The sequence below is a fragment of the Streptomyces lasiicapitis genome (genome assembly GCF_014646335.1).
Taxonomy (GTDB): domain Bacteria; phylum Actinomycetota; class Actinomycetes; order Streptomycetales; family Streptomycetaceae; genus Streptomyces; species Streptomyces lasiicapitis.
Map to the genome: position 1 here is coordinate 278,378 of NZ_BMNG01000014.1, position 43,900 is coordinate 322,277.

Annotated in this window: 33 protein-coding genes and 1 riboswitch (1 of these 34 only partly in view); of the genes, 21 read left to right on the plus strand and 12 right to left on the minus strand. The window is 72.4% G+C overall.

Translation table 11 applies throughout. From position 1 onward, the window contains the following. From IEY91_RS30190 to IEY91_RS30200, 3 genes are all read left to right on the plus strand, one after another. Positions 1-1,581, plus strand: the 3' portion of a protein-coding gene (locus IEY91_RS30190) for a serine/threonine-protein kinase (protein ID WP_189176364.1). 189 nt of this gene lie to the left of the window's left edge; the window shows 1,581 of its 1,770 coding nt (coding positions 190-1,770); its start codon lies beyond the left edge, outside the window; its stop codon occupies positions 1,579-1,581. Positions 1,582-1,741: 160 nt separating this feature from the next. After that, on the plus strand, positions 1,742-3,358 hold the full coding sequence (locus IEY91_RS30195; RefSeq protein ID WP_164321612.1) for a succinic semialdehyde dehydrogenase: 1,617 nt from the start codon (positions 1,742-1,744) through the stop codon (positions 3,356-3,358). Between the two features lie 85 nt (positions 3,359-3,443). Then, positions 3,444-5,285 carry a GMC family oxidoreductase N-terminal domain-containing protein gene (locus IEY91_RS30200; protein WP_189176365.1) on the plus strand — a complete coding sequence of 614 codons (1,842 nt, stop codon included), beginning with the start codon at positions 3,444-3,446 and terminating at the stop codon, positions 5,283-5,285. 117 nt (positions 5,286-5,402) lie between these two features. Here the strand turns inward: IEY91_RS30200 and IEY91_RS30205 are convergent, their stop codons facing one another. Continuing rightward, on the minus strand, positions 5,403-6,575 hold the full coding sequence (locus IEY91_RS30205; protein ID WP_229697302.1) for an LAETG motif-containing sortase-dependent surface protein: 1,173 nt from the start codon (positions 6,573-6,575) through the stop codon (positions 5,403-5,405). 307 nt (positions 6,576-6,882) lie between these two features. On the opposite strand from IEY91_RS30205, the gene IEY91_RS30210 reads away from it, so the two are divergent. Both IEY91_RS30210 and IEY91_RS30215 read left to right on the plus strand, forming a co-directional pair. Next, complete coding sequence (locus IEY91_RS30210) at positions 6,883-7,284, plus strand: hypothetical protein (protein ID WP_164321608.1); 402 nt, start codon at positions 6,883-6,885, stop codon at positions 7,282-7,284. A 197-nt stretch (positions 7,285-7,481) separates the two neighbouring features. Beyond that, entirely contained in the window at positions 7,482-8,378 is an 897-nt protein-coding gene (locus tag IEY91_RS30215; RefSeq protein ID WP_189176366.1) for a hypothetical protein, read from the plus strand. A gap of 667 nt (positions 8,379-9,045) precedes the next feature. On the opposite strand, the gene IEY91_RS30220 is transcribed toward IEY91_RS30215, so the two are convergent. Further along, the gene (locus tag IEY91_RS30220; protein WP_189176367.1) at positions 9,046-9,381 is read right to left on the minus strand and encodes a chorismate mutase; all 336 of its coding nucleotides are present in this window, start codon (positions 9,379-9,381) and stop codon (positions 9,046-9,048) included. A 315-nt stretch (positions 9,382-9,696) separates the two neighbouring features. Here IEY91_RS30220 and guaA point away from each other — a divergent pair, with 315 nt between their 5' ends. Further along, positions 9,697-11,277, plus strand: a complete 1,581-nt coding sequence (gene guaA / locus IEY91_RS30225; protein WP_164321604.1) for a glutamine-hydrolyzing GMP synthase — start codon at positions 9,697-9,699, stop codon at positions 11,275-11,277. An 86-nt stretch (positions 11,278-11,363) separates the two neighbouring features. On the opposite strand, the gene IEY91_RS30230 is transcribed toward guaA, so the two are convergent. Then, complete coding sequence (locus tag IEY91_RS30230; RefSeq protein ID WP_189176368.1) at positions 11,364-11,843, minus strand: pyridoxamine 5'-phosphate oxidase family protein; 480 nt, start codon at positions 11,841-11,843, stop codon at positions 11,364-11,366. Positions 11,844-12,036: 193 nt separating this feature from the next. Between IEY91_RS30230 and IEY91_RS30235 the strand changes: the two genes are divergently transcribed. The 3 genes from IEY91_RS30235 (at position 12,037) to IEY91_RS30245 (ending at position 15,103) form a co-directional block, all read left to right on the plus strand. After that, positions 12,037-12,822, plus strand: coding sequence for a class II aldolase/adducin family protein (locus IEY91_RS30235; protein ID WP_189176369.1), 786 nt, complete (start codon positions 12,037-12,039; stop codon positions 12,820-12,822). A gap of 265 nt (positions 12,823-13,087) precedes the next feature. After that, on the plus strand, positions 13,088-14,353 hold the full coding sequence (locus IEY91_RS30240; protein ID WP_164321598.1) for a hypothetical protein: 1,266 nt from the start codon (positions 13,088-13,090) through the stop codon (positions 14,351-14,353). 222 nt (positions 14,354-14,575) lie between these two features. Beyond that, positions 14,576-15,103 carry a DoxX family protein gene (locus tag IEY91_RS30245; RefSeq protein ID WP_164321596.1) on the plus strand — a complete coding sequence of 176 codons (528 nt, stop codon included), beginning with the start codon at positions 14,576-14,578 and terminating at the stop codon, positions 15,101-15,103. A 39-nt stretch (positions 15,104-15,142) separates the two neighbouring features. On the opposite strand, the gene IEY91_RS30250 is transcribed toward IEY91_RS30245, so the two are convergent. Both IEY91_RS30250 and IEY91_RS30255 read right to left on the minus strand, forming a co-directional pair. Continuing rightward, positions 15,143-15,394 carry a hypothetical protein gene (locus IEY91_RS30250; RefSeq protein WP_189176370.1) on the minus strand — a complete coding sequence of 84 codons (252 nt, stop codon included), beginning with the start codon at positions 15,392-15,394 and terminating at the stop codon, positions 15,143-15,145. After that, a complete protein-coding gene (locus IEY91_RS30255) occupies positions 15,381-16,712 on the minus strand; it encodes a PspC domain-containing protein (RefSeq protein ID WP_189176371.1) in 1,332 nt (443 codons plus the stop codon). The genes IEY91_RS30250 and IEY91_RS30255 overlap by 14 nt, the downstream gene beginning before the upstream one ends. A 192-nt stretch (positions 16,713-16,904) precedes the next feature. On the opposite strand from IEY91_RS30255, the gene IEY91_RS30260 reads away from it, so the two are divergent. Then, positions 16,905-18,197, plus strand: a complete 1,293-nt coding sequence (locus IEY91_RS30260; RefSeq protein ID WP_189176372.1) for an ATP-binding protein — start codon at positions 16,905-16,907, stop codon at positions 18,195-18,197. Continuing rightward, complete coding sequence (locus tag IEY91_RS30265) at positions 18,194-19,054, plus strand: LuxR C-terminal-related transcriptional regulator (RefSeq protein ID WP_275579247.1); 861 nt, start codon at positions 18,194-18,196, stop codon at positions 19,052-19,054. The genes IEY91_RS30260 and IEY91_RS30265 overlap by 4 nt, the downstream gene beginning before the upstream one ends. Positions 19,055-19,134: 80 nt before the next feature. Here the strand turns inward: IEY91_RS30265 and IEY91_RS30270 are convergent, their stop codons facing one another. Next, positions 19,135-20,214 carry a C40 family peptidase gene (locus IEY91_RS30270; RefSeq protein ID WP_189176373.1) on the minus strand — a complete coding sequence of 360 codons (1,080 nt, stop codon included), beginning with the start codon at positions 20,212-20,214 and terminating at the stop codon, positions 19,135-19,137. Positions 20,215-20,588: 374 nt separating this feature from the next. On the opposite strand from IEY91_RS30270, the gene IEY91_RS30275 reads away from it, so the two are divergent. Next, the gene (locus IEY91_RS30275) at positions 20,589-20,942 is read left to right on the plus strand and encodes a hypothetical protein (RefSeq protein WP_164321587.1); all 354 of its coding nucleotides are present in this window, start codon (positions 20,589-20,591) and stop codon (positions 20,940-20,942) included. Positions 20,943-21,035: 93 nt separating this feature from the next. On the opposite strand, the gene IEY91_RS30280 is transcribed toward IEY91_RS30275, so the two are convergent. Beyond that, positions 21,036-22,289 (minus strand): C40 family peptidase, encoded by a 1,254-nt coding sequence (locus tag IEY91_RS30280; RefSeq protein WP_189176374.1) that lies wholly within the window; start codon positions 22,287-22,289, stop codon positions 21,036-21,038. An 8-nt stretch (positions 22,290-22,297) separates the two neighbouring features. Next, positions 22,298-22,453, minus strand: a riboswitch (cyclic di-AMP (ydaO/yuaA leader). Between the two features lie 323 nt (positions 22,454-22,776). On the opposite strand from IEY91_RS30280, the gene IEY91_RS30285 reads away from it, so the two are divergent. Next, positions 22,777-25,353 carry an ATP-dependent DNA helicase gene (locus IEY91_RS30285; protein ID WP_189176375.1) on the plus strand — a complete coding sequence of 859 codons (2,577 nt, stop codon included), beginning with the start codon at positions 22,777-22,779 and terminating at the stop codon, positions 25,351-25,353. 85 nt (positions 25,354-25,438) lie between these two features. Here IEY91_RS30285 and IEY91_RS30290 read toward each other — a convergent pair whose 3' ends face one another. After that, positions 25,439-27,106, minus strand: a complete 1,668-nt coding sequence (locus tag IEY91_RS30290) for a M23 family metallopeptidase (protein WP_189176376.1) — start codon at positions 27,104-27,106, stop codon at positions 25,439-25,441. A gap of 289 nt (positions 27,107-27,395) precedes the next feature. Beyond that, entirely contained in the window at positions 27,396-28,250 is an 855-nt protein-coding gene (locus tag IEY91_RS30295; protein ID WP_189176377.1) for an esterase/lipase family protein, read from the minus strand. A 510-nt stretch (positions 28,251-28,760) separates the two neighbouring features. Here IEY91_RS30295 and icmB point away from each other — a divergent pair. Next, positions 28,761-29,177, plus strand: coding sequence for a coenzyme B12-dependent isobutyryl CoA mutase small subunit (gene icmB, locus IEY91_RS30300; RefSeq protein WP_164321577.1), 417 nt, complete (start codon positions 28,761-28,763; stop codon positions 29,175-29,177). Positions 29,178-29,417: 240 nt separating this feature from the next. On the opposite strand, the gene IEY91_RS30305 is transcribed toward icmB, so the two are convergent. After that, positions 29,418-31,085 carry a DUF5691 domain-containing protein gene (locus IEY91_RS30305; RefSeq protein WP_229697303.1) on the minus strand — a complete coding sequence of 556 codons (1,668 nt, stop codon included), beginning with the start codon at positions 31,083-31,085 and terminating at the stop codon, positions 29,418-29,420. Between the two features lie 74 nt (positions 31,086-31,159). Beyond that, positions 31,160-32,533 (minus strand): SWIM zinc finger family protein, encoded by a 1,374-nt coding sequence (locus IEY91_RS30310; protein WP_189176378.1) that lies wholly within the window; start codon positions 32,531-32,533, stop codon positions 31,160-31,162. A gap of 222 nt (positions 32,534-32,755) precedes the next feature. On the opposite strand from IEY91_RS30310, the gene IEY91_RS30315 reads away from it, so the two are divergent. The 7 genes from IEY91_RS30315 to sucD all read left to right on the plus strand — a co-directional run bounded on the left by IEY91_RS30315 (position 32,756) and on the right by sucD (position 42,838). Continuing rightward, positions 32,756-33,919, plus strand: coding sequence for an ATP-binding protein (locus tag IEY91_RS30315; RefSeq protein WP_229697304.1), 1,164 nt, complete (start codon positions 32,756-32,758; stop codon positions 33,917-33,919). Continuing rightward, positions 33,916-36,459, plus strand: coding sequence for a DUF5682 family protein (locus tag IEY91_RS30320; protein WP_189176379.1), 2,544 nt, complete (start codon positions 33,916-33,918; stop codon positions 36,457-36,459). The genes IEY91_RS30315 and IEY91_RS30320 overlap by 4 nt, the downstream gene beginning before the upstream one ends. Positions 36,460-36,788: 329 nt before the next feature. Next, positions 36,789-37,925, plus strand: coding sequence for a vWA domain-containing protein (locus tag IEY91_RS30325; protein WP_164328266.1), 1,137 nt, complete (start codon positions 36,789-36,791; stop codon positions 37,923-37,925). Between the two features lie 197 nt (positions 37,926-38,122). Beyond that, complete coding sequence (locus tag IEY91_RS30330; RefSeq protein ID WP_189176380.1) at positions 38,123-39,085, plus strand: hypothetical protein; 963 nt, start codon at positions 38,123-38,125, stop codon at positions 39,083-39,085. 113 nt (positions 39,086-39,198) lie between these two features. Continuing rightward, on the plus strand, positions 39,199-40,317 hold the full coding sequence (locus IEY91_RS30335) for a hypothetical protein (protein ID WP_189176381.1): 1,119 nt from the start codon (positions 39,199-39,201) through the stop codon (positions 40,315-40,317). A 437-nt stretch (positions 40,318-40,754) separates the two neighbouring features. Further along, positions 40,755-41,933, plus strand: coding sequence for an ADP-forming succinate--CoA ligase subunit beta (gene sucC, locus IEY91_RS30340; protein ID WP_189176382.1), 1,179 nt, complete (start codon positions 40,755-40,757; stop codon positions 41,931-41,933). Positions 41,934-41,953: 20 nt separating this feature from the next. After that, positions 41,954-42,838 (plus strand): succinate--CoA ligase subunit alpha, encoded by an 885-nt coding sequence (gene sucD, locus IEY91_RS30345; RefSeq protein WP_164321567.1) that lies wholly within the window; start codon positions 41,954-41,956, stop codon positions 42,836-42,838. 105 nt (positions 42,839-42,943) lie between these two features. On the opposite strand, the gene IEY91_RS30350 is transcribed toward sucD, so the two are convergent. Beyond that, positions 42,944-43,900 (minus strand): SigE family RNA polymerase sigma factor (locus tag IEY91_RS30350; protein WP_229697305.1); only part of this gene is annotated, 957 nt, incomplete at its 5' end.

Below are 43,900 nucleotides of genomic sequence, written 5' to 3' on the forward strand. Positions count from 1 at the left end.
GCGGCCCAGCAGCCGCCCTCGCCCACCCAGGTCACGCAGGCCGAACCCGGCTCGGGGCGGCTGATCGGCGGGCGCTACCGGCTCCTGTCGAAGCTCGGCCACGGCGGCATGGGCACGGTGTGGCGGGCCAAGGACGAGACGGTGGACCGCGAGGTCGCCGTCAAGGAGCCGCGCGTCCCGGACCATCTGCCGGAGCGCGAACGCGCCAACGCCTTCGAGCGGATGCGCCGCGAGGCGCGCGCGGCCGCCCGGCTCGACCACCCGGCCGTGGTCAACGTCCACGACGTCGTCGTCGAGGACGGCCAGCCGTGGATCGTGATGGAGTTCGTGCGGGGCCGCTCGCTCGGCGCGGCGCTGCGGGACGAGGGCACGCTCGGCGTGCGCGACGCGGCCCGGGTCGGCATCGAGGTGCTCGGCGCGCTTGAGGCCGCGCACGCGGCGGGCGTCCTGCACCGCGACGTGAAGCCGGACAACGTGATGCTCGGCCAGCACGACCGCGTGGTCCTCACCGACTTCGGCATCGCCCAGATCGAGGGCGAGACGAATCTGACGGACACCGGCGGCTTCGTCGGCTCGCCCGAGTTCATCGCGCCGGAGCGGGTGCTCGGGCAGCGGCCCGGACCTGCCTCCGACCTGTGGTCGCTCGGCGTGGTGCTTTACGCGGCGACGGAGGGCGTGTCCCCGTTCCGCCGCAACAACACGCCCGCGACGCTCCAGTCCGTCCTCAACGCGACGCCCGCCGCGCCCGCGTCCGCGCAGGGCCCGCTCGCCGACGCCATCAACGGCCTGCTGCACAAGGACCCCGCGCACCGCCCGAACGCGGCCCGGGTCCGCGCGCTCCTCGACGACGCCCTCAAGCCGCCGCAGCCTCCGCAGCTTCCGGCCACCCAGCTCGTGACCGCCGGGTTCGCGGCGGGCGGTCCGGCGCCTGCCCCGGACCGGGGCAGGGGCGTGTTCCTCGGCCCCAAGGCGCTGGTGGCCGTCGGCGTCGTGGTCGTCGCGGCGGTGGCCGCGGGGGTGGTGCTCGCCGTGGACCCGTTCGGCGGCTCGTCGGACACGGAGGGCTGGAAGCAGCGCGAGGAGAAGACGCTGGGGGCGACGCTTTCGGTGCCGGAGGGGTACGAGAAGACCGCTTCGGATCCCAGCACGCCCAAGGAGCACTGGGTCACGTACACCGACACGAGCGGCGCCCTCTCCATCACCCTGGACCTCACCAAGAAGTCCGAGGACGACCTGAACTACATCGCCGGTACGTCGATGGCCGAGGCGTACGAGGACGTGAAGACGCTGGAGGGCGGAGGCTCGGTGGGCGCGTTCAGCCCGGACGAGTTGGGCCCCGGCAAGAAGTCGACGACGCAGGGCGATTACAAGGGCAGGCAGTCCGCCGAGAACGTGATCCCGTACACGAACAAGGAGTCCGAGGTCCGCTTCCCGCGCGAGGCCAAGGTCTTCTACTACAAGACCAAGTCCGGCGACATGTACAAGCTGTGGATCGACTACCCGGTCAAGAGCGACTTCACCGAGCGCGGGCGTGAGGTCGCGAAGACGGCGATCGACAACTTGGAGATCGCCAAGCCGTGAGCCAGGCGGCGGGGGCCGACCAGGAACGCCCTGATCAGCACCTTTGTCGCCAGCAAGCACTGGCAGGGACCGAAGCTGCCCCCGGCCACCTGTGCGTGGTCGGTGAAAGCTCGTTACCCATGGGTACCCAAAGCGTCCGCTCAGGCATACGCTCACGTCCATGACGGACTCGCTGGCCCCCGCCAAGCCCCTCGGTACGAACCCGGTCGCCCCGGCCCCCAGCGGCGTACGGACCGCCGCGGACGTGGTCACGCCGGAGCTGGTCGCCCAGCTCACCCGTGAGGTGATCGGCTCGGGCCGGACGGCCAACCACACGCCGTTCACCGGCGAGAAGCTGGCCGATCTGCCGGAGTCCACGCCCGAGGACGTGGCGACCGCCTTCGAGCGGGCGCGCGCGGCGCAGGTCCCGTGGGCGCGCACGCCGGTGCGCCAACGCGCCGCCGTGCTGCTGCGCTTCCACGACCTCGTGCTCCAGCGCCAGGCCGAGGTCCTCGACCTCATCCAGCTGGAGACCGGCAAGGCGCGCCTGCACGCGCACGAGGAGGTCCAGGCCGTCACCGTCGCGGCCCGCCACTACGGCCGCCGCGCCGGCGCCTATCTGAACCCCAAGCGCCACACGGGCGTCGTACCGACCCTCACCAAGGTCACCGAACTGCGCCAGCCGCGCGGTGTCGTCGGCCAGATCGCCCCCTGGAACTACCCCCTCGAACTGTCCATCGGCGACGCCCTGCCCGCCCTCGTCGCGGGCAACGCGCTGGTCATGAAGCCCGACACCGAGACCGCCCTGACGGCGCTCTGGGCCCGGGACCTGATCATCGAGGCGGGCCTGCCCGCCGAGGTCTTCCAGGTCGTCCTCGGCGAGGGCCCGGTCATCGGCCCCGAGATCGTCAAGCACGCCGACTACGTCTCCTTCACCGGCTCCACCCGCACCGGCCGCGAGGTCGCCGCCGGCGCCGCCGCCCGCCTCGTCGGCGTCTCGCTCGAACTCGGCGGCAAGAACGCCATGCTGGTCCTGCACGACGCCGACGTGGAGAAGGCCGCCGCGGGCGCGGTCCGCGCCTGCTTCTCGTCCGCCGGTCAACTGTGCATCTCCATCGAGCGGTTGTACGTTCACGAGGCCGTCGCGGACGCCTTCGTCGAGCGGTTCGCCGCGAAGACCAGGGCGATGCGGCTCGGGCGTTCGCTCGCGTACGGCGCCGAGATGGGCTCGCTCGTCGGCGAGCGGCAGTTCGAGACCACCAAGCGGCACGTCGACGAGGCCGTCGCCAAGGGCGCCACGCTGGTCGCGGGCGGCACGGCCCGGCCCGACATCGGCCCCTACTTCTACGAGCCCACCATCCTGGACGGCGTCGAGTCGCCGATGGCGGTGTGCAACGAGGAGACCTTCGGCCCGGTCGTCTCGATCTACCGCTTCACCGACGAGAACGAGGCCGTCGAACTCGCCAACTCCACCTCCTACGGTCTGAATTCCTCGGTCTGGACGAAGGACGGCAGGCGCGGCCGCGCCCTCGCCGCCCGCCTCCGCACCGGCACCGTCAACGTCAACGAGGGCTTCGCGCCCGCCTACGGCAGCGTGCAGTCGCCGATGGGCGGCATGAAGGACTCTGGCCTCGGCCGCCGCCACGGCTCCGAGGGCATCCTCAAGTACACCGAGGCGCAGACCGTCGCCCACCAGCGGCTCATCCCCCTTGCGCCGTCCTTCGGCATGACCGACGAGCAGCACGCGGCGTTCATGACGACGAGCCTGAAGGTCATGAAGGCGTTGCGCTTGCGCTAGCCGCTTCCAGCCACCGTCCAGCCCCTTCGCCTCCGCCGGCCGCGCCGTTCCGGCCCAGCGGAACCGTTCTCGACGAGGAGAGTCGATGTCACAGGAGAGCTCTGCCCAAAACCGGGGCGGCGACCGCGACGACGACGGGTACGACTACGACGTCATCGTCATAGGCTCCGGCTTCGGCGGCTCCGTCTCCGCGCTGCGGCTCACGGAGAAGGGCTACCGCGTAGGCGTCCTGGAGGCGGGCCGCCGCTTCACGCGCGCGCAACTGCCCAAGAACTCCTGGGACATCAAGAACTACCTGTGGGCACCGGCGCTCGGCCTCTACGGCATCCAGCGCATCCACCTGCTCGGCAACGTGATGGTCCTGGCGGGCGCGGGCGTGGGCGGCGGATCGCTGAACTACGCGAACACGCTCTACGTACCGCCTGCGGCGTTCTTCAACGATCCGCAGTGGAAGGACATCACGGACTGGCAGGACGAGCTGCGTCCGTACTACGAGCAGGCCAAGCGCATGCTCGGCGTGCGGCTCAACCCCACGACCACCCCCTCGGACGTCCATCTCAAGGCCGCCGCTCAGGCCATGGGGGCGGGCGACAGCTTCCACATGGCGCCGGTCGGCGTCTTCTTCGGTGACGGTCGGGACGCCACCGGTGATTCAACGGCCGGGCCCGGCGCGGAAGTTCCCGACCCCTACTTCGGCGGCGCCGGACCCGCGCGCCGCGCCTGCACCGAGTGCGGCGAGTGCATGACGGGCTGCCGCCACGGCGCGAAGAACACGCTCAACGAGAACTACCTGTACCTCGCGGAGAAGGCCGGCGCCGTCATCCACCCGATGACGTCCGTCGTCGCCCTCACCGAGGACTCGCGCGGCGGCTACGCCGTCGGCACGCTGCCCACCGACAACAAGCGCAAGGGCAGGGGCCGCACCTTCCGCGCCCGCCGCGTCGTCCTCGCCGCCGGCACCTACGGCACCCAGACGCTGCTGCACCGCATGAAGGACAGCCATCTGCTGCCCCGCGTCTCCGGGCGCCTCGGCGAGCTGACCCGCACCAACTCCGAGGCCCTGGTGGGCGCCCAGACCACCGACCGCCGCTACCGCAAGCAGCACGGCGGCGGCCTCCTCGGCACCGACGGCAAGGTCGACTTCACCAAGGGCGTGGCCATCACCTCGTCCATCCACCCCAACGACACGACCCACATCGAGCCCGTCCGCTACGGCAAGAAGTCCAACGCGATGGGCGGCATGACGCTGCTCCAGGTCCCGTACACCATGAAGGGCGGCAAGGCTCGCGTCGCCGGCTGGCTCGCCAACACCGCCCGCCACCCGCTCCTGACGGTCCGCTCGCTGTCCAACTACCGCTGGTCGGAGCGCACCATCATCGGCCTGGTCATGCAGACCCTCGACAACTCGCTGACCACGTACCGCAAGGAGAAGGGCGTCGGCAAGGGCCTGCTGACCGCCCGCCAGGGCCACGGCGCGCCCAACCCCGGTCAGATCCCGGAGGCCACCCGGGCCGCGACGATCATCGCCGAGGAGATCAACGGCTTCCCCGGCTCGAACGTCGGCGAGCTGATGGGCACCCCGCTCACCGCGCACTTCCTCGGCGGCTGCCCCATCGGCGACAGCGCCGTCACCGGCGTCATCGACGCCTATCACCGGCTGTACGGCCACCCCGGCATCTCCGTCGTCGACGGCGCCGCGGTCTCCGCGAACCTCGGCGTGAACCCCTCGCTCACGATCACCGCGCAGGCCGAGCGCGCCATGTCGTTCTGGCCCAACAAGGGCGACACGGACCCGCGTCCGGCCCAGGGCGCCGCGTACGCGCGGATAGCGCCGGTCGAGCCGAAGTCTCCGACGGTCCCGGCCGATGCCTTCGGCGCGCTGCGGCTGCCGTTCGTGGCGGTGCCGACGGTCCCGCCGAAGAAGTAGGCGGCGTACGGAGGATCAGGCAGCGTACGGAGACGTCGGCGGCGTACGGAGCCACGTACGCGAAAGGACCTGCACCCCCCTCCGAGTGCAGGTCCTCCGCGTTCTGGGGGACGGCGCCTAGGCGGCGGCGTCCGAGTGGGAGCGGCGACGCACGACGTACACCGCGCCTCCGCCCGCGACGACGGCGATGCCGCCGACGATGCCGATGGTCGGCAGCATGGAGCTGGAGCCGGTCTCGGCGAGGTTGCCGGTCGGCGGGATCTCCGCGGTGTCCGGGACCGTCTTGACCTGCTTGGCGGGGGCGCCCTGCGGCTTCTTGTCGTCGAGGACGGGCGGCTCGACCGTGCCCGGCCGCGGCTTGGCCTCACCGGGGTTCTCGTTGTCGCTGCCGGCCTTCAGGACGGTGAAGTCGAAGAACGCGAACGCGTTGTGCACGCAGTTCAGCTCGGAGTCGAGGTAGCCGCCGAGGCCGAGCGCGTAGCCGTCGCCCGCCGGGGCCTTCGCGCTGATGTTCAGGCGCAGCTTGATCTCGACCTGCTCCTGGGCATTGAGCGTGGTCTTGCCGAACGAGACGCCGCTCTCGACCTCGTCGACGATCGACTTCCAGCCCTTGGCCTCGGGGTCGTAGAACTGGATCCGCGCGTAGGTGCTCAGCCAGTCCTTCTCGTCCTCGCTCTGCGAGAAGTTGTCCACGGCGGCGAGCCACTCGACCTCGCCGAGGTCCTCGTCGCTCGGGTTGGCCGCGGTCAGCGTGAACTCGTGCCAGCCGCTGCCCGCGACGATCTTGCCGGGCAGGCCGGAGAGTTCGAGCTCCAGCTTGTTCTCGGCGTCCTCGCCGGTGTCCTCGTCGGCCGGGCACTCGGTGGGCTCGTCCGTGGGGGTGGTCTCGTCCTCGGGCTTGGTGCCCTCGTCGCCGCCGGGCTCGGTGTCGTCGTCACCGGGCTTGGTGTCGCCGCCGGGCTTGGCCGGGTCCTCGGGCTTCTCGTCGTCACCGGGCTTGTCGTCGCCCGGCTTCGCGGGGTCGTCCGGCTTGGTGTCGTCGCCGGGCTTCTCGCCCTCGCCGGGCTTGGTGTCGTCGCCGGGCTTGGCGGGGTCCTCGGGCTTCGTGTCGTCGCCCGGCTTCGCGGGGTCCTCCGGGCCGGGCGTCTCCACCGGCGGAGTCTCGGTCGTGCTCGCGGACGGCGTGGTGTTCGCGTCCCCAGTTGCGAACGCGGCCGGGGCGGAGAGCAGCGCGAGCGGGGCGATCGCTGCCGTCGCGGCCGCGGCGGCCAGAGCACGGCGAAGCTTCATGAAGACCTCAGAGAGTCCGGCGCACCGCGCGCCGCGCGGTACGGAGGTGGAGGCCTCCGCGACAGGCGCGGAAGTGGCCGTTGTTACGCATGGATGACCTGCGTCACCAGGGAATGGTTGTCCCAGGACTCACAGAAACTTTATGTGGTTTGGGTCACATGTTCGGGGGTCGCGAAGGGGTCCGGCTTGTGCGGGCGCGGTGGGGTGTCGTAGAACTTCCCCCGTTTGCAAGCGAGATGACGAGATGAAGCGGATCCATTCAACGGTTCCGCGGATCCATTCGACGGTTCTGGGGGGAACAGTGTCCGTGCAGTCGCCGCAGGAGCCCGAGCGCGAACCCGACGACGGGGCGTCCATACCCGACGAGGTGTGGCGCAGGTTCGAGGAGGACAGCGAGCGGGACATCCGGGCTTCCGCGCCGAAGGAGCCGTCCGCGCGGGCGCGCATGGTCGCCGAGCGCCTGCGCCGCCTGGACGAGGAGGCGGCCCGGCAGCAGGCCGAGGGCACCGTCGGCCGCAAGCGGCGCAGGCGCAAGGAGGAGTCCGCGCAGCCCTGGCGCCCCGACGAGTGGCGCTCGGCGCCCACGGGGCCGCGGCGGTCCGAGCGGTCGCAGCGGTGGCGGCAGGTGCGGAGCGTGCTGATCGTGGGCGGCTGCATGATCCTTGCGATCGCGCTCCTGAGTCCCTACCGGTTCTGGCCGTGGCTGTGAGGTTCGGCGGCTGCCGGTGGGGTGTGGGGTGGGGTTTCGGTGCCTCTGTACGCCGCGAAGGGACCCACGGAGTACGCCGCGAGGGAACCGCGGACGGCGATCTTCAGTCGTAGAAGGGGTGCGGGTGACTCCGCATGGACGTGCGAGGCGTGTGCGCGGCGTGATGTGCGCGGGGCACGCGAGGAAAGTGGGGGAACGTGAAGTCTGTGTCGCGTGTCGTGGTGGCCGTGTCGGTCGCGGCCGCTCTGGGTCTGACCGCCGCGTGCAGCAGTGGTGGCGACGGTGACGGAGGCGACGGGGGCCGTGACGGCGGCAAGTCGTCGACGTCGCAGGCGAAGCCGAAGGGGCCGGGGGGCGGGGCTTCTGGGGGCGGCGGCTCGGAGGCGGGTGGCTCTGGGGGTTCCGGGGGCTCCGGTGGTTCCGGTGCCTCCGACGGCTCCGGTGGCGAGTCCCCGGCCGCGAAGAAGCTGACGGCATCGGCCCTGGCCAAGGGTGACCTCGACCGTTACGACTACGACGTCCTCGCCAAGGAGCAGTCGAAGCTGGAGGCCGCGTCGGACGGCGCCCCGGCGAACCCGGCCGCCTGCCGCCCGCTCTCGGACATGCTCGCCGCCGCCATCCCGCCCGGGGCGAAGGCCCACCTCGGCCGCACGGCGGCGACCAAGAGCAACCGCGACAGCGCCTCCACGGACATCGAACTGTTCGCGTACGCCGACTCCGGCGCCGCCCGCAAGGCCCTCAAGGAGCTGCGCGCGGCGGCCAAGTCGAAGCGGTGCGACACGTTCCGCGCGGGCAACATGCGCTACAGCGGCGTCGCGCCCCTGCCCGCGCCCGACAAGGGCGACGAGTCGGTGGCGTACAAACTGGGCAGCCGGCAGGACGAGTACGTGAAGCGCCGCACCGTCGTCGTCGTGCGCGACGGCTCGACCCTCCTGTCCTTCGCCGCGACGAACTTCTACGACCCGGCGGGCGTGGCCGGCGACGAGGAGAGCCGGGACTCCGGGGGCCTGGACGCTCCGGGCCCGGACAAGGCGGACGACGCGCCCAAGGTCCCGCCGGTGCTCATCGACGCGCAGCTCGGCAAGATGAAGTAGCGCGCGACAGAGCGAAGGGCCCCGCGGGACGGATCCGCGGGGCCCTTGGCTGTCAGCACCGACGTCAGGGCAGCGTCGGTGCCTCGGGGCGGCGCCGGGGGGAGGGCGCCGCGCTGGTCGTGTGAGCCGGTGGCCTACCCGGCGCGCAAGGGGCGCGCGGCTGGTGTAGACCATTGGCAATCAAGTTGTGGAGAGCGGTGCCCGAACCCCGTCCCCTCTACGCATCGTGGAGGATGGCCGGTTCTCCGCGCAACCGTTTCGACGACATCTTGGAACGGCGGGGGACATGGGCGGGGAAACAGGAGGTGAAGGGGGCGAGGGCCGGTCGGCCCCGGGCGTCCCCGGAGCCGGCCGTTCCCTGGGTGACCGGGCTGCTGTCCCCTGCCGTCCGGTCACTTCTCTGGAGCGAGGTCCCACGGCGCACACGTGCTGCGTACGCCTCATCGCTCCAGCGGAGCCACGCGTGGTTCTTGCGGACCGCCCCTGGCTGGCACGGACACCGGGACCAACGAAGACCGTCCGGATCCGGTCACGCGCCGTACGGGTGAGAGGAGATCCGAACTCAGGTCCGTGGCGCAGCGGTTCCGTGTTTTCCGGGACATTTCCGGGGTGTCCCGGAGTCTTCCCCGGGGCGTCCCCCGAGCTCGGCCTCCTGCTGCGGCGGTGCTCAGACGCGGCCCCGGCACAGCTCAAGGAGCGTCATGGCGAGCTGCGTGCCGGGCTTGCCGAGGGCGTCCCTGTAGTGGCCGAGAACCTCCATCTCGCGGGAGAGGTTCACGCGCCGCCCGCCCGAGCCGATGCGGGCCTCCTGGATGACCGCGGAGACGGCCATCCGTTCCTGGACGAGGCCGATGATCCGGTCGTCGAGCGCGTCGATGCGCTCACGGGCACCGCCGATCAGCTCGGCGGCCTCGGGGGTGCGGGCGCCGGTCTTCTCCGTCGGGGAGGTCGGGGTCGTCGCGGTCGGGGTCGTCGGGGTGGCGGGCGTCGTGGTGGCACTCATGGTGGGGCTCCTTGATCCGGTGGCGGTCGGCGGTGCCCCGGGGCGACGGTGGCCCGGAAACGACAGAACGCCCCGGGCCGTGTGGCCCGGGGCGCCTGGGAAGTCGCTTGGCTTTACGTCAAGCAGCTCGACCATGGCAGCCGGCGAGCCGGATGCCATAGGTAAAGACGAAGGTCGAGTGCGAACGCATGGGGGGAGTGTACGCCAGCCGCCCCCCGGCCCGTCGAGGGCGAAAGAACCACCGCGGGCACCCCCGCCCCACCCCCCGTTAGAATCGGCAGCACACACCCCTTGCTCACCGCCGGAAGGCAAACCGTGCCAGTAGCGCCGCCCGCCGCCCCCGACACCGTCCTGGTCGTCGACTTCGGAGCGCAGTACGCCCAGCTCATCGCCCGCCGCGTCCGCGAGGCCCGGGTCTACAGCGAGATCGTGCCGAGCACCATGCCGGTCTCCGAGATGCTCGCCAAGAACCCCGCGGCGATCATCCTCTCCGGCGGCCCGTCCTCGGTCTACGCGGAGCACGCCCCGTCGGTGGACCGCGCCCTCTTCGAGGCCGGCGTCCCCGTCTTCGGCATGTGCTACGGCTTCCAGCTGATGGCGACCTCCCTCGGCGGCACCGTCGACGACAACGGCGCGCGGGAGTACGGCCGCACGCCCCTGCATGTGTCGAAGTCCGGCTCCACGCTCTTCGAGGGCACCCCGGACGAGCAGTCCGTGTGGATGTCGCACGGCGACGCCTGCAGCGCCGCCCCCGAGGGCTTCACCGTCACGGCGTCCACGGACGTCGTCCCGGTCGCGGCCTTCGAGAACGACGAGAAGAAGCTGTACGGCGTGCAGTACCACCCCGAGGTCATGCACTCCACGCACGGCCAGCAGGTCCTGGAGCACTTCCTGTACCGCGGCGCGGGCCTGACCCCGTCCTGGACCACCGGCAACGTCATCGACGAGCAGGTCACCGCGATCCAGGCCCAGGTCGGCACCAAGCGCGCCATCTGCGGCCTGTCCGGCGGCGTCGACTCCGCGGTCGCCGCGGCCCTCGTCCAGAAGGCCATCGGCTCCCAGCTCACCTGCGTGTACGTGGACCACGGCCTGATGCGCAAGGGCGAGACCGAGCAGGTCGAGAAGGACTTCGTCGCCGCGACCGGCGTCCAGCTCAAGGTCGTCGACGCCCAGGAGCGGTTCCTCGCCGCGCTCGCCGGGGTCTCCGACCCCGAGGAGAAGCGGAAGATCATCGGCCGCGAGTTCATCCGCGTCTTCGAGCAGGCCCAGGCCGAGATCGTCGCGGAGGCGCCCGGGGACCAGCCCGTCGAGTTCCTCGTCCAGGGCACCCTCTACCCCGACGTGGTCGAGTCCGGTGGCGGCACCGGCACCGCCAACATCAAGTCGCACCACAACGTGGGCGGCCTCCCCGAAGACCTCGAGTTCCAGCTCATCGAGCCGCTGCGCAAGCTCTTCAAGGACGAGGTGCGCATGGTCGGCCAGGAGCTCGGCCTGCCCGACGAGATCGTCCAGCGCCAGCCCTTCCCGGGCCCCGGCCTCGGCATCCGCATCGTCGGCGAGGTCACCCGCGACCGCCTCGACCTGCTGCGCGAGGCCGACGCCATCGCCCGCGAGGAGCTGACCGCGGCCGGCCTCGACCGCGAGATCTGGCAGTGCCCCGTCGTGCTCCTCGCCGACGTCCGCTCCGTCGGCGTCCAGGGCGACGGCCGCACCTACGGCCACCCGATCGTGCTGCGCCCGGTCTCCTCCGAGGACGCCATGACGGCCGACTGGTCCCGCCTGCCGTACGAGGTCCTCGCGAAGATCTCGACCCGCATCACCAACGAGGTCGCCGACGTCAACCGCGTCGTCCTCGACGTCACGAGCAAGCCGCCGGGCACCATCGAGTGGGAGTAGTCCCCACGGCCCCGCAGGCTTCCTCGGCCTTCTCGGCCTGAACGCCGGTGCCGCCGCCCCCGATCCGGGCGGCGGCACCGGCGCTCTCACGTCCGCCTGGTCTTCTTCAGCGGCCGCCCCGGCCTCCAGAGCTGCACCGCCAGGTACTTCTCCTCCTCGATGTACGTCCGTACGACCTCCGTCAGTTCCGTACGGAACAGGTGGAACGCCGTCGGGTCCGGCGGCTTGACCTCGCCCACGTACAGCGCGACCGTCTCCGGGTCCCGCACCTCGACCGCCCGCCCCGCGATCCGTACGTCGCCGCCCGCCATCTCCGTGCCCGCCCCCGGATTCGCCTGCAGCGCGAACCGCGGATCGCGCCGCAGATCCAGCGCCTTCAACGAGTTCGGCATCATCCCGAGCCACAACTCCCCGTTCAGGAAACGCACTTCGAGCCCCGTCGTGCGCGGCGACCCGTCTTTGCGCAGTGTCGCCAGAATGTGGTGCGTGAACTGACCGAAGCGGTCCTCGACCGTCGCCGCCAGCTCGGGCTCCGCGGCCGCGAAGGCCGCCCAGTTGAACGTCATACGCCGAGTCTCCCGCCCAAACCCGACACGTACTGTCCCCATTCGCGCGCCGCCCTCGATTCTCCCGCCGTCGCCCGCCCCCTTCCCGTGCCGCCCTCCCGGCCCGGCTCCAGACTCCCTTCACAGGAGACCCCTGTTGTCCTGCGCTGACCGGCGGTAACTTCCGCTCCGTACGACCAGGGATGGAGGACACATGCAGGCGCCCACACCGATACCCGTCGAGCGGTTGCAGTTCGCGATGCCGCCGGTGCACGAGACGCCGGAGGACGAGCGGCGCCACCGCAAGGAGCGGCTCGCCGGTGCCCTGCGGATCTTCGGACGCCTCGGCTACGAGGACGGCGTCTCGGGGCACATCACCGCGCGCGACCCCGAGTACGACGACTGCTTCTGGGTGAACCCGTTCGGCATGCCCTTCAAGCACATCACCGTCGGCGACCTCGTGCTCGCCAACGGGGACGGCCAGGTCGTCGAGGGCCGCCACCACGTCAACCAGGCGGCCTTCACCGTCCACGCCCAGATCCACCGGGCCCGCCCCGACGCCGTCGCCGTCGCCCACTGCCACTCCACGCACGGCCGCGCCCTGGCCGCGCTCGGCGAACTCCTCGACCCGATCACCCAGGAGTCCTGCGCCTTCTACGAGAGCCACGCCCTGTACGACGGCTACACCGGCGTCACCGTCGACGCCGAGGAAGGCCGTCTCGTCGCCGCCGGGCTCGGCGACCACAAGGCCCTCATCCTGCGCAACCACGGGCTGCTCACCCTCGGCGGCTCCGTCGACGCCGCCGCCTGGTGGTTCATCTCCATGGAACGCTCCTGCCAGGTCCAGCTCGCCGCCCGCGCCGCCGGCCGCCCCGTCCTCATCGGGCACAAGGAAGCCGTCGGCACCCGCGAACAGCTCGGCAGCGACCTCGTGGCCTGGATCAACTACCAGTCGCTGTGGCAGGACATCAGCCGCAGCGAACCCGACTTCTTGACCTGACATCCCGCCGCGTCCCGCTCTTTCCGCACTTCCCTCACCCGTCCCGCCCGCCTCATTCACCGCACGCGCGTGCCCACGCGCGCGCCGCGTCAACCTGCGCACCACCGGACCACCCGCGCTGACCTGACCCGCGGAGCACGCACAGGCGTCCGTGCGGCACAATTCCCAGACACCGCAAGGAAGTTCACGGCCGCGCAACCGAACGCAGATCCGGACGCGCGTCCCGCGGTGGCCTCGGTCAAGGGTGGGGAAGGCGGCGTACGCGGTGGCGGTCCAGGAAGCCAGGCAGGGGGCGCACGGAGGTGGCTGCACGTGCGGCGACTGCCCGCACGGGGCGCGCGAGGGACACCGCCGCGCCGTGGCCGAATTCGTCGCCAAGCGCGACGAGTACGCGGCCGGGCGCGGCGTGCCCGCGGCCGTCGTCCACTCGGCGGGCGCCTCCCGCCAGTGGGTGTCGGACGAACTGACCCAGTCCGCGCGGGCCGTCGCCGACCGCAGCCGCGCCGAGGGCGAGGCCTGGCTCGGCCGGCTCTGGCCGCGCACCCTCGCCGTCGTCTGGGCCGCCGTCGTCGTGCTCCTGCTCGTCCAGGCGCTCACCGCCATCGGCACGGGCTGGACCGCCGCACGCACGGCCGGACTGCTCGCCGCGTTCGTCGTGGCCGCCCTCCTGAGCGGCGCCGCGTACCTGCACCGCGCCCGCGGCGGCGTCCTCGCCCCGGTCATCGGCGAGGACAACCGGCTCTCCACCTCGCGCGCCGTGGCCGCCTGCTGGGTGCTGTTCGTCGTCTTCGCCGTGCTCGTCCTCGCGGGCGAACTCGCCGCGGCCACCGGCCACGACGCCCGCGAGGACCTCGTCGACGGCCTCCGGCTCTCCCAGGCCGCGGCCCTGGTGACCGTCCTCGCCGTCGCCTGCGGCGTCGCCGTGCTCGTACGCCGTGTCGTCGGCCTGCGCGTCCTCGCCCAGCGGCTCCAGAAGGTGCGCGCCGACCGGCCGCGCGCCGCCGACCTGCTCACCGACGACGCGGGCCGCGGCCACTTCGCCGACGTCCAGTACGTCCTCGTCAGCGCCGTCGCCGTGGTCTTCGTCGGCGTCCGCCTCGCCCGCCGCCCCGAGCAGTTGCCCGACCTGCCGTGGGGCCTCGCGCTCCTTGTGCTCGTGTCCGCCGCGACATACCTGGCCGGCAAGTACGCCGAAGGCGGCCGGCCCGTCATCCTCTCCGTCGTCCGCTCCCGCGAGGCCGGCGACCTGGACGCGCCGATCCGCACCGGCGACGACATCGAGATCCGCGGCGCCGGCTTCGTCCCGCCCGGCGCGGGCAACGCCGACCGCCTGGCCAAGATGGCCGTCCGCATCGGCACCGTCCACGTCCACGTGCCCCTCGTGCCCGTCCCCGGCGGCTTCACCAACCCGACGGACGCCGTCCTCACCGTCCCCGTACCCGTCGACGTCGAGCCCGGCCGCGTCGAAGTCCAAGTGATCACCGCGGCGGGCGCCGAGACCAACCGCTGCACGATCGACGTCACCGACTGACCGACCCATCGCACCGCCACCGCGCGCCGCACGGCCTCCCGCACCGCTCCGAATGGACGCATGCACGTCCCCCTCCTGTGTGGCCCGGAACCCCGCACCTCGTGGTGGCTTCCGGGAAGATGCCGAGGAAACCGCCGCACGCCACTGAGCAGCGGCCTCCTCTCGTACGTATCGTCAGTTGACGGGTCAACGGCCGAGGCGCGGGAGAGGCGGCGGACAGCGATGGCTCATGGCATGCGCTCGGACAGCCACACCAGCTATGGCAGACGGAACGACTGGCGCGACAACGCCACTCGCTACGCCCTGCTCCCGCTGAGGATCTTCCTCGGCGTCACTTTCATCTACGCGGGCCTGGACAAGATCACCGACAGCGCCTTCATGAAGGAGAGCGGCACCGGCTCGATCGGCGAGACGATGCGCGGCGTACGCGATCTCGCGGCCTTCCCCGACCTCGTCGACCTCGCCCTGAAGAGCCCCGTCGGCTTCGGCTACGCCATCGCCCTCGGCGAACTGGCCGTCGGCATCGGCATCTTGATCGGCCTGTTCGCCCGCATCGCCGCGCTCGGCGGCGCCCTCATCTCCCTCAGCCTCTGGCTGACCATGAGCTGGCACGAGGAGCCGTACTACTACGGCAACGACCTCCCGTACCTGATGGCCTGGATCCCCCTGATCCTCGCCGGAGCCTCCTACCTCTCCGTCGACGCGTGGCTCGCGGAGCGGCGCAGAGGAGGCGGGCTCGGCCTGGGCTAGGTCGTCCCGCCGCGCACAGGCCCGGCCGAGCCGCCCCGGCTAGTGGGCCCCCGGGTCGTCCGGGCTCCCCGCGAGGCTCCCGCGTCCGGCCCGCGGTCCGCGGGCCGCGCGTCTGCTGTGGGCCACGGTCGCCGTAGCGCCCGCTATGCCCAGGCCTCCCATCACCATCGGGATGATCACGAACCAAGGGGTGTCCCACAGTCCGCCCGCGTCGCCCGCGTACACCAGGCCGGCCAGGGCCAGGAAGAGGCCCGCGATCAGCCTGCCGGGCTGGAACTCATGACGCAGCACGTGCCACCTCCACCTGTCCGATGCCGACTTCCAGTCGCAAGTCGACCGTGCCGCCGTCCTTCGTGCCCTTGGGCGGGGCGAGAGTCGTCGTCTTCTTCTTGTCCGGGGCGATGTCCACGTCCTGGCTGGTGTCACTCGGCAACTGGATGTCGCCGATGCCCACTTCCGCCCGCAGCTTCACCTCGGCGTCCCGCGGCACGATCACTTTCAGGCGGCCCGCGCCCACTTCGGCCCGCGTGCTCAGCGTCTGGTCCTTGCGCAGGTCGATCCGGCTCAGGTCCAGCGTGCCCACGCCTGTCCCCAGCTCGTATCCCGGACGGACGTCCGCCGCTGCCGCCGGGCGCCAGTCCGTGCGTATCCAGTCCGAGGTGATCGTCTTCGGCAGCGCGGCGGAGCATGCGACCAGGGCGGCGACGATCACCGCGAGGATGATCGAGCCCGCGCCCGTGCGCCCGAGGAAGGAGCTGATCGCGATGCCGAGGCCGAGCACGCCAAGGGCGCAGGCGAAGCCGGTCTGCAGGCTCGTGCCCAGCGGCTGGTCCTCCCAGGTGAGGGTCGAGCCGAGGCAGCCCGCGAGCACGGCCGCGAGGAACACCCAGCCGCCGATCCAGCGCGGTCCGCGCGGGCCGGGCGGGCCTGAGGCCGGCCCCCGCCGTCCCGCGGGGAAGTGCGGCGCGTCCGGCTGATACTCCACCGCGATCGGGTCCGGACCCCAGAAGTACTTCGGCACTCCGTCGTGCGGGCCCTTCAGGGGGTCGCGCCACCAGGAAGGGCCGCCGGCCACGGGCGGCGCCATGGCCTCGGGCGGCGCGTCCGCCACGGCCTGGGCCGCCACCGGGTCGGGGTCGGGGTCCCCGCGCTGCTGCGACCAATACCCCGCGCCCGCGAGCAGCAGGGCCAGGACGGCCGCGAAGGTCAGCGCGCTGCTGTTGTTCAGCAGGGTCAGGAACACACCGCAGCCCACGAGCGCGAACAGCACGGCCGTCAGCGCGTGACCGTCGACTCGGCCCGTCAGCAGCCGCCGCGCCTCGTTCTCCTCCTCGTCGTCATACGGAATGAACAGCCACGCGAAGCCGTAGAACACCAAGCCGAGGCCGCTTGTGATCGCCAGCACCGCCAGGCCGATGCGGAAGATCACCGGGTCCATGTCGCACTGGCGTCCCAGACCCGCGCACACGCCGCCGAGCTTGCGGTGCCGGCGGTCGCGGCGGAACTTGCGCTCGCGCACGGCCTCCGGCCCGCCCGGCTCTGCGGCCGCGGCGGACAGATGGTCGCGCGGCGGGGCCGGCGGGCCCGGCGCGGGCTGCTGATCTGTCATGACTCCATGGTGACTGCCGAGGGCGGGCCATGGCAGTCGGGACAACCCTGGCCCGACCCTGAAATCGCCCCCGACCATCCCGGAGGAATCGCCCCTGACCACTCCCGGGGCCGGCGGCCGGGCAGAGATCAGGGGAGTCTCGGGGCTCGACCCTGATGCCCCCGTCCGCGCCCGCGTGTGAACATCGGACACATGCCGGAAGTCGCAGCCGTACCCATCGAAGACGAGCGGCCGCTGCGAAAGCTCTATCGCAGCGGTGAGGGCCGCCTGCTCGGCGGGGTCGCGCGCGGCCTTGCGGGGCACCTCGGGCTGCCCGTCATCTGGGTCCGGGTCATCTTCATCGGCCTGTTCCTGGCGAACGGCCTCGGCGGGCTGCTGTACGCGGCGTTCTGGTTCTTCGTCCCGCTCGGCGTCGGCGGCGTCGGCGCCCAGGCCCAGCGGCAGGCCGTGGTGACCACGGAGACGGCGCCGGACGGCCGCCGCAAGCTGGTCGCCCGCAAGCCGGACAAGGGCCAGATCGTCGCGCTGCTCGCGATGGTCGTCGTCGCCATGGTCTTCGTCGGCAGTGTGGACCTGGGCGGGCCCACGCAGGCGTATCTCTGGCCGACCCTGTTCGTCGCCGCCGGTGTCGCCCTCGTCTGGCGCCAGGCGGACAACGCCCGCAGGGCCCGCTGGATGGAGGTCGGCCGCAGACGGCGCACACTGACGATCGCCCGCACCGGGGCCGGCGTGCTCCTCGTCGGCGTCGGCGTGTCCGGCATCTTCGTCCTGCGCGGCTCCGCCTCCGACCTCGGGGCGGCGCTCCAGGCGGCGCTCGCCGTCCTGGTCGGCATCGCCCTGCTCGCGGGCCCCTATCTGGTGCGGATGACGCAGGACCTCTCCGAGGAGCGGCTGATGCGCATCCGCGCCCAGGAGCGCGCGGAGGTCGCCGCGCACGTGCACGACTCGGTGCTGCACACCCTCACGCTGATCCAGCGCAACGCGGACAGCGCGGGCGAGGTGCGCCGCCTCGCCCGCGCCCAGGAGCGCGACCTGCGCGCGTGGCTCTACAAACCGGAGGGCACCGGCAAGGACGAGGCGGAGGAGCCCGACACCCTCGCCGAGGCGGTCCGGCACAACGCGGCGGAGGTCGAGGACAAGCACGGGGTACCGATCGAGGTGGTCGTCGTCGGCGACTGCCCGCTCGACGAGAGACTGACGGCACAGATGCAGGCCGCGCGGGAAGCGATGGTGAACGCCGCCAAGTACGGTGGCGAGGGCGGCGCGGTGCAGGTCTTCGCCGAGGTCGAGGGGGAGACGGTGTTCGTGTCCGTGCGGGACCGCGGCCCGGGCTTCGATCTGGACTCCGTGCCGGACGACCGCATGGGCGTACGAGAATCGATCATCGGCCGCATGCAGCGCAACGGCGGTACGGCGCGGTTGCGCGCGGTGCCGGGCGGCGGCACGGAAGTCGAGCTGGAGATGGAGAGGACGGCGGCGACATGAGCGACGCGACCGAGGCGGGCGGGCCCGTGGAGCCGACCGGGACGACGGGGGCCGCGAACCCGGCTGTCGGGACCGGTGGGGCTGCCGGGACGAGCGGGGTCAGTGGGGCTAGTGGGGCCGTCGGGATCGACGGGACCAGCGGGGCCGAAGGGGCCGACGCCGAGCCGGGCGGTCCGGCGGGCGGTGCCCCGGTCGGGCGCCGCGTGCGGGTCGTCCTCGTCGACGACCACCGGATGTTCCGCACCGGCGTGCAGGCGGAGATCGGCCAGACGGAGCGCACGGGCGTCGAGGTGGTCGGCGAGGCCGCGGATGTCGACCAGGCGGTCACGGTCATCACGGCGACGCGCCCCGAGGTGGTGCTGCTCGACGTACACCTGCCGGGCGGCGGTGGAGTCGAAGTGCTGCGCCGGTGCGCGCCGTTGATGGCGGACGCGGAGAACCCGGTGCGGTTCCTCGCGCTGTCGGTGTCGGACGCGGCGGAGGACGTCATCGGCGTCATCCGGGGCGGCGCCCGCGGCTATGTCACCAAGACGATCACCGGCACCGACCTGGTGGACTCGATCTTCCGGGTCCAGGAGGGCGACGCGGTGTTCTCGCCGCGGCTCGCCGGCTTCGTCCTAGACGCCTTCGCGTCGACGGACGCGGCACCGGTCGACGAGGACATGGACCGCCTGACGCAGCGCGAGCGCGAGGTGCTGCGGCTCATCGCGCGCGGGTACGCGTACAAGGAGATCGCCAAGCAGCTCTACATCTCCGTGAAGACGGTCGAGTCGCATGTGTCGGCGGTCCTGCGGAAGCTCCAGCTGTCGAACCGGCACGAGCTGACGCGGTGGGCGACGGCGCGGCGCCTGGTCTGACGCGTCGGTGCGGCGGCCCGCCTGAAGCCGAACCACCAGAAGCCCAAGCTTCCAGGGCCGCGGCCCGCCGCAGGCGCGTCTCACGCCACCCGCGCCGCCCCCGCGAACGGCATCTGGCTGATGGGGGCGAGCCGCACCGGCGCGCTCGGGTTGGGGGCGTGGATCATCTGGCCGTCGCCGACGTAGATACCGACGTGGCTGATGCCGGAGTAGAAGAACACCAGGTCGCCCGGCTGGAGTTCGCTGCGCGAGACGCGTCGGCCGGTGTCGATCTGGGCGTAGGTCGTGCGCGGCAGGGAGACGCCCGCGGCGCGGTACGCGGCCTGGGTGAGGCCGGAGCAGTCGAAGGCGTTGGGGCCCGTGGCGCCCCACACGTAGGGGCTGCCGAGCGCCTTGTAGGCGTACGAGACGGCCGCGGAGGCGCGGGAGTTGGGGGCTTTGGTGGCGCCGGACGCGGGAGGGCGTGAGGCGGCCCGTGCAGCCCTGTCGGTGCTGTCGGTGCCGTCACCCGCTCCGCCCCGCCCGTCGTCGGCGGCCGCTCGGGCGCGCTCCTCGGCGGTCAGCCGGGAGAGCAGCCGCTTGGCCTCGCCGAGCTTGCCGGTCACGGTCTTCTTGTGCTTCCGCAGGTCCGCCTGGCGGGACTTGAGGTCAGCGAGGGTGTCGTCGGCTTCGGTGTGGAGCTGGTCGAGGCCGCGGAGCTGCTTCTGTACGTCGCTGACGGTGGCCGCCTGGCGGTGGCCCGCGCGGTCGGCGCGGCTGGCCCGGTCGAGGAACTCGTCCGGGTCGGAGGAGAGGGCGAGCTGGACGGACGGGTCGATGGCGCCCGTGCGGTACTGGGCAGTGGCCAGGGAACCCAGGCCCTGACGGGCGGAGTTGAGCCGGTCCGTCCGGCGAGCGGCTTCGTCGCGCAGGTCGCCGAGGGCCCGCTCGGCCCCGTCGGCCTTCTCCTTGGCGCCGTTGTACTTCTCGGTGGCGACCTCGGCCTCGCGGTAGAGCTCGTCGACCTTGGCCTTCACCTCGCTGGGGCTGAGCTTCGGGTCCGCGTGTCCGGTGCCTTCGAAGGCGGTCGCGGTGGCGGCCGACGCGAGGGCGAGAGTGGCGGCCGTACGGGCCGTATGGCCACTGAGCGAGCGCTGTTTGGGCTTGCGGTGCGCTGCCACGGAGGCTCCACGTCCTTCCTGGTGGCCGGTCCGGCGGCGCCCGCACAGGGGGAGCGGGACACCGCCGGACTTTCTCGGCGGAGGTGGCCGACTGCCGTCCCTGGTCCGGACGACGGTGGGGAGCCGGTCACCTGGCGAGGACGCTAAACCTCACCGTCACCGGTTCGTGACCCGATGTGCGCTAACGACGCATGCACGGCGAGGACTGAACGGATACGAGCGCCCCGACCCGGCCCCGGTGACCGGTTTCGCGGCCCGGGTGACCGATGTGGCGTTTGTGGCCCGCCTGCCGGTGAGGGGTGATACGGCTCTCGGGCGCCGCCCCGCCAGACCCGCCCGGCCGCGCCCGCGGGACGGGAATTAGGCTCCGCCCCATGGACGTACTCATCCATCTCTTCGTCGGCCTGCACATCATCGGCATCGCCTCGCTCCTGGGTGGCTTCCTGACCCAGATGAAGGCGATGGGCGAGGGCACGGCCCGGTTCGGCCCCGCGATGCTGCACGGGGCGCTGACCATGCTGGTCACCGGGGTGGTGCTGGTCGGCCTCAACCAGGCCGACGACAACACGGTCAACAACCTCAAGATCGGCATCAAGCTGGCGCTGCTGATCGTGATCCTCGCGCTCGTGTACGTGAAGCGGGACGAGGAGAAGGTCGACAAGGGGATGTTCGGGGCGGTCGGCGGTCTCACGACGGCGAACATCTTCATCGCGGTGCTCTGGACGTGACCGTGGTCCGCTGACAGGAAATGCCCCGCACGCGCGCGTGCGGGGCATTTTCATGCCTCTACGTAGACATGCGGGTCTCTACGTAGACAGCGATTACGCGGGCCGCACCACGCTGTGGATCGGCATGTAGTAGATCGACTCGACCCGGACGTTCGCGCCCGGCTTCGGGGCGTGGATCATCTTGCCGTCGCCTATGTAGATGCCGACGTGGCTGATGTCGTCGTAGAAGAAGACCAGGTCGCCCGGCTTGGCGCTGGAGGTCGGCACGGTCGTGCCGACCTTCACCTGGTCCCAGGTGGTGCGCGGCAGGGAGATGCCCGCGGTCTTCCATGCGGCCTGGGTGAGCCCGGAGCAGTCGAAGGAGTCCGGCCCGGTGGCGCCCCACACGTAGGGCTTGCCCATCTGCTTCTCGGCGAAGGCGATCACCTTCTTGGCCTTGGCGGCGTAGCTGCCGTCGGTGCTGCCGGTGCCGGTGCCGGTGCCGCTGCCAGTGCCGGTGTCACTGCCCGAGCCGGAACCGGAACCCGTGTCGGACCCGGAGCCCGACCCGGACCCCGACCCCTGGTCCTGCCCCTGCTCCCGTTCCCGCTCGCGCCGCTCCGCGGCCTCCTCCGCCTTCCGCTTGCGCTCCGCCTCGGCCTGCTTGCGCGCCAGTTCGGCGGCCTTGCGCTTGGCGGCCTCTTCCTTCCGCTTCTCGATCGCGGCGAGCCGCGCCTTCTCCTCGGCGGTCAGCTTCGACAGGAGCGAGCGTGCCTCGGTCAGCTTGGTCTGGACGGTCTGCTTGCTCGCCTTCAGGTCGTCGCGCGAATCACCGAGCGTCTTCAGGCTCTTCGTGGCCTTCGCGCGCTGCTTCGTCGCCGCGACCTGCTGCGTCTGGTAGTCGTCGACGGCCTTCTTCTGGCGGCTGGTGAGCCGGTCGGCGAGGTGGTTCTGGTCGAAGAAGCTCTTCGGGTCGTCGGCGAGCATCATCGTGGCGGTCTCGGAGACGCCTCCGGTGCGGTACTGCGCGGCGGCGAAGGAGCCGAGCTCCTGCCGGGCCTCGTTCAGGCCGTCCGTGCGCTTGGCGACGTCGTCCAGGAGCCGGTCGACCTTCTTGCGCTGCTTGTCGGTGCGCTCCTTGGCGGAGTTGTACTTCTGCGTGGCCACCCCTGCCTGGTGGTAGAGGTCGTCGACCTTCTTCTGGACCTCTTCGAGACTGGGCTTCGCGGGCTCGGTGGGGGCGGACGGCGCGGCGTTCGCGCTCTGCGAGAGCAGTGCCACCGACGTCAGGGCGGCCGTAGTGATGCCGAGGGCGGGGGTCGTGCGTATGAGGGCTGAGCGGCTGCGCGGCTTGCGGTGCGACGCCAAAGCTGGCGACTCCTTCCGTGGACCGCCTACCGGGTTAGCTGTCGGGTTCGGGCGGGTACTTCGGAAGGCTGCCCTACCGTCCCGTACTGCGTACGGGACCGATTCACCCCAGGAACATGGTGGGTCCCCGGCTCCGAACGCGTCGGACTCGGCGGAGGCCGCGCGTGCCCGGCGGGGATCGCCGGTGGGGGGACGTACGGCCCGCGCAGCACGCTAGCCAACTCGTGCGGCGCGAGGGAAGGTTGATGTTCGATATGCCCGATACATTTTCGTGACTTTACGAACCCCTTGGCGCCGCCCTGACGCAGGCCGCCTCGGCCGTGGCGCAGCGTGATGCGCCGGGCGCGCAGCGCAGGGGCCCGGAGCGCGACCCGAGCGCGACCGGAGCGCGACCGGACCGCGGCGGGCCCGGAGTGTGGCCGGAACCAAGACCGCCTACCGGAACCCGGGGCGGGTTGTCAGTGGGGCCGCCTAGACTCGGGAGGCGATGAGCAGCCTCTTTGACGACAGCTTCCTGGCGGACCTCAAGCCCACGCAGGGCCACGAGGAAGAACCCCCGCCGCCGCCCGAGGACAGCGCTCCGGAGCCCATTCCGGACGACTTGTTCCAAGGGAAGTTCGACGCGCCCGCACCCCGGGACGCGTACTACAGGGACGGCGCCCCCCGCCCCGCGATCGACCCGGCGGCACTGCTCGACGGGCTGAACGAGAACCAGCGCGCGGCCGTGGTGCACGCGGGCTCCCCGCTGCTCATCGTGGCCGGCGCGGGCTCCGGCAAGACGCGCGTGCTCACCCACCGCATCGCGTACCTCCTCGCGGAGCGCGGCGCGCACCCCGGCCAGATCCTCGCGATCACGTTCACGAACAAGGCCGCGGGCGAGATGAAGGAGCGCGTCGAGCACCTCGTCGGCCCGCGCGCGGGCGCGATGTGGGTGTCGACGTTCCACAGCGCGTGCGTGCGCATCCTGCGCCGTGAGTACAAGAAGCTGGGCTTCACGTCCTCCTTCTCGATCTACGACGCCGCCGACTCCAAGCGCCTGATGGCCCTGGTCTGCCGCGATCTCGACCTGGACCCGAAGAAGTTCCCGCCGAAGTCCTTCAGCGCCAAGATCTCGAACCTGAAGAACGAGCTGATCGACGAGGAGGACTTCGCCGCCCAGGCCGCCGACGGCTTCGAGAAGACCCTCGCCCAGGCGTACGCGATGTACCAGTCGCGCCTCCGCGAGGCCAACGCCCTCGACTTCGACGACCTGATCATGACGACGGTCCACCTCCTGCGCGCCTTCCCGGACGTCGCCGAGCACTACCGCCGCCGTTTCCGGCACGTGATGGTCGACGAGTACCAGGACACCAACCACGCGCAGTACGCCCTCGTGCGCGAGCTGGTGGGCCCCTCCGGAGAGGATCAGGAGCCGGGCGAGCTGTGTGTCGTCGGTGACGCCGACCAGTCCATCTACGCCTTCCGCGGCGCCACGATCCGCAACATCCTCCAGTTCGAGGAGGACTACCCGAACGCGACGACGATCCTCCTGGAGCAGAACTACCGCTCCACGCAGACGATCCTCACCGCCGCCAACGCGGTCATCGAGCGCAACGAGAGCCGCCGCCCCAAGAACCTGTGGACCAACGCGGGCGCGGGCGCCCGCATCACCGGCTACGTGGCGGACACCGAGCACGACGAGGCCCAGTTCGTCGCCGACGAGATCGACCGCCTCACCGACGCGGGCGACGCCAAGGCCGGCGACGTGGCGATCTTCTACCGCACGAACGCGCAGTCCCGTGTCTTCGAAGAGATCTTCATCCGCGTCGGCCTGCCCTACAAGGTCGTCGGCGGCGTCCGTTTCTACGAGCGCAAGGAAGTCCGCGACGTCCTCGCGTATCTGCGGGTCCTCGCCAACCCCGAGGACTCCGTACCGCTGCGCCGCATCCTGAACGTACCGAAGAGAGGCATCGGCGACCGCGCGGAAGCGATGATCGACGCGCTCTCCCAGCGCGAGAAGATCTCCTTCCCGCAGGCGCTGCGCCGCGTCGACGAGGCGTACGGAATGGCGTCCCGCTCGGTGAACGCCGTGAGGCGGTTCAACACGCTCATGGAGGAGCTGCGCACCGTCGTCGAGTCCGGCGCGGGCCCGGCCGTCGTCCTCGAAGCCGTCCTGGAGCGGACCGGCTATCTCGCGGAGCTGCAGTCCTCCACCGACCCGCAGGACGAGACGCGCATCGAGAACCTCCAGGAACTGGCCGCCGTGGCCCTGGAGTTCGAGCAGGACAACGCCCCCGCAGAGGGCGCGGAGACCCCGGCGGAGACCGCAGCGGAACCGCCAGGGGAAGCCCCGGAGGGCGCCGCTCCCGCCCCGGAGGATGCCGCTCCCGCCCTGGAGGCCCCGGAAGCCCCGGAGGGTGCCGCTCCCGCCGGATCGCTCTCCGACTTCCTGGAGCGCGTCGCCCTCGTCGCCGACTCCGACCAGATCCCCGACGAGGAGGACGACGGCTCCGGAGTCATCACGCTCATGACGCTGCACACCGCCAAGGGCCTCGAGTTCCCCGTCGTGTTCCTCACCGGCATGGAGGACGGCGTGTTCCCGCACATGCGCGCCCTCGGCCAGGTCAAGGAGCTGGAGGAGGAGCGCCGCCTGGCGTACGTCGGCATCACGCGCGCGCGGGAGCGGCTGTATCTGACGCGGTCCTCCCTGCGCAGCGCCTGGGGCCAGCCGTCGTACAACCCGCCGTCGCGCTTCCTGGAGGAGATCCCGGAGGCCCACCTGGACTGGAAGCGGACGGGCTCCATGGGCGCGCCCGCGGCGTCCGGGCCCGCCGCCTCGGTCGCCTCCTCGCTGTCGTCGTCGCGCTCCCGCGCGGGCGGCGCGCAGGGCTTCGCCACGCGCCGCGCGTCGGAGAAGCCGGTGGTCTCGCTGGCGGTCGGCGACCGCGTCACGCACGACCAGTTCGGCCTCGGCACGGTGGTCAACGTGAAGGGTTCGGGGGCGAACGCCGAGGCGTCGGTGGACTTCGGCGGGGAGAAGCCGAAGCGGCTGCTGCTGCGGTACGCGCCGGTGGAAAAGCTGTAGCCCTCACCCGGGGTCACGGGAGACACTCTTCCAGGTGCAACTCCAGCGACGGGGGCTGGAGTTGCACCCCGCTGTCCCGGGTGCCTTACGTCGGGTCGAGCCCGTGGCTGCGCAGCCACGACAGCGGGTCGATCGCGGAGCCGCCGCCGGGCCGGACCTCGAAGTGCAGGTGCGGTCCTGTGGAGTTGCCGGAGTTCCCGGAGAAGGCGATCGTGTCGCCCGCCTTCACGGGACCGCTGGCGATCTTGTGTGTAGAGAGGTGGCAGTACCACGTCTCCGTGCCGTCCTTGGCGGTCACTATCGCCATGTTCCCGTAGGCACTGTTGTACTTCGTGGAGACCGTGCCGTCGGTCGCGGCCTTGACCTCCGTGCCGTACGACACCGGGAAGTCGATCCCGGAGTGCACGGACATCCAGTTGATGCCCGCCTGCCCGTAGTAGGCGCTCAGCCCGCGCTGCGCGACCGGCAGCGCGAACTTCGGCCGCAGCCGCTCCTTGCGCGCGGCGTCGGCGACGGCCTTCTTGTGCGCCGCCTCCTTCTGCGCCTTGAGGTCGATGCGCTCCTGCGTGCGGCTCGCGCGGTCCGCGAAGTCGCCCGCGTCCGCGGACAGGTTGGCCAACTGGGTGTCGAGCTTGTTGTTGGCGGCGGACGGCTTCACGGTCGCCGGGTCCGGCGCGGACGCCTGCGCGTCCTTGCCGTCGTCGCCCCCGCCGAAGTCGCCCACGGACGCCGCGGCCACACCGGCGACGCCCATCACGCACGCCGACGGCACGGCGACGGTGAACAGCGCCGAACGCTTGGCGGGGGAGCGGCGGGAGCGGGAGCGCCCGCGGGGCGCGGCCGACCGGGAGGAGCGGGAGCGCTCAGGGCGGTCGGCGCGGTCGGCCGGGGCGACCTCCGGGTGCCCCGCGACGTCTGCGTGGTCCGCGTGGTCGGCCTGGTCGGTGCCCGGTTCGCTGCCGCCGAGCGCGTCGGCGGGCACCTCGTCGGGCGCGAACGCGTGCGTGGCGTCGACGGTGTCGTACGAGCCGGTGTCGTAGCCCTCCGCGCTGTACGACTCCTGCGCGGCGTAGCCGTCCTGGGTGTCGTACGCGGTGTCGCGCTCGTACGCGTCGTGCTGCTGCGGGGCCTCATAGGCGTCGTGCTGCTGGGGCGCCTCGTACGGGTCGTGCTGCCGGCTGTCGTACATCTCGTGGCCGCCGGAGTTCCACGCGGTGGCGTCGTACGCGCCGGTCTCGAAGACCTGGGTGGCCCACTGGCCCGTCGCCGGTGCCTCGTTCCAGGCGGTGGCGTCCCAGGTGGCGGTGGAGTCGGGGCCCGGCTGGGACGGGATGTCCGCGAGCGGCTGATACCCGCCGCCCCACGCGGCCGTGGTGTCGTGGCTGCCCGTGTCGTAACCGGGCTGCGCGGCATACGCGTCGTACGTGAGGGTCTGCTGCGGGCCGGTCGTGGACCACTGGCCGGTGTCGTGGCCGCCGTCCGGCATGTCGCCGAAGAGCGGGTCCACGGCGAAGCCCGTGGCGGGCACGGCGAAACCGGAACCGGAAGTGTCGTAGCCGCCCGTTGCGTCATAGCCGCCCGGGGCGTTGAAACCGGTGGCGGTGAAAGTGCCGGTGGAATATCCGTCGAAACCGTCGTACCCGGTGTGGTCGACGTGCTGCGCGCTCTGCTGGGCGTATGACCCATAGTGCGCGTAGTCGGCGTCGGGTGCCGGGGCCGGAGTGGGGGGCTCCGGCGGGTGACGGTCGTTCACCAACTTCTCTTTCGCCTCGACAGCATGGGCTGGCAGAGCAGTGCCGCGACTGTACCCGGCGGTATGCGGGCGCGACAATCTTCCCCAGGTTTCCCGTTCGCAGGAAACGGGCATTCGGCCGTCTTTCGGCGGTCCCCGGGCACAGCTTTGGCTCTGCGTTCGAGATGCGTTCGAGTGCGGGAAGCGGAATCGGGCGTCGGTGGGGGCGGAAACACGGGCCGGCGGGTTGCCAATTCGGGCTGGAATGTCTAACTCAGCACCCTCTGGCCCGGATTGGGAGGCGACTCCGTCAGGCCACCGTCAGCCCTCCGGTGGGTGCGGCCGTGTCCACGCCCGGCTCGGCGAGGTCCAGGGCCTGGCGGATCGCCGCCGCGACCGCGGGGTGCACGGGCAGGGCGAGATGGCCGATCCCGGACACGCGCACGTTCTGCGCGATCAGGTCGGGGTGGTCGACGCAGGCCGTCTCCACCGGGTCCATGATCTGGTCCAGCTCGCTCCAGAAGCTCACGAACTGCGTACGACAGCCCGGCGCGGGCCGGCGCAGCTCCTCCACCACGTCCGAACCGGGCCGCATCTGGCGCACGATCGGATGGGCGTCCGCGAGCGGCGCCACGCGGGTGCCCGAGTGCGGCGTGCCGAGGGTGACGAGGGTGCGTACGCGTACGTCCCCGCCGAGGCGCTGCGCGTAATAGCGGGCGATGAGTCCGCCGAGGCTGTGGCCCACTATGTCGACCCGGGCGTGGCCCGTGCGCTCGCATATCTCCTCTATGTGGCGGCCGAGCAGCTCGGCGGCCGTACGGATGTCGCAGGTCAGTGGTGAGTAGTTGAGGGACTCCAGGTGCTGCCTGCCGTGCTGGGCGAGGTTGCGGCGCAGCAGCACGAACACCGAGCGGTTGTCGATGAAGCCGTGCAGGAGCAGCACCGGGGGCTTGTCCTGCGCGGGCAGGCGCGGGGCGTCCGGCGGTGGTGGTGGGGGAGCCGTCCTGCGCTCCTGCGTGATGCCCGATGGATACAGCAGGAGGTGCCCGGCGAGGATCGCGAGTTCGAGCGCGGTCGCCTTCAGCAGCGCGAGCGGGAGCCCCGCCAGCGTGGCGGGGAGCAAGGAGCTGCAGCGGCGAAAGGGCTGGACCCTCGTGAGCGTCATGTCGACCTCCCGGTCGGCACGCGGAAGACAGCTCTGTCCCCCGTGTACCTCATCAATGGGAAGCCGCAGGTGAGGCGTGCCCTTCCCGCAGTGCGGCGCGCCAATGGCGGCGTGCTCCTGGGCGACGCACCGCACCACCGCGCCGTGCGGCTGCCGGCGCGGTGGTGCGGTGACCTCGCAAGCGGCTCCCCTCGCGCGGCCCCCGACGCGGCCCGGCGGCGGGTGGGATGCGGCCCGTGTGCCCGGGCGGATCCGGCCCGATTGCCGGCTGAAACGGGAGCGGCGCGCAGCGAACGTGTCCCACCGTGTGATTTCCCCCTCGCTCTCCACCACGAAACGGCGGGCTGCGCGATGCTGGAGATAACGTTCGTTCACCTGCCCGGCCGGTGCGGCGCGGGGTGTCCGTGCCGGGACAGCGGGGTTTCCTTGCACGGGCGGAATTCGTGGATCTCCCGGGTCTCCCGGAGCTCCCTGGATTCCGCAGACGGCTTTCTGTACATGGAGGCAGTGATGGGTGTGGCAGCCGGTCCGATCCGCGTGGTGGTCGCCAAACCGGGGCTCGACGGCCACGATCGCGGGGCCAAGGTGATCGCGCGGGCGCTGCGCGACGCCGGCATGGAGGTCATCTACACCGGCCTGCACCAGACGCCGGAGCAGGTCGTCGACACGGCGATCCAGGAGGACGCCGACGCGATCGGCCTGTCCATCCTGTCCGGCGCGCACAACACCCTCTTCGCCCGCGTCATCGAGCTGCTCAAGGAGCGCGACGCGGAGGACATCAAGGTCTTCGGCGGCGGGATCATCCCCGAGGAGGACATCCCGCTCCTGAAGGAGAAGGGTGTCGCGGCGATCTTCACGCCCGGGGCGACGACCACGGCCATCGTGGAGTGGGTACGGGAGAACGTGCGGCATCCCACCGAGGCGTAGGCCTTCGCGGTTCTTGTGGTGCGGGGTGGGCCCCGGCCCTGCGGGCGTGGATCCCGTGGGCGCCGGGGCCCGCCGTTTGTCCCGGGGACGGGACTTCGGGCACCGCGACGGCGTTGACGCTGGTGCGGCTGGTGCGGCTGGTGCGGCTGGTGCGGCTGGTGCGGCTGGTGTTGCCGTGGGGCCGGGGTGGCTTTGCCGTGCGCTCCCCCGCGACACGCGGCCATTCCCCGGCCCCACGTCTCAACCGCCCAGTTCCTCGCGCATCGCCGCGCGCAGGCGCAACGTGCTGACGAGGCGCTGGAACGCCTCCGACCAGTAGCCGCCCGCTCCGGGGGACGCGTCCTCGGGCTCGTCGGGCACGGCCGTCAGGGCCTCCAGGCGCACCGCCTCCGCCGGGTCCAGGCAGCGCTCCGCCAGGCCCATCACACCGCTGAAGCTCCACGGGTAGCTGCCCGCGTCACGGGCGATGTTCAGCGCGTCCACCACCGCGCGGCCCAGCGCGGGCGCCCACGGCACCGCGCACACCCCGAGCAACTGGAACGCCTCCGACAGGCCGTGCGCGTCGATGAACCCCGCGACCCACTCGGCCCGTTCGGTCGCGGGCAGCGTGGTGAGGAGCTTGGCGCGCTCGGCCAGGGACACCGCCCCCGGGCCCGCCGCGTCGGGCGACGCGGGCGGGCCGAGCAGCGCCCTCGACCAACTCGCGTCCCGCTGCCGCACGGCGGCACGGCACCATGCGGCGTGCAGCTCGGCGCGCCAGTCGTCGGCCACGGGCAGCGCCACGATGTCGGCCGGGGAGCGGTCGCCGAGCCTCCCCTGCCAGGACGCCAGGGGAGCGGCCTCCACCAACTGGCCGAGCCACCAGGAGCGTTCGCCCCGCCCGGCGGGCGGTTTCGGCGCGACGCCGTCCCGCTCCATGCCCGCGTCGCACTCGTGCGGTGCCTCCACGGTGAGCGCGGGAGAGGGCGCGGTGCGGTCCAGGGCCACGCAGGAGGCGGCGCGATCCGCCATGCGGGCGGCGAGCGCCGAGTCCGGCAGCGAGGAGAGCAGCTCGGCGGCGGTGGCGCGGACGTTGCGGCTGCGGTCGCCGAGCGCCTGCTCCAGGAACGGCTCGTCGGCCGGTCGCAGCCCCGTACGCAGCGAGTCCAGAAACATCAGCCGGTCCTCGGCGCGCTCGGTCGCCCACGTGTCGGACAGCAACTCCCGCGCGGTGTCCGGGGTGTGGGCCCGCAGTGAGGCGAGGAGCGCGACGCGTTCCGCGAACAGGCCCTCCTGCCAGCGGCGTTGGATGGCCCCTTCCTCCTGCGGTCCGGGCGGGGCGGCGCGTCCGGGTGCTGCGCGCAGTGCGAACTTCCAGTCCGGGTTGAGCCGGGCCAGCCACTGGGCGCGCGGTCCCGCGAAGGCCAGGGCCTGGGGGCGCAGGTCGGTGCGTCCGCGGGCCGCGTTCAGGAGGGCGGGGAGCAGCTCCGGGGGCGGGGCGAAGCCTCGCTCGTTGGCCATGGCCAGCCACTGGGGCAGCAGTTCCACCAGGTCGGGGGCGGTGCCGCGGCGGCCTCCGCCGGCCGTGCCCGTGTGGTCGGCGAGCAGCGTCGCGAGCCTGCGCCGGGCCGCCGCCGGGACGACGGGACGGGGGTCCTGGGAGGCGGGCTCGGGGCGCCCGGCCGCGGGGGCGGCGCGCAGGCCCGCCCGGCGGCGCACGGTCTGTACGGCGGCGGCGTCCAGGAGGGCCGCCGGGGCGTCCCTGCCGGGGGCGGTCACCGGCGGGGTGCGCCGGTCCGTGCCCAGGAGCGCCGCCGTGACCAACTCCTCCCAGGAGGTGCGGGCGTGCCGCCCGGCTGCCTTCGCCGCCTCGGTGTGGGCGGCGGTGGGTGCGGCTGTCTTCGTTGGGGCGGTGGTGGGTGCGGTCATCTCTCCTCCTTCCTTTGCCAGTGCCTCGCGGGCCGTCTGTTCTTGTGCTGCCTGTTCTTGTGCTGCGCGGACCCTCACAGCCGTACCGTCTCGGCGCCGTCGTACGGCCAGGCCGCCAGTGGTGTGAAGCCGCGGTGGCCGCACTCTCCGAAGACCGTGAGCGGCGCTCCTCCGGAGAGGGCCACGAGGCGCCACAGCCCGGATCGGGTCGCGGCGGGCGAGGCGATGGGCAGGGCCAGATCGCTGTCCGGGTCGGCCAGTTGCCAGCCCGTGTCGCCGTTCGGGACCGGGACGACCCGGCCGAGGGTGACCGGCCAGGACTCGAGCCAGGGGTCGTCGCGCAGCGCCTCGCCGTAGCGGACGGCCGCCTCGGCCGGGGGTATCCCCGGAGGGTGGCCCGTGGTGGGGCACGGTGCCGTGAACTGCTCGCCCAGGTCCGCGCGGAGCTGCCGGGACGCCGGGTCCGCGGCGTGCGGGAGCAACTCGGCGTCCAGGGCGAGGCCGACCGGCAGGGCAAGGGCGGGGGCGCGGCCCGCCGCCCCGTACGACAGGAGCAGGGCCGTGTGGCCGGAGCGCTCGCCGTGCAGCCATATCCGGCGCGTGGTCAGCTTGTTGTCCGCCGTGTCGTACTGCGCGAGGACCTGCCAGGTGTCCCGGAGCGGCCGGCCCTGCGCCGAGGCGGGCAGGCCTGTACGGGAACGGACCGTCGCCGCGAGGGCGGCGGGCAGTTCGTCGCGGCGCAGCCAGCCCGACGTGAGCAGGTGCAGCAGCGCGCACTCCTCCAGGAGGCGGGCGGGCCAGCCGGGACCCGAGCCCGGTATGGCACCCAACTCCCTTACCCGCGTGGCGAAGCCGGGCGCCTGGGCGTCGACCATGCGGGCCGCCGTCTCCTCCCACAAGCCGTACCCCGCCTGCTCCGCCGCCGCCATGCCGCCGCGCAGCAGGTCGGAAAGGCGCCGCTCAAGCTCCGTCGCCCCCGCCGTGACCCGCTCCGCCCTGCGCTCGGCCCGCTTGCGCGCCGCGTCCGGATCGCCCGCCGCCGCGGGACCGGCCGGGGGTGAACTCCGCTTGGCCTCCGCCTTGTCGTGGCGCGCCGCCAGCCACTCCCGCGCCCAGTCCGGCGGCTCTTCCCCGTCCGGCACGGCCGCCCGGCCGTCCTCCTCGCCGGACCAGAGCAGCAGCAGGCCGAGCGCGTGCTTGCACGGGAACTTGCGGCTCGGACAACTGCACTTGTACGCCGGTCCCGCCACGTCGGCGGTGTCTATCACCGTCTGATACGGCTTGCTGCCGCTGCCCTTGCACAGTCCCCATACGGCCCCCTCGCCCGAACTGCCCGCTCGTGACCACGGCCCGGCGATGCCGAGCTTGCTTCCCGCCTTCTGTGACGGCGCGTCAGGTGCCAGTGCCAGCACCTGGTCCGCCGTCCAGCGAACCCCCTGCTGAGTCATGAGTCGAAGGTAGGTCCCGCCACTGACAATCGGTCACGCTCCGTCCATTCACACAGGTCAGAGCCGTGCCGGGGTCGATTGTCAGTGGCGTGGTGCACGGTGGAACACATCGCGGCCAAGCCGGTCGGCAAGACGGCTTCGGCTGTTGATCGTTGCTGCCGCATGCCCGCGCCGCGGCCCCGCCGCGGAGCCCGCGCATGCACGAGCTGGAGGGGGATCACCATGTCTGTTTCCGTCGAGACCGCCGGACCCGCCGGGCCGGCCGCCGAGGGCGCCGATGCCGCCGACGTCGCAGCCGAGGAGGCCGCGCAGGCACTGCGGCCGCACGCCGAGGACGCCTTCGCCGCCGAGCTCGCCGCGCTGGCCGCGCAGGACGACCGCCCGCGCCCCGAGCGGTGGCTGCTCTCGCCGTGGGCCGTGGCGACGTATCTCCTTGGCGGCCCCCTGCCCGACGGCACCGTGATCACACCGAAGTACGTGGGACCGCGCCGCCTCGTCGAGGTCGCCGTCACCACCCTCGCCACCGACCGCGCCCTGCTCCTGCTCGGCGTCCCCGGCACCGCCAAGACCTGGGTGTCCGAGCACCTGGCCGCCGCCGTCAGCGGCGACTCGACGCTCCTCGTGCAGGGCACGGCGGGCACGCCCGAGGAAGCCATCCGGTACGGCTGGAACTACGCGCAGTTGCTCGCGCACGGACCGAGCCGTGACGCGCTGGTGCCGAGCCCCGTGATGCGGGCCATGTCCGAGGGGATGACGGCCCGCGTCGAGGAACTGACCCGCATCCCCGCGGACGTACAGGACACCCTCATCACGATCCTGTCGGAGAAGACCCTGCCCATACCGGAACTGGGCCAGGAGGTGCAGGCCGTCCGCGGCTTCAACCTGATCGCCACCGCCAACGACCGCGACCGCGGCGTCAACGACCTCTCCAGCGCGCTGCGCCGCCGCTTCAACACCGTCGTCCTGCCGCTGCCCGAGAGCGCCGACGCCGAGGTCGACATCGTCTCGCGCCGCGTCGACCAGATGGGCCGCTCCCTCGACCTGCCGGCCGGGCCCGAGGGCATCGACGAGATCCGCCGCGTCGTCACGGTCTTCCGCGAGCTGCGCGACGGCGTGACGACCGACGGGCGTACGAAGGTGAAGTCCCCGAGCGGCACGCTCTCCACGGCCGAGGCGATCTCCGTGGTCACCAACGGCCTCGCCCTGGCCGCGCACTTCGGGGATGGCGTGCTGCGCCCCGGCGACGTCGCGGCGGGCATCCTCGGCGCGGTCGTGCGCGACCCTGCCTCGGACCGCGTCATCTGGCAGGAGTACCTGGAAGCGGTCGTGCGCGAGCGCGACGGGTGGAAGGACTTCTACCGCGCGTGCCGCGAGGTGAGCGCATGACGGCCACGGAGGGGGGCGGGCGCGTGGCGTCCGCGGGTGCGCCCGGTGCGGGCGGGCCGTTGCTGCTCGGGGTGCGGCACCACGGGCCCGGCTCCGCGCGGGCGGTGCGTGCCGCGCTCGACGCGGCGGAGCCCCGGGTGCTGCTGATCGAGGGCCCGCCGGAGGCCGACGGCCTCGTCGCACTCGCCGCCGAGGCGGACATGCGGCCGCCGGTCGCGCTGCTCGCCCATGTGGTGGACGAGCCCGGCCGGTCGGCGTTCTGGCCGCTCGCCGAGTTCTCGCCGGAGTGGGTGGCGATCCAGTGGGCGGTACGGCGCGGGGTGCCGGTGCGCTTCATGGACCTGCCGGCCGCGCATGCGCTGGCGCGCGGCGAGGAGGAGGGAGAGGGGGCGCGTACGGACGGCGGGGGTGAGCCCGCCGAAGAGGCGGCGGACCTGGACTCCGTGCGGATCGACCCGTTGGGGGCGCTGGCCGACGCCGCGGGGTACGACGACCCCGAGCGCTGGTGGGAGGACGTCGTCGAGCACCGGGCCGCGAGCGGGGACGCGTTCGCGCCGTTCGAGGCGCTCGGCGAGGCGATGGGGGCGCTGCGCGAGACGTACGGCAGCGGCGGGCACGAGCGGGATCTGGTGCGCGAGGCGCACATGCGGATCCAACTGCGGGCGGCACAGCGTGAGTTCGGGAGCGAGGGCGTCGCAGTGGTGTGCGGGGCCTGGCATGTGCCCGCGCTGCGGGAAAAGGTCTCCGTGGCCGCCGACCGGGCGGTGCTCAAGGGGCTCCCGAAGGTCAAGGTCGACATGACGTGGGTGCCGTGGACGCACCGGCGGCTGTCCCGGCACAGCGGGTACGGGGCGGGCATCGACTCGCCCGGCTGGTACGGCCACCTCTTCAGTGCGCCCGACCGGCCCGTCGAGCGCTGGCTCACGAAGATCGCGGGACTGCTCCGCGAGGAGGACCGGCTCGTGTCGTCCGCGCACGTCATCGAGGCGGTACGCCTCGCCGACACGCTCGCCGTGATGCGGGGGCGGCCGCTGCCGGGGCTCACCGAGACGATGGACGCGGTGCGGGCCGTCATGTGCGAGGGCTCCGACGTGCCGCTCGCCCTGGTGCACGACCGGCTCGTCGTCGGAGATGTGCTCGGCGAGGTGCCGGACTCGGCGCCCGCCGTGCCGCTGCAGCGCGACCTCACCCGGCTGCAGCGCAGACTCCGGCTCAAACCGGAGGCACTGGAGCGGGAGTTGGAGCTGGACCTGCGCAAGGAGACGGACGCGGCGCGCAGTCGGCTGCTGCACCGGCTGCGGCTGCTCGGGATCGGCTGGGGGGAGCCGGCGGAGTCGCGCGGGAGCACGGGGACGTTCCGGGAGACCTGGCGGCTGCGGTGGGAGCCCGAGCTGTCGGTGCGGGTCGCGGAGGCCGGGGTGTGGGGGACGACGGTGCTCGGCGCCGCCACCGCCAAGGCCGAGGCGGACGCGGTGGGTGCGGCGGCGCTGGCCGACGTGACCTCGCTCGCCGAGCGGTGCCTGCTGGCCGAGCTGCCGGAAGCCCTGCCCGTGGTGATGCGGGTGCTGGCCGACCGGGCGGCGCTCGACGCGGACGTCGGGCATCTCGCGCAGGCACTGCCCGCGTTGGTGCGGTCGCTGCGGTACGGGGATGTGCGGGGTACGTCCACGGGGGCGCTGGGGGAGGTCGCTCTCGGGCTGGCCGAGCGGGTGTTCGTGGGGTTGCCTCCCGCGTGCGCGGGACTCGACGCGGACGCCGCGGCGGCCATGCGGGGGCATGTGGACGGGGTGCATGTGGCGGTGGGGTTGCTGGGGGAACTGGCCTCCTCCGGGGACGGGGGTGGCCCGGGTGGGCCTGGGGCGCCGGCGGACGAGGGGGAGCCCGTCGTGGTGGGAACGGCGGGGGCAGTTGGGGACGTTGACAGTGTGAGGTCGCCTTCCGCCGGGGGCGTCCGGGGGCGCTGGCAGCGGGTGTTGCGGGGGCTCGTCGGTGGGGAGCGGGTCGCCGGGGTGGTGCGGGGGCGGTGTGCTCGGCTGCTGATGGACGAGGGGGTGCTCGCCGAGGGGGAGGCCGCGCGGTTCATGGGGCTTGCCCTGTCACCCGGGACCGAGCCGGGGGAGGCCGCCGCGTGGATCGAGGGGTTCGTCGGGGGCGGAGCCGGGGGCGGGATGCTGCTCGTGCACGACGAGCGGCTGCTCGGGCTCGTCGACACGTGGCTGACGGGGGTTTCGGAGGACGCCTTCGTCGACGTACTGCCGCTGCTGCGGCGGACGTTCGCCGCGTATGAACCAGGGGTGCGGCGGACCCTGGGCGAGCTGGTGCGCCGGGGGTCGGGGCAGCAGTCGAGTGCGGCGCTCATGACCGAGGGCGCGCCCGGGTTCGCGGCGGAGCTGGACCCGGAGCGGGCGGACGCGGCGCTTCCGGTGCTGGGGCTGCTGTTGGGGCTCGGCGGCGAGCAGGAGCGGGGTGGTGCTGGGCGGGGCGGCGCTGCGGACGGCGGCGCCGGGCGGAGTCGGAACCGGCTTGTGGGGGTGGCGTGATGGTGGACGCGGAGACCGGAATGGACTCGGGTGCTTCGTCTGGGCCCCAGGCACTATGGGGGCTTCACCCCCGTTCCCCCCTTTATCGGCCCTCCGGGCCTCGTCCTCAAACGCCGGACGGGCTGGATTCCCCCGGTGTCGGAAGGGGGCCCGCGCCTGCTGTGGGGGGTGCTGCGGTCGGGCGGGCCGCGGTGCGCGCGGGCGTCGGGGCGGACGCGGGTGCTGAGGCGGGCATCGCGGCGAGCGCGGGTGTCGACGCGGGTGCTGTGGGCGTGGGTGCCGCGGGCGAGGGCGCTGGCCCGGGTGGCGATGGTGCCGCGGGGGAGCGGATGCGGCGGTGGCGGTTGGTGCTCGGGGGGGATGGTGCGGAGGGGACCGGGTGTGTGCTGGGTGGGCGGGATGCCGCCATGGACGGGGCGTTGGCCTCGCTTTATGGCGGGGGTGAGAAGAAGGGGCGGGGGCGGGAGCGGTCGGCAGGGCTCGGGGCGTCCGCGCCTTCGGTCGCGCGGTGGCTCGGGGACATCCGGACGTACTTCCCTTCCTCCGTCGTGCAGGTCATGCAGCGCGACGCCATCGACCGGCTGGGCCTGTCCGCGCTGCTCCTCGAGCCCGAGATGCTGGAGGCCGTCGAGGCCGACGTACACCTCGTAGGCACTCTGCTCTCGCTCAACAAGGCGATGCCCGAGACCACGAAGGAGACCGCGCGGGCCGTCGTGCGCAAGGTCGTCGAGGACCTGGAGAAGCGGCTCGCGACCCGCACCCGCGCCACCCTCACCGGCGCCCTCGACCGCAGCGCCCGCGTCAGCAGGCCGCGCCACCACGACATCGACTGGAACCGCACCATCGCGGCCAACCTCAAGAACTATCTGCCGGAGTACAGGACGATCGTGCCCGAGCGGCTCATCGGCTACGGGCGGGCCGCGCAGTCCGTGAAGAAGGACGTCATCCTCTGCATCGACCAGTCCGGTTCGATGGCGGCGTCCGTCGTGTACGCGTCCGTGTTCGGCGCGGTGCTCGCCTCGATGCGGTCCATCAGTACGCGGCTCGTCGTGTTCGACACGAACATCGTGGACCTGACGGATCAACTGGACGACCCGGTGGACGTGTTGTTCGGTACGCAGCTCGGCGGCGGCACCGACATCAACAGGGCGCTCGCGTACTGCCAGTCGCAGATCACCCGGCCCGCGGACACCGTGGTCGTCCTCATCTCCGACCTCTACGAAGGCGGCATCCGCAACGAGATGCTGAAGCGGGTCGCGGCGATGAAGGCGTCCGGGGTGCAGTTCGTGACGCTGCTCGCGCTGTCCGACGAAGGGGCGCCCGCGTACGACCGCGAGCACGCGGCGGCGCTCGGCGCCCTGGACGCCCCGGCCTTCGCCTGCACGCCCGACCTCTTCCCGGACGTGATGGCCGCGGCGATCGAGAGGAGGCCGCTGCCCATACCGGACATGCATACGCATCGGTAACAGGGGGCTTGCGCGACGGCCGGACCTTCGTGCGAGTATCGACGCCTTCGCCCACGCGGAGCGAGAGGTTCCGCGTGCTGTGCCCGTCCCCGTAGTCGTCGTTGCTCCCGTCGCTCTCTTCACCCCCTTCGCCCTCGTCTCTGTTCCGTACGGAAGGTCGTCCCGCCGTGGTTTCCGCAGCCGTTCAGCCTCGTGTGGTGGCGCGCTTCGTGCGCGCGGCCGCCGGGCGGCGTGCGCTGCGGGTGCTCGTGCTGCTCGCGGGGCTTGTCGTCATCGGCCTCGTGTGCGGGGAGCGGGCGCGGGCGGCGGACGGCGGGGCGGCGGCGACGGATGTGGTGCGGTCGGTCGTGGGGGGAGTGCCCGGTACGTCGGGTGCCTCCCGGGCGCCGGACGCGGCCGAGTCCGACGTGGCCGAGTCCGACGTGGCCGACGTGGGCGAGCCCGCCGCCAAGTCCGGTGCGCGGCCTGTGGTGGAGCGAGTCGCGCGTCCCGCACGGGGTGTCGTCGATGGGGCGGCTCGGGCGGTGGACGAGGTGCGGTCGGGTGAGTTGCCCGACGTGCGGTCGCGTGCGCTGCCTGACGTTCGTCGGGTGCTGCCCGAGGCCGGTCGCGTACTGCCCGAGCCTCAGGAGCTGTTGCCCGAGCCGGCCCGGCCGGGTGCCGGTGCCGGGCGGGGTGACGAGGGTGGGGCTGGGGCAACGACGCCCGTGCCGCCTGCCGTTGAAGACGGTGGGGAAGGCAAGGGTGACAAGGACGGCAAGAGAAACCGGGATGGGCGCGGGGACCGCAGCGTCGGCGACAGCCGTGGTGGCCGTGCGGCCGCTTACGGGCCGGGCCTCGACTCCTCGTATCCGCACGGCGGTTGGACGCCGCCGAGTGGCGACGGCTCCGGTGAGCGGGCGCGGGACGCTGTCCAGGACGGCGCCGCGTTCGGTGAGCACGGGACCGGAGGGCGCGGGCAAGGGCCGATGCCCGGTCGGCCGGGCGGTTGTGTGAGTGGTCAGTCGGCGGGTGACGGGAGTTCGCAGCGTCACGCCGAGCAGTGTGCGGCCGGTTTCGGTGGCCGTGGTGAGGTCCGCCTTGCGGCCGGGGCGTGTGCGTCGGCCGGTGCGGATCCGGTACGCGAGAGACACCGGGACGTCCTCGAATTCCCTGGCTAGGGCAGGCCTGTTCCCCTGCTCGACCTGCCGCGCGCGGGGGCGGCACAGGTCTGCCCGCCGGCCGTATGGGCCGGTTCCACAGCCAGAACCAGTTCGAAGGATCCGACGTACATATGAACAAGAACATTCGCCGTTCCATCGTCATAGCCGCCGGGGTCACCGGTGCGTGGGCGCTCGGCTCGGCCGTGGCCAGCGCGGACGAACTGCCCGCGCACTCCGTCGCGGTGCCCGACCAGGCGGCCGACACCGTTGAGGTCGTCGACGACATCAAGGACGTCAAGAAGGACGTCGAGGGCGTCAAGGACGTCACGGGCGCGGTCGGTGACGTCAAGAAGGTCGCGCCGGGCGTGCAGGACAACGTCTCCGACGTGCGGGGCACCGTCTCCGGCGTCGAGGACAAGGTCGACCTCTCCGGCGCGCGGGACGTCCAGGGAAGCGTGCGCGACGTCCAGGGCAAGGTGTCCGACGCCGAGTCCCGGGTGACCACCGTCAAGGACGCCACGAAGGTCGAGGACGCCAAGGGGATCCAGGACACCGCCGAGATCGACTACCTCTTCGGCCCCCTCTCCGCCTTCGCCCCCGACCTCGACGACGTCAGCAACACCACCGGCACCATCGGCACCGTCACGGACACGGCCAAGGGCGCCGCCACCGGCACCGTCACGGGCGCCACCGCCGACCTGCCGGGAGTCGTGGACGGCGCCTCCGACTCCGTGCTCCCGCCGGTCGCGGGCACCGCCGTCGACGGCGTGGTCCCCGTGGCGCTGCAGGCGGTCGGGGACGTGAGCTACCTGGCGCAGGGCGTGCTCGGCGACGTGCAGCCGTTCGCGGGCGGCGTCGTCGCGGACGTGCCGCCGTTCGCGCAGGCGGTCGTGGGCGAGGACGTGCAGCCGTTCGCCGGTGGCGTGGTCGGCGCGGTGCAGCCGCTTGTCGGATCGGTGACCGACCAGGTCAGGCCGGTCGTGGGCGGCGTCGGCGGCAGCGCCGATGGCCTGGCCCAGGGCGCCGTCGGCGATGTGTCGCCGTTCGCGGGCGGCGTGCTCGCCGAGGTGCAGCCCTTCGCGGGCGACCTCACCGGTACGGTCGGCGCCGACGCCCACTCGCTCGCCGGGAACGCCGTCTCCGGCGCCCAGGGCGTGACCGGCTCGGTCACCCCGGACTACCTGCCGGGCGGCGGCGCGACCGGCCTCCCCGTGTACGACGCCGCGTACCAGTCGACGTACACCGGCTGACGCACCAGCCGACGTACACCGGCTGATCACGCAAGCAAACGCACGGGCCCGTCGCCCACCCCCGCGGCGGGCCCGTGCGCGCACGCCTCCGGGACCCACCCCACCCGGAAACGAAACGCCCCCGGAGCCCGCCCCGCCCGGTGACGAAACGCCCCCGAGCCCGCCCCGCCCGGTGACGGAACGCCTCCGGGTGACCCGCACAGCCCCGGCAAGGCCCCCGGCCCGCACCCCCGCCACACGATCTGTGACAGTCATCACCGCGCAAATGTGACCTGCGATTTAGGGACCCACGTCCCGCGGCGATAACCTGCGAGACGGACATGCCGCGTCCACGGTCACCGTGTACGCCTCCCTTGTGACAGCGCAGTCACGTTGCCCTTCGCGGCACGCCCACGCAGAAAACGAACCGCGAGATCACTGAAAAGGGACGGACGCGCGTGGACCTGTTCGAGTACCAGGCGAGGGACCTCTTCGCCAAGCACGGTGTACCGGTGCTGGCCGGTGAAGTCATCGACACGCCTGAGGCGGCGCGCGAGGCCACCGAGCGGCTTGGCGGCAAGTCGGTCGTCAAGGCACAGGTGAAGGTCGGTGGCCGAGGCAAGGCCGGCGGCGTGAAGCTGGCCGCGACCCCGGACGAGGCCGTCGCTCGTGCGACGGACATCCTCGGGATGGACATCAAGGGCCACACGGTCCACAAGGTGATGATCGCCGAGCTGTCCCCGGAGATCGAGGCGGAGTACTACGTCTCGTACCTCCTCGACCGCACCAACCGCACCTTCCTCGCCATGGCGTCGGTGCAGGGCGGCATGGACATCGAGGAGGTCGCGGAGAAGACCCCCGAGGCCCTCGCGAAGGTCCCGGTCAACGCCGTCGAGGGCGTGAACATCGAGAAGGCCCGCGAGATCGTGGCCCAGGCGAAGTTCCCGGCCGATGTGGCCGAGGGTGTCGCCGAGGCGATGGTGACCCTGTGGGACACCTTCGTCGCCGAGGACGCGCTCCTCGTCGAGGTCAACCCGCTGGTGAAGACCAAGGACGGCCGGATCCTGGCCCTGGACGGCAAGGTCTCGCTCGACGAGAACGCCGACTTCCGCCAGCCCGAGCACGAGGCGCTCGAGGACAAGGACGCAGCCAACCCGCTCGAGGCTGCCGCCAAGGCCAAGAACCTCAACTACGTCAAGCTCGACGGCGAGGTCGGCATCATCGGCAACGGCGCGGGTCTCGTCATGAGCACCCTCGACGTCGTCGCGTACGCCGGTGAGAACCACGGCAACGTGAAGCCGGCCAACTTCCTCGACATCGGCGGCGGCGCCTCCGCCGAGGTCATGGCGAACGGCCTGGAGATCATCCTCGGCGACCCGGACGTCAAGTCCGTCTTCGTCAACGTCTTCGGCGGCATCACCGCCTGCGACGAGGTCGCCAACGGCATCGTCCAGGCCCTGGAGCTCCTCAAGTCCAAGGGCGAAGAGGTCACCAAGCCGCTGGTCGTGCGCCTCGACGGCAACAACGCGGAGCTGGGTCGCAAGATCCTTTCCGACGCCAACCACCCGCTCGTGCAGCGCGTGGACACCATGGACGGCGCGGCCGACAAGGCCGCCGAGCTCGCGGCCGCGAAGTAAGGGAAGAGGACTCCAGAACCATGGCTATCTTCCTCAACAAGGACAGCAAGGTCATCGTCCAGGGCATGACCGGTGCCACGGGCATGAAGCACACCAAGCTCATGCTGGGTGACGGCACCAACATCGTCGGCGGTGTGAACCCGCGCAAGGCGGGCACCAGCGTCGACATCGACGGCACCGACATCCCGGTCTTCGGCTCCGTCGCCGAGGCCATGGAGAAGACGGGCGCCAACGTCTCCGTCCTCTTCGTGCCGCCGGCCTTCGCCAAGGCCGCCGTCGTCGAGGCCATCGACGCCGAGATCCCGCTCGCGGTCGTCATCACCGAGGGCATCGCCGTCCACGACTCCGCCGCCTTCTGGGCGTACGCGAAGTCGAAGGGCAACAAGACGCGGATCATCGGCCCGAACTGCCCGGGTCTGATCACCCCCGGCCAGTCCAACGCCGGCATCATCCCGGGCGACATCACGAAGCCGGGCCGCATCGGCCTGGTCTCGAAGTCCGGCACGCTGACGTACCAGATGATGTACGAGCTCCGTGACATCGGCTTCTCGTCGGCCGTCGGCATCGGTGGCGACCCCATCATCGGTACGACGCACATCGACGCGCTCGCCGCGTTCGAGGCCGACCCCGACACCGACCTGATCGTGATGATCGGTGAGATCGGCGGCGACGCCGAGGAGCGTGCCGCGGACTTCATCGCGAAGAACGTGTCGAAGCCGGTCGTCGGTTACGTCGCGGGCTTCACCGCGCCCGAGGGCAAGACCATGGGCCACGCCGGCGCCATCGTCTCCGGCTCCTCCGGCACGGCCGCCGCGAAGAAGGAGGCCCTCGAGGCCGCCGGCGTCAAGGTCGGCAAGACGCCGACCGAGACGGCGAAGCTGGCGCGCGCGATCCTCGCAGGCTGACGCGCTCAGTTACTGAAAGCGGGCCCGCACCCTTCTGGGTGCGGGCCCGCTTTCGTCGTCCGCGGCAGTTGCCACGTGAGCTCGGGCGTCACCTGAGCCCGGTTCTCACCTGAGTTCAGGCAGCAGTCGTGCCGGGCCGTGGTGCGGTTCCGCGCGGAGCTTCTGGCGGAGGGCTTCGTCCTCGTACGACAACGGGCCCGGGCCCATCCTCGGGGGGACGCCGCTGATGGCCCGGCCGGGGGCCTGCGGGGGCTCGTAGCGGGTGGGGGCGGTGCGCACCGTGAGGGCGGTGGCGCCGATGATCAGGGCCGTGAACGCGATGGCGGCGCGGGTCCAGAGGCGGGCGCGGCGCTCGCTGCCGAGCCGGACGCGTTCCGGGCGCGGCCGGCGCAGCCGCTCGGTGCGGCCGAGGGCGTCGAGGTGCTGGTGCAGGAGTTCGGGTCGGCCGTCGACGTCGGGCACGGCCTCGGCGACGGCGCGGCGCGCGTGCAGCAGGCGGTACGCCGCGGTGGGCGTGGTCGCCTCCGTCTCGGCGGCGGTCTCGGGCAGGTCCAGGCCGACGCCGTCGTAGAGCAGGAGCGTGCGGCGGCGTGCGGGCGGCAGGCTCAGGAGCACGGTGAGGACGGCACGCTGCGCGGCCTCCGCGGGCGGGGTGCCGGGCGTGTGGTGGGAGCGGCGGAAGCGGTGCCAGGGGGACAGCGCGTACTCGTGCGCCGCGGCCCGCACCCAGCTCGCCGGATCACGGTCCATCGCGACCTCGGGCCAACGCTGCCATGCCAGTTGGAAGGCCCGCTCGACGGACTCCTCGGCGAGCCCGCGGCGCCCGGTCAGCGCGTACGCCTGCCGGACGAGGGAGGGCGCGGTGCGCGTGCAGAGCGCGTCGAAGGCGGCTTCCGGGGTGTGGGGGGAGGGGACGGGGCGCTTGGCGTCGGGGTCGGGGGCGGCCATGGGGTCGGGGGGAGCGTCCGGGTCCAGCTCGGGCTCCGGGTCGCTCGCCGCGTCCGGGCTCCGCGCCGCGTCCGGGCTCCGCGCCGCGTCCGGGCTCCGCGCCGCGTCCGGGCT

Bases quoted from the DNA above. Each gene is read 5' to 3' on its own strand.
- IEY91_RS30205 (WP_229697302.1), bottom strand. From the start codon at position 6,575: ATGAAGCTTCGCCGTGCTCTGGCCGCCGCGGCCGCGACGGCAGCGATC.
- IEY91_RS30195 (WP_164321612.1), top strand. From the start codon at position 1,742: ATGACGGACTCGCTGGCCCCCGCCAAGCCCCTCGGTACGAACCCGGTC.
- IEY91_RS30275 (WP_164321587.1), top strand. From the start codon at position 20,589: ATGGACGTACTCATCCATCTCTTCGTCGGCCTGCACATCATCGGCATC.
- IEY91_RS30320 (WP_189176379.1), top strand. From the start codon at position 33,916: ATGACGGCCACGGAGGGGGGCGGGCGCGTGGCGTCCGCGGGTGCGCCC.
- IEY91_RS30265 (WP_275579247.1), top strand. From the start codon at position 18,194: ATGAGCGACGCGACCGAGGCGGGCGGGCCCGTGGAGCCGACCGGGACG.
- IEY91_RS30235 (WP_189176369.1), top strand. From the start codon at position 12,037: ATGCAGGCGCCCACACCGATACCCGTCGAGCGGTTGCAGTTCGCGATG.
- IEY91_RS30255 (WP_189176371.1), bottom strand. From the start codon at position 16,712: ATGACAGATCAGCAGCCCGCGCCGGGCCCGCCGGCCCCGCCGCGCGAC.
- IEY91_RS30245 (WP_164321596.1), top strand. From the start codon at position 14,576: ATGGCTCATGGCATGCGCTCGGACAGCCACACCAGCTATGGCAGACGG.
- sucD (WP_164321567.1), top strand. From the start codon at position 41,954: ATGGCTATCTTCCTCAACAAGGACAGCAAGGTCATCGTCCAGGGCATG.
- IEY91_RS30310 (WP_189176378.1), bottom strand. From the start codon at position 32,533: ATGACTCAGCAGGGGGTTCGCTGGACGGCGGACCAGGTGCTGGCACTG.
- IEY91_RS30305 (WP_229697303.1), bottom strand. From the start codon at position 31,085: ATGACCGCACCCACCACCGCCCCAACGAAGACAGCCGCACCCACCGCC.
- IEY91_RS30220 (WP_189176367.1), bottom strand. From the start codon at position 9,381: ATGAGTGCCACCACGACGCCCGCCACCCCGACGACCCCGACCGCGACG.
- IEY91_RS30315 (WP_229697304.1), top strand. From the start codon at position 32,756: ATGTCTGTTTCCGTCGAGACCGCCGGACCCGCCGGGCCGGCCGCCGAG.
- IEY91_RS30295 (WP_189176377.1), bottom strand. From the start codon at position 28,250: ATGACGCTCACGAGGGTCCAGCCCTTTCGCCGCTGCAGCTCCTTGCTC.
- IEY91_RS30200 (WP_189176365.1), top strand. From the start codon at position 3,444: ATGTCACAGGAGAGCTCTGCCCAAAACCGGGGCGGCGACCGCGACGAC.
- IEY91_RS30260 (WP_189176372.1), top strand. From the start codon at position 16,905: ATGCCGGAAGTCGCAGCCGTACCCATCGAAGACGAGCGGCCGCTGCGA.
- IEY91_RS30230 (WP_189176368.1), bottom strand. From the start codon at position 11,843: ATGACGTTCAACTGGGCGGCCTTCGCGGCCGCGGAGCCCGAGCTGGCG.
- icmB (WP_164321577.1), top strand. From the start codon at position 28,761: ATGGGTGTGGCAGCCGGTCCGATCCGCGTGGTGGTCGCCAAACCGGGG.
- IEY91_RS30285 (WP_189176375.1), top strand. From the start codon at position 22,777: ATGAGCAGCCTCTTTGACGACAGCTTCCTGGCGGACCTCAAGCCCACG.
- IEY91_RS30335 (WP_189176381.1), top strand. From the start codon at position 39,199: ATGAACAAGAACATTCGCCGTTCCATCGTCATAGCCGCCGGGGTCACC.
- IEY91_RS30325 (WP_164328266.1), top strand. From the start codon at position 36,789: ATGCGGCGGTGGCGGTTGGTGCTCGGGGGGGATGGTGCGGAGGGGACC.